Origin of the sequence: Stenotrophomonas sp. Iso1, from assembly GCF_027497995.1 — a bacterium.
GTDB lineage: Bacteria > Pseudomonadota > Gammaproteobacteria > Xanthomonadales > Xanthomonadaceae > Stenotrophomonas.
In genome coordinates this window covers 458,841-499,912 of the sequence record NZ_JAODBT010000003.1, presented here as the reverse complement: position 1 = coordinate 499,912, position 41,072 = coordinate 458,841, and the positions used below count along the sequence as shown (strand labels likewise).

The window sequence follows — 41,072 nt, the reverse complement described above, 5'->3', positions numbered from 1 at the left end:
GGGCAAGGTCGCGTTGGTGGCCTGCATGCGCAAGCTGCTGGGAATCGTCAATGCCAGGCGACGTGATGAACTGCGTGCCGAGGAGTTAGCCATGGCCTGAGCTGCAGCTTCACAAGACAGTTGCTGAGTTAAGCCGCGCCGCGAAGCGGCGTCGGCTTGAATGAGTTGTTAGGCCTTGGCAGCAGAAACCGCCAAACGGCAGGAGCCACCGCGTACAACACTAGGCCCAATGTATAAGGCCAACCGCCCACCTGGACGAGTCGCCAGAACGGGACTGATCCGCCAGACTGAAGCGCAAGCCAGTGATAGCTGCCCCAAGTGGCTAAATACAAAAGTGCCGATATGAGTACCCCAGCAACAAGCAGCCCCCAGACGGCCAAGTGTCCCGTCCGCTGAACTACAAGAACTCCGAGGGCAGCAGCACCTACTGGTGCACTAATTTCGAGAGCTGTCCGCAAAAAATCGTTCGTTGGAAGGGTAGCTAAATACGAAACTAGCAGACTGGTGACAACGAACAACATTATAAAAATCAGGTGCGGACGCACACGTGACATGAAATCCTCCACGGCCTAACTCTTGAGTTAAGCCGCGCCGCAAAGCGGCGTCGGCTTGGACGAATTGTTAGGCAGCAGCAAGTTGTCGAGCACCGAAGAGACCGACCTTGTAGCCCGCCTGCTGCAGGGCCCTCGTGGCCCGCCCATTTAGTACGAGCAGGGTGACGAAGTTGACCAAGGGCACGAACATGGCGAGGAAGAGTAGCGCGATTACCACGCCTGAGATCTTCAGCCCGCGGCACACCTTGTAGAGTCCGACAAAAGCGCCCACGAGACAGAGCAGCTCGATCAGGAAGAATGATCCCATGACCAGTGTTCCCGCGCCTTGAGACAGCCCGAGGCCAGGTGCCGCAACGAGCGATCCCACCGCGAGAACATGAGCGACGATCACACCGATCAAGATTCGCTGGCCATAGATGAGGTGCGAGAGGTTTTGTGATGTGTTGCCGCCGCCAGCCAGAGATGCTGAGGGCGCGTTGTATGGGTTCTGCATTTTTACCTTACCCCTGTGGTTGAACCGTTTCTGCTGCCTAACTACCTAATAGACGGACCCGTGGGTCCGGTTATACGACTTACCCACAAAGCACCGTATGGCGGGCTTTCCCCTTGATACAGCTTGATCTTAGGGTGACCGGGTCCGGCTAACAAGCCGGTGTTTAACCGAACCCAGCGGCAGGCTCGGCGGCCGCACCAATGGCCGCTATGGGTCGCATGACGCCCTGCGGCCAGAAGTGGACGTTCGCAACTCCGGGATTAAGCCGGCCCGCGCAGCGGGTCCGGCTTGGCCAAATCGCTAAGGTGCATCATTATTAATGCACTGAAGTGCTCCAGGGGGACTGAAATCCCCTCCATTTTTAATGACATCCTCCTGCGTGTAGGGGGAGGGGGAGCAAATGTGGAAGCACCCTCCGCCGATCATGGGTGCGCCGCCTCGTAGCTCGCACTGGATCAGGCATTTGTCTGAGTTTGTACTGCATCGTAGAGCTGCGAATTTGATGGTGCACCACGAGTCGCGTTGGTAGTCATCTTCTCGCAAAGGCGAGATGTCGCATGCAGGTGCGTAGGCAGGCTTGCTGAGGCTTGAGGTGCACGCCCCGCCGAGTAGTAGAGCAATGGCGGGGACGAAGAACTTCACGGCATTCATAGTGGTTCTGGTACTCCATCGTAGGCACTTAGCGGCCAGCAGCGGACGTTCGCAATACACCGCGTTAAGTCGCACGGCGAAGCAGTATCGGCTTGAATGAACTGCTAGGCCGTAGCCAGGTGCCGAAGCGCATGGCGCAGCTCCCATTGCTCACAGGCCCGACTAGAAATTGTTCCGTCAGGCAGTAAGTCTGAGATATTGAAACCCTCTTCAACGTCCTCATAGTACAGGGCGATGTTGCCAGCTTTGGCCACCACAAAGACGGTCTCGACAGTGCCTAAGCGATCAATCTTGGCGAGATAGGGGACGACCTTGCACTGTTCAAAAATTCGCTGTTGCTCAATTGAGCAATCAGAGAGCTGTCTGGCCACAAGTGCGTCTAGTTCTTCTGCTGAAATTGGTTGCCAAGTATCCATACAGCCCAACTCTGGAATTGAGCCAACTCGCGAAGCGAGTTCGGCTTGAATGAACTGTTAGGCCTTGCTTGGCCTAGCTAGATAGACGCAGAGGCTTGATGCTCCTGCGACAAGCTCAATGATCACAGATTGCTGGTTGTGAGAATCGGTGAACTCAAGCCGAGCTCCATCCGTATACCCCTGCTGATTGGTCATGAGCCAAGTCCACTGCAACGGCTTGCCGATGCAAGAGGCCCATAGATAATTTATGGTTTGGTGGGAGGGACCTGGGTATGAGCCAGAAGTGACCGCAATTGTGTCGTCGTCAGCTATGTCAGAAAACGCGATCGTAAGCGTGTCGAATTGCAGCTCTACAGCCATGATGGGCGGATAGTTAGGGTCAAGCAGGATCTCCCGAACGTGCCGGAGATTGCCGCCGTCGTAACAAGCATTTCTGAGTAGTTCGAGCATGCGGTCCGAGGCCTAACTACCTAATAGACGGACCCGCGGGTCCGGTTATACGACTTACCCACAAAGCACCGTATGGTGGGCTTTCCCCTTGATGCAAGACGATCTTAGGGGGGCTGGGTCCGGCTAACAAGGCGGCGTATAGCCCGACCCGGAAATAATGCGGAGGACCTCACCAGATCTCAGCCAGAAGGCAGATGGATGTCCGCTACGGGTCGGAAGCCACCTCTCAAAGGCGACAGCTCCCGGCCAAGCAGCGGGCCTTCGCAACGCAAATCAGTCCGCGTCGCGATGCGGCGTCAGCTTGAATGCGCGGTTGAGCAGCGCACGGCTGTGCTGTCGATGCTGCCAATCCAACTGCATGTTTGCGTATCGTGTCTCATTCCATGAGATCGTCTTTGCGTCCCATATGTCGGTACAACAACTCGCTGCGCACACCTATCTATGACTGTCCATGTACATCGCAACGCGCGAATCAAACCCGATCAGTTCACCGGTAAAAAAGTCGTCGATACACAATTCTTTAATTGCGATTTCTCTCGCACAGATCTTACGGATACCGAATTTGTAAGGTGTACGTTCTACGACCCGGATCTGCAGGTCGGGTGCAAATTCGATGCAGCCACGCTCAAAGATGCAAGCTTCAAGCAATGTGATCTGAGCATGTGCACCTTCACCTATGCCAAGGCGCTCGGCTTGGAGATCAGCGAATGCCGGGCTCAGGGCGCTGACTTCAGTGGTGCGAGCTTCATGAACCAGATCACATCACGGACGTGGTTTTGCAGTGCCTTCATCAAGAAGAGCAATTTGAGCTACGCGAACTTTTCGAAGGTCACGCTGGAGAAGTGCGAGCTTTGGGAGAACCGATGGATGGGCGCCAATGTTCTGGGGGCAAGCTTCAGTGGCTCGGATTTATCGGGTGGCGAGTTCCAATCGTTTGATTGGCGAGCCGCCAACTTCACGCATTGCGACCTGACCAATTCCGACTTGGGTGAGCTTGATCTACGTTCGGTCAATCTGGAGGGCGCAAAGATCGACCCGGTTCAAGCAGCGTTACTGCTTCAGCGAATGGGGGTTGTCGTCAGCGCGTAGCTCTGCAGGTTGGTACTGCTGGGTAGGAGGCTCCACCTTGGAGTCAAGCCCAGCAGTTGGGTGGCAGCACGGACGGGTGTGTTTTAGGCCGCACTCTCTCTTCACGACGTGGTGTGGAAGCGAATCGCTGAACATGTGGCAAGAACACGCTGCAGTCAGTGAATGTCCATCCGGGGCGGATTGCAGCTCTTGGATTCCAACCATTACCAAGCGCTCCCTCATAAACGGCCAGCATCGTTTTCGTAGGGGCGCAACCAGGGTTGAGCCGCCTGACCCAGCCACGAGCCAGTAGGCCGGCCTTTGCCAAATGTGAAGGTCGGCACATGCGTAGTGTTAGGATGAGGCAGCAGGCTCAGTCTGTTTCGCGCGCTCTGCGCAGCTGCCTTGATAGTTGCCCACTCCGCTCTCTTCCATGCGTTACCCGCTCGATACATGGGTGGTCGCTCGACGGGAGGGCGCTATGCCCGGCTATTTGACACGCAACGAGAAGGTCACCATTGGTGGCCAGCTTTACCTGCTGCGCATCCTCAGCGACAAACAACAGTTCAGCGATCCGGATGGCCATGGCGCACGCCTTGGGATATCTTCGGCGCAATGGAGCCTGTTCGGCCAACTGTGGCCATCAGGCCGTTTACTTGCCCAGGCCATGTGCCGCTTTGATATCGAAGGCAAACGCATACTCGAACTGGGATGCGGCATTGGATTGGCCAGCCTTGTGCTGCTGCAGCGAGGCGGCAATGTGGTTGCCTCCGACATACATCCGCTGGCCGAGTCATTTCTCGCCTACAACGCCGCGCTGAACGCCTTGCCCGCAGTCCACTACCGCCATATGCGCTGGGATCGAGAGCTGCCTTCGCTGGGTACGTTTGATCTGATCATTGCCAGCGACGTTCTTTATGAGCAGGACCACGCTGCTTTGATGGCAGATGTCATACGGCGGCATGCAAATCCCAAGACCGAGGTGGTGATCACCGATCCGGGGCGGGGCAACAGTGCACGTTTCAGCCGAATGCTGGGCCTGCAGGGCTTTGACTACAAATTGACCAAGTGCCGAATGAATGATGCAGATGTGGAGCCGTTTCGTGGACAGTTGTTGCACTACTCACGCGACGCGCCGGCGGTAGCGACATGAACCGGATGGAGCGCGAGAAGATTGCCAAGATCACATGTGCCACATGCGATGCACTTTGCTGCCAACTGACCGTGGTGTTGAGCGAAAGGGACGCGGTACCGGCGCACCTGACAACGCGATTGCCGAGCGGACTGCATGTGATGGCCAAAGACGAGGACGGCTGGTGTGTGGCTCTGGACGGACAGCAGATGAACTGCCGTATTTACGACAGCAGACCCAGTGTCTGCAGATCCTTTGTCATGGGCGGTCCCTATTGCAGGGCCGAGCGCGACGAACATGCACGGCAGAGCGGTCGCACCATCGCGCTGCAACTTACCTGAGGAAAAATAATGGCGATACCACCGCGTAAGACGGGCTTGGCCCCTGCAGGAAAGGCACCTTCAACCACCGGCCCCAACGTCCAGCAGCGCAACTTGAGCCGCGAGCGTATGGCGGAAGACCTGGCGGCTTTCAATAGCGCTGGTGGAAAAATCGAGGTGCTCGGCAACACGCCGTTCCGCATCAAGCTGACCCCTGAAAAGCCTGCTGCCACCAAGGGCAAGACACCCGCCTCAACGGTGAGCCGCGCTGACAAGCCCGAGTAACACCGACGCCCGTATTGGCATCCAGCGGATCGGCCGTTCTTCGTAGACACATGATGTCTGCATGTCTGCGGTGAGTCGTATCACGCTTGGCTATCTGGGGTGGGTAACAGCGGAAGCGCTGCCCTGAAACCAGGGTCTGTTTCCATATCGCATGCGCCGCTTCTTTACGAGGCGGCGCATGCGGATTACTTACAAAGCAAGCCTACTCCGCTGCGGCAGTGGACGCCTTTGTGCGAGCACCTACAGCTGGGCTTTGCTGGTGATGAACACTGGCAGCGGCACCTCCAGCGATGCATCGGTCACCGGGCGGCCTGCAAGGAAACCGGCGATGTTTTCGGCGACGGCCGCATTGCCAATCCACATTTCGTTGTCATGGCTGGCATTTCGCACCAGCAGCTGTTGGCCCTTGCTGAAGCCGGGCAACAGCGCCCGTGCGTTGGCCTGCGGGGTGCGTCCATCGAGCGTGCCACTGATGAAGAGCACCGGCACATCGCTGCGCAACGGCCCACGGTACGCTTCACCCAGGTCGGGCAGCCCCAGGCCCTCAGCGAGTTCCGGGAATGGGAAGTTCAACGCGTCGCCGAGCACGCTTTCGCGTGCCTGTGCGTTGACCAGGGCGCGCCGTTGCGGGCTCAGCCCAGATGCCACGTCCATCGCCAGCGGCATGGCGCGGAAGCTGCCGAGGTCTTCACGGATCATCAGCGCGACACTGCCCAACAGGCTGTAGTCGCCGGCCTCGGCTTCGCGCAGCGCCAATGGCAACATCCGCTGCAAGCCGCGACGCCCGAGCATGATCGCTATCGCGAGCTGTGCGTCGTACTCGCCGATGGTCACTTTTCTGCCGCCATGCATGGGGCTGCTGGCCTGGCCCGGCTGTCGGCGCAGAACTTCCAGAACGCGCCGTGCCGAGCCTTCTAGATCGTCGAAGCCGTCTTTCCGGGCGACGACCGCAAGATCAGCCAACAGGGCATCCGCTGCCAATGGCAACTTGATCGTGTCGTCCGGCCCCTCACTGCCCATCAGCACCACGCGCTCCAGACTCGGGCCGTGCCGGCGAACGGTGGCCAGTGCCAAGTGCGTGCCGTAGCTCATGCCCCACAGGCTGATGCGTGGCAGGCCCATCGCACGGCGCAGATCCTCGATGTCGTCTGCACTTTCGGCGGTGGTATAGGCGCCCAGATCGACGCCGGCCTTTCGCCATTCGGCGACACAGCTGGCGGCGGTTGCGCGCAGTGCAACCAGTGCAGCATCCCGCTGCAGCGGTTGGGCGTCATCAAAACCGTGCGAGTGTGAGCATTCCGGCGGCATCTGCGAAAAATCGGTGCCGCGCTGGTCGAGCAGCAGCACGTCGGTTTCGCGACGGACACGGTCAAACACCGGCCAGCGCGGCCCGAGTGCCGTACCAAAGCCGGAGCCGCCAGGGCCCCCAGCCAGGTACACCACCGGGGCGGCGCGACCATCACCTCCGGTCGCAGGCAGGCGCACCACGCGCAGACGGATGCGCGGGCCATTTGGCTCGCTGTGGCGACGTGGTACTTCCAGAAAAGCTTCTTCCGTGGCGATCGTGCCGTTGCCCTTGGTTTCCATGGCATAGGGCGAGAACACCAGCGGTGCCGGCGCATCACCCGCCAGTGCCGGCACTGCACAGGCCAATGCAAGACACAACACCGCCAGCTTGCCAGCCAGTGGGAACAGCCGTGTCACATGCGTTGCCGACTCGGTGGATGCATCGTTGCGCTGCCGTGGTGCCATCGAAGCCGCCGACAAGGCGCGTGGGCAAGCATCGCGCTTGCTGAAAACGAAAAGGGATTTGCGGGACATGGCGGACTCCGGTTGGGAGGGATGCGAACGTGGTTCTGGCCCCGGTGCCCGGGGAGGGCGCGGGGCAATTTCCCCACGGAAGCCAGCATCCCCTCCGTCGCGGTGGTTGCGTCGCGTCCGTCCGCCGAACGTCTCCAAACGACCGTCCAGTGTCTCCGCGCAGCCGATACGATAGGCACATGCCTATCCTGCGAACCTTGACCGTCCTGACCGTGTTGCTTGCCGCCGTCGCCGCGTGGCTGGCCGTCTCGCTGCCGGACATGACGAAGGTGCAGGTACTGACCGGCGAAATGGCGCCCGCAAAGGTGGCAGCGACCGGTGACTTGCCACACAGCCCGCCTGCCGACGTGAAATGGCGTCCGCTCGATCAGGTTGTTCTCGCCGATTGGGTCGGTCCTTATTGGCTTCGCTTTCGGTCAGCCACGTCTTCCTCGGAGGATGATGACGGCCGTGCGCTGCGGCTGTCGTTGCGCGGTGCCAGCCAGCTGTACTGGAACGGTCGGTCATTGGCAGGCAATGGCACCGTCGGTCGTACCGCCGAAGAGGAACAGCCCGGCCGCATCGATATCGTCCGTGTGCTGCCGGCACCGGCTGCCACGGGGAAAGACGAGTTGATCGTGCTCGCCTCCAGTCAGCAGCAACGGGTCCGCCTGCACAGTGCGGACGTTGTCGCGGTGGTGGCACCGGCGGCGCTGCTCTATGGCGATGTTCTGCGGCCCTGGCTGATCGCAGCCTTTGCAACAGGAGCGCTCGCGGCGGCATGCCTGTACTTCCTGGCGGTGCAGCGTGGTCGCTCGCGTATGCCCGGTGCCCACCTGCTTCTGGCGTTGTGCGCCGTTGGCTTGGCATTGCCGGTTGTCGAGGCGTGGCGCTCGCTGCTGGGCTATGCCTATCCATGGCATGGCCCGCGCCTGCTTCTGTTGTTGGGGCTGCACCTGGCAGCGGCGGTGCTGTTGCCGGCCTACCTCGCGCGCCGCTTTGGCGTTGTGGTGCCGGTTGGCCTCCGCATCGCCTTTGTGGTGGCGCTCGCGGCGATCGCCATCCTCATGCCCGGCTTTGACACGCGCTCGGCAGCGGCGCTGCTGTTGAGCCTGCTGGCTTCGGCAGGCTTGCTGTTGTGGGCCCGCGATGCGCAGGAAGAGCGGTGGCCGATTTTGGCGCTGGTGCTTGCCGGCGCGCTGGCGCTGGTGATGGCACGTGGGGCCTTTCTCGACGGCCCCTATTTTCTGCTGTTGGCGGTGCTGATGGGCTTTTTGCTGCTACGCCATGCGGCACAGCTGCGTGCGCTGGACCAGCACAACGCTCGGTTACGCGAAGAACGCGCCCAACTTTCGCTGCAGCTGCTGCAGAGAGGAATCCAGCCGCACTGGCTCATGAACACGCTCACCTGCCTGCAGGAATTGATCGAACAAGCGCCCCTGCGTGCCAGTCGTCTGGTTGAATCGCTGGCCGAGCAGTTTGACCGCCTGCGCGACAGCAGCAGCCGTCAGAGCGTTCCGCTGGCGGACGAACTGGCGCTGTGCCGCAGCCACCTCGACATCGTTGGGTTGGCGCTGGATCACCCCATGACGCTCGAAGTGGATGCCGATGACCTGCGCCTCTCATTGCCCCCTGGCATCCTGCATGCGCAGGTCGAGAACGCGTTGACCCACGCCGGCGCCGTTGCCTGCGCGCAGCGTCCGTTCCGTCTGTCTGTACGACGCCATGACGACCGTTGGATTCTGGAGCTACGCAGCGCTCGCGGTTCCGCGCCACATCGTGGACGAGGGACGGGCACACGCTACATCGAGGCAAGTCTGGCTGCGGCCTTTCCCGAGCGTTGGCGTTTCGTTCAAGGCAGTGATGGCGCCGACTGGTGCGGCCGAATCGAGCTCACATGCGCATATTGATTGTTGAAGATGAGCCATTGGTACGCCAGCGTCTGTTGCGTCTGTGCGCGGAGTTGGCCGGCGCACGTGCACGCTTCGATGCAGTTGCGGACCTGGAATCTGCGGGCGACCGGCTGGAACGCAGTGTCTATGACGGGCTGTTGTTGGATCTGAATCTCGGCGGAGAGGACGGCTTTGAACTGTTGCGTCGCGCGGTAGCCGGGCGCTATCACTGCGTCGTTGTCTCCGCCCATCGCGAGCGTGCGCTGCAGGCCTTCGAGCATGGCGTGCTGGATTTCGTTCCCAAGCCGTTTTCGCGGGAGCGTCTGGGCCAGGCACTGGAGCGCTTGCTCGATGTGGGCCGTTACTGTTCCGGTCGTGCCCGCTACTTGGGAATATGGCGCGCACAAGGCACCGCACTGGTCGAGCTGGCGGACGTGATGTGGATTCGCGCGGACGGTGACTACAGTGAGCTACGCCTGCGCGAGGGCCGCAGCGAACTACACGACAAATCCCTTGCCGGTCTGAGTGGTGTGCTTCCACCAGATTTCGTGCGCTGCCACCGTTCTTACCTGGTCAACCTGCGGCACATCCGCACCCTGCATGCCGGCTCGGGGAGCCGTTACTGGTTGATCATGAGCGACGGTGCGGAGCTTGCCGTGGGGCGTGCGCATATCGCGGCATTGCGGAGCGAACTCGGGCTTGAGTGAGGCTGCCCGAATCCGCTCTGTCAGCGTGTGCGAGCTGGTGGGGCGGATCGTCCGCAGGATGCTGCGATAAGGATCGCATCCACACCTTCACCATTCGCCGCGACGATGATTCGAGACCCAGCGGTACATTCCCATGATGTTCAATTTGTTCATCGCATCGAACCCAATCCATTTGCGGGTTGCATCGCTGAACGTCACGCTGCGATACAGCTGATCCCATGATTGGCCAGCACGCACCAGGTCCAACACTTGTTGGTGCAGGTCGACCATGTAAGCACGCAGAGCGACTTCATCGTCCCTGGTGGCCGGTGTGTAATGCCCCACGTCGATGAAGTCCACCTCCTGCTTGATCACCCAATCGAGCGTCTCGATCCAACCGGGATAGTAAAAGTCGAGGAAGTCGTTGTATGGCATGGATTTGCTTTCGCACACATCCGTGCACTGCAGTGCCTTGTATGCCGGGAACAGCACCATGATCATGCTGTCCGAGTGGCTGGGTGCAACGCGGTGCAGCAAGACGGTCTCGCCGCCCAGCGTGATGGTCATGTCCTTGTCGAAGACACGGTCGGGAACGGCGGTAGGGATTCTCTCGCCGACGATCGGCTCGACGGCACGCTGGTTGGCGACCACGATGGCGCCATCCTTCTGAAATACCTGGCCACCGCTGATGTGATCGGCATGGCCATGCGTGTAGATCACGTACTTCACTGGCACGTTGAAGCGCTTGCGGATTTCGTCCCGCAACCAGCCGGCGGTGCACGTCGCTGCCGGATCGATGACCAGCGCGCCTTCATGGGTGATCAGGACCAGGCCACTGTGCACCGCCAATCCGGGTCCACTCGTATGGCGATAGAGATTGCCTTTTACCTGCTCCAGCCCGCGTGGCATGTCAGGGCAGGCCGCGCCGGTGAAGTCCGGCAGCACTGCGCGGTTGGCGTACTGGGCTTGGTCGACCGCAATGCCATCGTCCGCAGCGTGTGCTGGCAGGGGCGGCATCAATACCGCTGCAAGCAGCAACGACAATGTGAATACGTGCTTTGCCATGACAAGTTCCCGCTGGGGTAACCATGAGACCGCTGTGCACGCCGGATCATGGACCTGATCGAGTGGGATGTCAGCAATGCAATGGCGGTCACCATCCAACGCTGCCGCACCGGCGCTGGTTTGTTTTCACTCGTGCTGCTGTGAGCAAGTCAGCCTGACTGTGGTTGTGGCTCAGGGCAGTTCCGCACGTTCTTTTGCCTTGGCGAGTGCGGCTTCAAAATTTACCCGGGACTCGGCCACCAGCGCCGGTAGCGCGGAAGGGTCTACAAACGCATCGGCATTGCCACGCCGGAGTTGCGCTCCGCGTTCAAGAACATCTGCCGCGCCGGGATGGCTGGTCAGAACGATATCTGCCTGCATCGTCGCCAGTTTCGCGAATGTTGTCTGGAAGTCTTCGGCGATGCCGGGGTAGGCACGGTTTGCGACCAGGGTGTTGCCTGCGACCGTGATGCTGCACAGAAAAAGCACTTTTCGTGGGGTGCCGCGATCATTCACGGTCATGCTCCAGCTGGTGCAGCCGCGTGTATGGCCCGGCGTGAGATGGGCCGTGAGCTCGGTTTCGCCCAAGCGAAGCACTTGGCCGTCGCTGACAACCGCATCGACGTTTATCGGGGCAAAGGGTTGAACTCCGTAGTTGTTGTCGCCCTCATTCTGGCCATGCTCAAGCGCCCATTGGTCGCCAGCACTGGCCAGGACGCGCGCACCGGTATCCCGCTGAATCTGTGCCATCGCGCCGACATGATCAGCATGTGCGTGGTCGCTGATAAGCCATCTGACATCGCGTAGTTTGACGCCCAGGCTTTCGATATTGCGCTCGATCAGGGCGGCATTCTGCGCAACCGTGGCATCCAGCAGAATCGCGCCCTGTTCGGAGGTGATGAGGTACGCCGAAAGCCCTCGCGTGCCGACGTAATGAATGTTGCCGGCGATGCGAAAGGGTGTGACAGGTTCAGACCACTCGGGTGGGTCGGCTGCCATTGCCGACGAGGCCCCTGCACCAGCCACAGCCGCCGCAACGACGCGCAGCGCCCAACAAAATTTGCGATTCGATTTCATGCGTTGAGCCTCGTCTTGAATGTGACGAGACAGTGGGCCGTTAAGCCGTAGCGCACAAATGAATAGATCTCGGCCGAAGCATCAATTTTTCTTATGGGGCCGAGGCCTTCCCATCATTCCGCTTGAATCAACTACTGGCCTCGATTCTTGGCCGCTTCCCATGCCAGTGGCAAGTAGTGGGCCAGGTTCTTTTCCTTGATGCTCTGTGCGGAGTGCAGCTTGATATGCCGCCTTCCCTTTCCACTTCCTTCAAGACATCCGTGAGGGTCGATGATGCTGGCGCCGCAGCTGAACTCCAGCGAGACATGCTGCTTGTATGCAAAAACACCGCAGAACTGCACCCCTGAGGAGAAGAGGATGCCGCCGTACTTCACATCTTCCGACACATTGGGAATAAGCGTTTTGATTAGCTTGCGAACGGAAGTGACAAGCGCGTACTGCTCATCTCCGAGCAGGCAAATGTCATCCAGAAGTGATTCAACGGTCTTTGTCATCACGATGTTGCATCTACCTTGGAAGGAGGCCGGCCCGAATGTGGGCTCGGCGTGGGTCGATCTATCCTGGCGCGGTTCAATCCGTAGCCTGTCCCGGGCCGAGGGCATTGCAGGTCAGTTCGGGGGAGTCACGGCTTTAGGCCGGTAACGCTTCCGGCGCAGCGGCCCGTGCCGTCGGGTTGAGCAGCGGCTCGCCAATCTTGGTCAGGGTGTTGCGATCAGTGTGACGGAAGGGCTCGGCCTTGTCGGGGATGATCAAGATCGTTTCCTGTTCGTACGACCAGGTGCCGTCGTCATTAAGAGTGACGTGGATGTCGTAGCTCTCTGTACGGAACGCATGTTCGAGGAATGGATTGGACAGGATGCCGTTGGTCTCCGAGCCGCGTACCGCGCGTAGGTGGAACGATTTTGCATCCGGTGCTGCTTTGCCTACCGCCATTGCGGTCTGGCCACGCGGAATGGAGAGCGTCTGGATGATGGTGCCGGTAGCCGGCTCCCACAGCCAATGGCCGACCTGGTCATGGAAGGTTTCCACGTCATCGGGTTTCACGATGCGGGTGTGGTAACGCAGCCCGTAGAACAATTGTGGTCCATTGGTCTGCGCATCGATAGGATGCAGCTCAGTGTGCTCGATATACGCCTGATGCTCAGCGCCATAGGTCTTGGGGTTGACGTCCATGCCGCGCTCGCCGCGCCAGATGCCGGCCATGGCGGCAAGTGGGCCGAGGTTGCCCAACGTGTTGGTATCGGGCGTCGGCTCGGTGTAGATGTCTTGCGGAAAATTCGTCATGTGGCGCAGCTTGCGGTGGCAGAGGGTTGCCTATGTTACGCATGCCTGAAAGCGATGCTTGATGTGGTGAACCCGAGGGCGTTGGGGGCAGGATTGGACCACGGTTGACGATGTTTGGTAGATCAGTGGAAGCGTTGGCTGTGCCAAAGCGTGGGTCAGCCAACGCTGTTTTCTTTCTGTACCAAGGTGGTAGCAAGGGTAGGGCAGCGGCCTTACTCTTCTTCTTCATTCTCGCGGCCGGGTGCCTTCTTTTCACGCTCATGCTTGTCTGGTTGCGGTGGCTCCCGTTGCGGCTGTTGGGGGCTCTGCGGGCCAGCATTCAGTTGGCCCGGATTCTGTTCGCGTTGGTTGTTCATGAGGGAGTCTCGTCTGCACGGCGGATGCCGCATCTGCAGCTTCCTTGTGGCAGCGTTGCCTGGCCGTCATGGGGCGTCATGATCGCTGCGACGTGCGTGAATGAGGGCCCTGCGCGGCTTGGGTTCCTGTGCCTGCACGCCGGTAATGGGCATGAATAGCCGCTAGTCAGCCGCACTGTGGTGCGTGTTCTGCACACACAAGTGCTGCACCGCGATCGGTCTAGTACGTGCCAAGGCGAGTGAAGTGGTCGATCTCATCCAGCCAGACAAGATGGAAGCCGCCGTCACCGGTATCGAGCCGCAGCTGACCATTGGTGCCTTCATTTCCTTGCGCATCAAGAAACTGCTGCACGTTGGGGCGCTCTGGCAGCATGCCGACCAGCACGCTGCCGTCGTGCATGTGAAGCTCGACGCGCATTTCCGCATCAAGTCCGCGCTGCAGTTCCTTCAGGCGGTTGATCGTGGCCTGGTCCACGTGGATGCGTGGTGCGGTTCTGGCCATCTCATCGCTCCTGTTATTGCGTGTTCGACGGAGACACGACGCTACGCGAGGGATTGCTAAATCCCGAGCAAGGTTGTGTGTTGCTTTCATCACACGCTATTGAGAAGTGGAGCGCCGCCCAGATGCGGCAGGCCGGATGGGATGGCGCTCATCAGGAAAAGCCAGTGGGTTTGACCGCCCGTGTGGGATTAATCCTAAATCTGAGTGGGGCAGCCGATATAACCACACGTGGCGGGTATCGTCCTCGGCTCGACGCGGTGAGACAGCCTTTCGCATCACCCGCCTGATCTCCCCCGCATGAGCCTGTCGATATGGACATCCCGCGCTCGGCAATGCTCGCCTCATTGGCGGATTTGTCGCATCACCATCGTTTGATTCAACTGCATGGGCCGCATGAGGGCCTGGTGGTGGAGCGTTTTGAAGGCGAAGAAAGCGTGTGCGGCGAGCCGCGCCTGCAGATTGATTGCCTGTCCACCGATGCCTTCCTGGATATCGAGCCGTGGCTGGAACAGCCGCTGACCTTGAAGCTGCGGCTGGCCGACGGGTCACTGCGGCAATGGAATGGCTTGTGTACCGGGGTCTCGCAGCTTGGAAGCGATGGTGGCCTAGCGCGCTATCGGCTGGCGCTGGAACCGTGGACCGCACTGCTGCGTTTTCGGCGCAATGCGCTGATCTTCCAGGACAAGGACATCAGCATCATCTGCGCGCAGGTGTTTGCGGAGTACCCGCAGGCGAGGTTTCGTTTCGATGTGCAGAATGCGTTGCCGAAACGTGCAATCACCACCCAGTTCCGCGAAACCGATTGGGCATTCGTCACTCGTCTATTGGCCGAGGCGGGCCTCGCGTGGCGCATCGAACAGGTTCAGGGCGATGACGCGGCACACACGCTGGTGGTATTCGAGCCGCAAACCGTCGTCCCCGAGTTGGGCACGCTGCGCTTCCATCGCATCGATGCAGCCGAAGCCTGCGACAGCATCACCACGTTCAGCGAGCGTCAGCAGTGGGTACCCAACGCGAGCACCGTAGGCAGTTGGCATAGCGAGCAGGTGCGTGCGGTTGTTGCACAGCGCAGCGCTGATGCAGGCGGGCTCCCCGCACTGGAGGTGTATGTACAGCCGCGTGCCGGTCACTTTGCCGAATCGCACTGGGCACCGCAGGCGGCGCAGGCACGGCTGGATGCACTTCGGGTGCCGCAGGAGCTATTCAGTGGCATGGGGAATGAGCGTTCACTGGCTGCCGGTGCCTGTTTCAGGTTGAGCCAGCATCCGCAGTACGCGGCGCAGAGCTTCCGGCTGTTGGTGGTTTTCCATGTCGCCGTCAACAACCTGGACCACGGTATCGCCGAGTTGCTGGGCCACACCACTCAGGAACGCGGCAGCTACCGCAATCGCTTTCTGGCCACCGGCACGCAGGTGCCGTTGCGCGCCCTGCCGCAGGATCGGCCGACCGTGCATGGCCCGCAGACTGCGCGCGTGGTGGGTGTTCCCGGTGCCACCGTGAGCCCCAATCGCGATCATCAAGTACGCATACAGTTCGGCTGGCAGCGTGGCCCACGTCCAAACTCCGGGGGCATGACCGATACCGGCAGCTCCCACAGCGGGCACGCACCGGGCGATCACACGAGCGGCAGCTGGGTGCCTGTAGTCGAGTGGTTGGCCGGTCCAAATTGGGGCACCAGCTTCCTGCCGCGTATTGGCAGTGAAGTGTTGGTGGAATTCCTGCACGGCGATATCGACCAGCCGCGTATCACCGGCCAGTTGTACAACGCAGAGGTGCCGCCGCCATTTGGTGGCGGTATTGATGAGCACGCACACCATCCGGGTGTGCTCAGCGGTCTGCACACGCAGGCACATGACGGCAGCGGCACCCAGCAATGGGTGATGGACGACACGCCGGGCCAGTTGCGCACCCGCCTGCACACTTCGCTGGCCGATAGCCGGATGGAGCTGGGCTACCTGATCGATCATCAGGACACCGCACGCGGCGCGCTACGCGGCGAAGGCTTCGAGCTGGCCACACAGGGCTGGGGTAACGTGCATGCGGGGCAAGGATTGCAGTTGTCGGCCAGCTTGCAGGAGCGCGGCACGTCCACGTTGCTGGACAACGCCGAGGTGGTGGCCCAGCTCAAAGGTGCCGAGCGCAGCCTGGAAAACATGCAGCAGGTGTTGCAGCAACAACAGGTGCCCGGATTGTCGGCGTGGCGAAGCACTGGGGTGCTGCGTGGACTGATTGATCCCCAGGCTGGCGCTCGCTTCGAGGGCGAAGTCAACGGGCAGTCACCCTTCAAACCACGCGACGGCCGCAATCCGGGTGATCAGCCGGTTGAGCGTTTTGCCGAGCCGCTGTTGCTGGCTGAAGCGCCACATCACATCGCATGGACCACACCGGCCAGCGCCGTTGCCTATGCCGGGCAGAACCTGCAGATGACCGTGCAACAGGATCTGCACATCAGTGCCGGGCAAACCATCGCCACAGTCTCCAGCGAACACGTTTCGTTGTTCACCCAGAACGGCCCGCTCCGCGTGATCGCCGCCAATGGCCCGGTCAGCCTGCAGGCCCACGGCGGCGAACTGGAACTGTTGGCCGACCAGGCCATCACCATTACCGCCACCGACAACCGCATCGACGTGTTGGCGCAAAACAAAGTGGTGCTGCAGGCCGGCAACAGTGCCATCACTCTGGAAAACGGCGACATCACCTTCAGCTGCCCGGGCGAGTTCACGGCAAGGGCGAGCGAGCACCCGTTTATGGGGGGCGCGAACGCAGTGGCGCCTTTGCCTGCATTGCCACGGCACCTACTGGAGCGCGATCCATTTGAGATCCGCGTCGCGCTCAAAAATGAAGCTGGAGAAGCAATTGCCATGCAGGCGATTGGCGTCATGAAAGCGGATGGCTCTTATGAAGATGCGATAACAGGCGCGGACGGCACCACTTCGATCGTTGCCAGTAGCAACAAGGAAGAGAATTTACAAATCGTTCTGGCTGACAACGAGGCGTGGGAAGTTGAAGACCCCGATGTTGCGGCAGTGCTTACCGACGAGACGTGCTGTGGATCAGCAGCGCCTCATGCTGAGGAAGCCGAAGGATGAATCAGGCAGTTTTAGAAAAGACAAGCAAACCTGCTCCGCCACCTGTTAAGCACCATCTATGCTTTCGGCTGGTTGATCTACAGAACAACCCGATCAGAGATCGCCGTTACACGCTTGAATGGACGGATGTGGGTGCACTGGCACCTTCCCGGCGCGAAGGCACAAGCGGAGCAGACGGGCGGACGATAAAGATCACCACGCAGGGTCAGGTTGCGGTGTCCCTGGCCATTGCGCCACCGGTAGGCGGGCAATGTCGCCCGGTTGGGCAGAGTGTGCAGAGCAAGCCGGACAACAAACTCCATGTGGTCACGGTTCGGCTCACGTTCAACGCCACGGTGACGACCGCACCTCAATCACGGAACCACTGCGAGACGTTGACCCTGCGCCAAGGCAAACAGCGGGTGAAGTATGTGATCAATAACGTGCTAACTGTCCGAAATGGCGGAGAGGACCATCCCACCTATCTGACCAATCTGCCGTATCTAATTGTTGATGTGGCGACGTTGGAAGTTCTGCATGGAGGTCAGAGTGCCGGTGAGCCCGCCAAATTCTTTGGCTCCCGGACCCAGGTATCGACGGTAGAGGTACCCGTGGATGGGGTGAGTGAGGTAGGCATCGTTCTCGGGGCAGCTGCCCATGGCGGTGCGGAGAACTGGCGGCGTAATGCCAGAAGTTTGGTGATGTATCGCGTGGTTCCTGAAGCTGAGGGGTTGACAGCCGTGATCATCAAGGAGGTAAGTGGGGTACCATCGGATAGCCCAATTGAGCATCTCATTTGTACTGACGGAGAAGGCCGGCAGCGCACTGCCGTTCTCAATGGAAAGGTATGGGCAGCAATCACGCGAAGCTACTCCATGGCGGACATTCGGACATGGATAGGTGGCAATCTGACCCTGCCGAAACAAGGCGGAAATCTAAGCTCGTGGTATCAGGTGGCTCGTCCGAGTCTTCGCCAAATCGATTGGGCCGAGCAGCATGGAAAGATCAGTGCGCAACAGGCGGCGCATTACCGGGAGGCACTCGCTTCCTCATCATCTGCTCAGACGACGGAGCTGCCACTGCGAATGCAGTTGGCATGGAGTGAGCTACTAGAGCCCTTCTATAGCGGGCAGATCGTGAATATTCCCGCTCCCACTCGGAAGCATTCTCAGGGTGGCGAAATCATCATCGCTCCACTGGACCTCACCCTGAAGCTGCAGGTTGGTTTCTGCGACAATGCGGGCGAGTTCACAGAGACTCCCCAGGCCGATGTGATCGCAAAAAATCACCCGTATATCTACATGATGCTGCTCTCTGCGTGTGCAGAAGCAGGAGTGAGCTTCGTGGAAATTAGTGGCATGTGGCGGCCCATGTTGGGCTCCTACTTGCACAAGCTTGGAGATGCGCTGGATATTGTTGCAGTAGATGCTGTCAATGATCAACTGGAGAAATTCAATTTCAAGAACAGTCGTGTTTCCTCCAATGCGTTGGCGAAACGCTTCAGTACGTTGCTATATGAGCACCGATATGCGAACTCCGCCCAGCACATCTATAAGTTTGATGAGTACCCTCATGGCTCAGATGGTCGCCATTGGAACCATCTACACATAACCTGCATGAGTCGGAAACCGCTGGATGAACGGGATATGGCGGGCTATATCGCCCCGCATGAAATTGGATCGTTGACACCTCCACCTGTTTTCCCAGAAATGGATCATCGAGGAGTGGAGAGGCCATGGTTGGTACGATAAGTGATGGTTTGATGAGACCTTATTCGACAAATTTTTTACAAAAGCTGCTGCTACTTCATGCACTTCCATTTGGTGTAGCTATAGCTCAACCAGTGGAGAGGGATTGGAGCGAGGATCCAAAATCCAAGCTGGTGCATTGCGCGCTTTTCAGTAAGGGAAGTCAGTATCATCAGTACGAAAATTCAAACTATGCTGAGCGCCCTGAGGCGGCTGATCTTGGTAATGGGGAGCACTTTAGTGAGGATAAGTGGCTGCGCATAAATCGCTACTATTGTGAGAGATTCTTCAGTGAAGATCCTCGTGATCGATTTATAACAATGAGAAGCGGAGTTCACTGGTACGACAAGCGCGAATTCTTTCATGAATCTGAGTTGGTTTCAGTCGATTACTGGAGGACTCGCTATATCTACGAAAAGTCCGATCCTTCCTATGTAGGTTCTGAGTTGATGATGCCTGAGGAGGAGATTGAGCTGGATCGCCTGGTTGGTTATAACGCCTACATGTTGGGAGACCGCATGGATAATCTTTATCAGTTCAGTGATGATGGCTACTACTTAGATCGAAAAATCCAGATTCGCTGGCGGATTAAGTACCTGCCGGAGCATAGCTCCGAAGGGAATGTCTATGCTGCGGACGCTCTGAAAATCTTCCTGATTGATGAGTCTGGACGTTATTTGCCGCAAGGCCTTCCGGCGGCAAATTCTCAGCAATACAGATTCAACTGCGAGCGAAGGAGCAATGGCGGCGTGAGTTGCGGCTACGGCCCGAAGAACCCGGCCCCCATTCCGATTGGGGTTGGTGAAGGCGGTATGCGTTTCAATGGAGTCGTTCGGAATATTTCCCCTGAATTCACTCCGTTGAAGATTGAAGCGGACAGAATAACGATCGCGCGGCGTCTCAGTCATGGCGAGAAATTTTGGCTGGATGATCGTCAAGAAGTTGATGTGAACAACTTCTTCTTTTACGCCGATTTCGACGATCCCATTCGTCCGGTGTACTTCGCGCCAGGCGTACTGCTGCGTGATCGTCCAAAGGGCTATACGCGTGCGCCGAGCGAGCAGGACTTCATCGACAAGGAGGTATGTCTGACCGATTGCCCTTCGGACACCGAGTGGCAGTTTTCAGGTATCCGTAAGCGGATTGAAGCGCACCCGTGATGCACCAAATTGTCGACACCCCGTAATTCAATGCCAGGCAAAATTGGAGATTTCAGGTTCGTGGTGCTGACGGAATTCGGCGGGTGGAGTTCCCAGAATTTCCTAGATAGAGCTAGGCTCTGTCAGGGATAGCCTCGGGAGACGGCCATGTCTACAGACCAGATCACCAGCAAAACCCGGCGAGCTTACAAGTTCATCGATGCGCATCGAGATGAGTTCAGCATCCAGATGAGGTGTCGTCTGCTGGGGGTTGCTCGAGCCGGCTACTACGCATGGCGTGAACATCCGGTTTCCGATCGAGCTCAGGAGGATGCGCGACTACTTCGGCTAATACGTGCTCGTTTATTGCCAGCCACGACATCTATGGTGCGCCCAGGATGTTTCTTGACCTGCAGGAGCGCGGGGAGACATGCAGCAAGCACCGAGTTGCTCGCTTAATGCAGGAGAACGGATTGCGCGCATTGCATGGCTATCGCATACGGCACATCCCGACGTCAAAGCCTCACGTCTTGATTCCCAACCTGCTGCAGCGTCAGTTCACCGTATTGCGAACGAACGAGGTATGGGTGACGGATATCACTTACATCCGCACCTGGGAGGGCTGGCTGTATCTGACCATCGTCTTGGATCTTATCTGGCGCAGAGTTGTTGGCTGGGCTGTCAGGCCGACGATTCATCGGGAACTTGTTCTGGATGCCGTGATGAAAGCCGTACGCAGCCGACGCCCTCGTAAACCCTTGATTCACTCACATCAAGGCTCGCAGTATGGAAGCGATGCATGGCGGCGCTTCTGTAAAGACAACCATCTTGAGCCAAGCATGAGCAGGCGCGCCAACTGCCGGGACAACGCGGTCGCCGAGTCCTTCTTCAGCAGCTTGAAGAAGGAGCGGATCAAGCAGCGTATCTACGCCAGTCGGGAAGTAGCGACCTCGGACATCTCCGAGTACATCGAGGGGTTCTACAATTTGACGCGCCGCCATAGCCATCTCGGCGGCGTCAGTTCTGATGGGTTCGAAGCAGCGCATCGCCATCCTCGGTCAGGTGTCCACTAGAAGCTGGGAACTCCAGCGCGACAAGATGGTGTCCTAGGTTGGCTTGGAGGGCCTTGGGTCCCAACGTACGCACAATTGGGGCTCGCAGGCCCGTTAAATAATGGGGTGCGAACCCCAGATGCCCGCGTGTTTGCAACCGATGCTACTCATCAACACCACATACATATCAGTCGAGGTGCCGACCAAGAATGAAGACCCTATCAGCCATTTTTCTTGGTGCCGCTCTCCTTCCCTCGATGGTGTTTGAACACTTGCCAGGAGACGCAAGCGGCCCTGTTAATTGTCCCGAGCCACCCAAGATCATTGCTACGAAAAGCGGCCGAATCTATGAATGTCATCCAGAGGAAGGGTCGAGTGCTTACCAGGACGTAACCCCGCCGGATGACAAAACGCATTGGATGCTGCCGTTTGGGAACTCAAATCCGCCGCCATATGGCACGGGCTCATTCCATCCCCCCAAAAGCTGGCCGTTCCGCGCCATCTTGGTAGTGGGGAATCCTGTAAGACAAGCAGGAAGCGGCGCGTACTTCTACACTTTTGATCGGACGGGCATGATATTGGAATCAAACGAATCCGATGCTGTTGGCGATCAGATGGTGGAGGTTCGCATCTCTGGTATTCCCATGTGGCCAACGGCGAAGGTTCTGTATCGAATGATTCCACCAGTCAAGAACGTTACAGCCAAGACAAGAGCTTCAGAATTAGGTCGGAAGGGTTTGGGTGGGCAATTTGGATTTGTCGTTGATAATGAAATTCTTTGTCCTGTACTGGATGAGTCCATGTTCAGTTATTGGTCTGACGGTGGAGCGAGGCCAGGATCTTTGGGAACGTACATCTATGGGCATTGTGGTGAGACAGCTGGACCAAGTGTCTCATCGCCGGATGAAGCCGCTCTGGACCTGACGGACCATGCCTACCCCGGCTTTACCGATGCTGGTCCATACATGGGTTGGAAGCTTCAGCGGCACGACGAACCGGAACGGCCGTTGACTTACAAAGGGCATTGCTACGCTTTTTGCGAAAAGTGATCTGTAGCAACATGAGAATTCCAATGTGCTAGTCGATCAATTCAACGTACTGCGTTTGTGCACGACCATCGCTGCGCTGATGCTGGTCAGCATCCTACAAATTTGATGACTACCCCAGAACGCCTTTGGCCATCATTTCGCTGCGGTAATGGCGATGCTCTCCTCGTCCCAGCATCTGGAGCGCCGGCATGGACGGCAGATATGCTGCGCCGTTGAGCATACGGCTGGCATGGGGTGAGCTTCTGGAGCCGTTCTACAGCGGGCAGATCGTGAACGTTTCTGCGCCCGATAGAAAGTACGCTCAAGGTGGCGAGATTATCATCGCCCCATTGGATCTGACACTGAAACTACAGGTTGGGTTCTGCGAGAGCGTGGGAGAGCTCACCGGGACTTCCCAAGCTGATGTGATGGCCAAAAATCATCTCTGCATCTGCTGAATCGGGAGCGAATTCTGTGGAAATCAGCGGCATGTGGCACCCCATGCTGGGATCCTGTCTACCCAAGCTTGGGAGGCGCGCTGGATATTGTGGTGGTGGATCCTTACAACGATGAGCTTGGAAAATTTTAGTTCAAGAATAATCCTGTTACGGGCAACGCACTGGCAAAGCGATTCAACACACTTCTGTATGAACATCGCTATGCAGGCGCTGCCCAGCACATCTCCATGTATGACGAGTATCCACACGGCGCAGATCCCGGTCATTGGAACTATTTGCACATTGCTTGTGCGAGCCAAAAGCCAATGGAAGCTCTTGATCATACGGGCTACAGGGAAGCAGGTGATCCGGAGACGGGGCTTCCACCGCCTGTATCGTCGGATCTTGATGGAATGCGCTGTCCGTGGCTTGTCCCGTGGCGCGGATTTTGATGATTTTGGTTCCCAAGAGGGAGGCTCTCGCTTTATGTAAGTCGAACGTCGCGAAACACCACCCAGATGCGTGCTTGGCAATGTGCAGAATGATTTAGCAATGCTCTTCCTCTGTACGACTCCCTTCATTGACTTAAATCGCCATTCACCTGATGCGATGAGGTCGGCCCGTAACTCTCATCATCCATATGCACCGATGCTGCCCGCGTGTAGCATTTCCGACCTTGAAAGGTTGCAGCAAGATAAGCGCCTGCTTGTCGGAGAGGATGCGCAGGGTGCATGGGATGTCGCGATCACAATGCTATGTGGTACCAGTGGAAATTCCGAACGATACCTGAGACGTCATGTGCCGCATAAAGTCTTATTCGTCGACCTGCTTGGAGAGGAATACGGTTTCGATGACGAGCTTATGCACAGGAATTCGATTGCGATGCTGCGAGGTACGGCATGGCAGACGAGAGTCGAATATGAGAATGAAAGGTTGATGTTTTCGTACAACACCAATGATATCTGCCTGGGAAGCTTCTCTCTTCGGTATGTATAGCGATCTTGGCTGCTCGTACGAGTTGGAGAGACATGTCTTTAAGGGAAATGATGTGGTTAGTTTGCTTGATCTGATTCCCCGGCACGGTGCGCGACATCATCGCCAACTGCAAACAGATCAACGAAGACAAGGACAACACGTGGGCCTGGGTAGGTCTGGCGCTGACGTTGATCGGCTTGCATCTGGCGGTATGGCCGGACTGGAATCCCAATGGGCAGTTCGTCATCTATGAGCTGAAGGCCGGCGAAAAGCTGAATGTCTGGCGAGGGCCTGCTTCAGCACAGCAGAAAGGCCCCAAGAAGCTGCCGGACTATTATTTGGAAGGGGGCTACGAGCAGATCAAGTTTGACGCTGAAATCGCCTATCGCGCAGATGGCAGTATTCCGAGAGATGCTGGTGGACAGCCCATTCGATCCCAGGCGGACCGACGGCAGTACTACGAGGTGGATCAGGTGACCGGCGCTACCAAGCCCAGCGCAATGACGCATGACGCGTGGGGGGCGTTACCTGCGATTGAGCAGGTCAAGTACACCAGCCTGCGTTCTAAAATCATCAATCCGCGCATCATCGGGCCGATGGATACCGGCTGGGGAAGTATCGACTTCAACAGCCAGATGAATGATGTGAAGCTCGGTTTGCCCAACCTTCCTGGACAGAGGATCAACAGGTAGTCATGTCAGTACAGCAGATTGAGCTTAATCCGTGGCACAAGCGCCAAGCGGCATTGATCCATCACTTCACGTCGATGGCGTATCTGAAAAGCATCCTTCCTCGTGCGGAGCATCTGATCGCGATGGCGGATGCAATGCTCGAAGAACGCTCGCACCTGGATGCCATGGGCATCGCGCACGCCAACTGGAATCAGACCAGTACGGCGATACATTTTGCCACGCATGCGTATCCGGCATTGGTTGAATTTCGTGATGGGATTGTGGAGGACATTGCGCTGCGTGCGTTCGAGAGGTACGGCCCAGCTGGAGAAAATCAATGCGCACGCATGCTGAGCGAGTATGCGCCGCGCTTGATATGGGCCACGGATGAACAGGAGGTTTCGTTCAAAGCGGAGGCTGAAAGGGCGTTTCGTTATGCCGCTGGCTTGAGCGGTTACGTCACGCGGCCTGGGATGGTTCATGATCTTGCTTTCTGGTTGGATTGGAATGCCGGCCATATCAATCGGCAAAGAGTTCCTCGCTTCCGGGTACGCACTGATCTGGTGGGGGTAAGCGGGAAGACTCCGCCACGCACAGGTGTATATGTTCCGAAGGATGAGCCATACGGCGCACTGCAGTTTGCGTGGACAGGTGGATACGGTGAGTTGGACGATGTCTACGACCTGAATCACTTCGGGATGATGGTGCTGCAGCGGGTTGGTCGGAAGGGGTTGTGGGGGGATACAGACGCGCTCTACCGGATGCTCGATGAAAACAGGGGCATGAACCGAGCTGGATGGGAGCAAATAACTGCAGCAGATTCCAAGCATTCAGCCCCTCATATTGCTCGCATGATGTTCGAATCCCACCCCTGCGAGTGGTACTTCGTGGAGATGATCGAAGGCGAGTATGAAGACATCGACGGAACCTACGCGGGCACCGGTGGGCCATCGGTTCAACAAACACGTGTCCCAGCAAGAAAGCCATGCCCACGTGCTGGCTGGTGGTACACGCCAGCGCAGATCGGTCGCCGCTACTTCAAACAAGACGACGTATTCCCCGTCATCGCCAACAGCGATTGGGGTGATACGTTCTGGCTCTGGGCATTGGATCAGTCGACGCCAAAGCTGGGCTGAGTTCGGAGGGCGGTTTCAGCGCGTTGTTTCAGCTGCGTCCGGTGCCGCCGCCCACGCCTCAATCTCTCCGGCTTTGAAAGGCCCTAGTTTTTGTTTGACGATGCGCCCTTGCGCATCCACCAACACGCTGTAAGGCAACAGCCCCTGGGTGTTGCCCAGTTTGACGCTGGCATCGACCGGGCCGGGTGTTTCAATCACGATGGGGTAGTACACCGGCACGTTGCCGAGGAAATCCAGCACCGCTTCCGGTGTGTCCAATGCCAGGCCAACCACCTGCGGGCCGTTGTCGGCGTGTCTGGCGGCAAAGCGCGCCAACTCTGGCATCTCCTCGATGCACGGTGCGCACCAACTGGCCCATACGTTGATCAGAAGTGGTTTGCCCTTGAAGCGATCCGGGAACTGCACGGGCATGCCGTCCAGATCGGGCAGCGTGAACGCGGGCATCAGATCGCCGGGGCCCACTGCGGCAATTTGTTCCGGCGGGCGCACCGGCTTGGAAGTCTCCGTCATCAGTGGCAACGGCGCTGGGGTGGGGCGGCTCAACCATGCACCGGCGGACAGGCCCGCAGCCGCGGCGATGCCCGCCACCCACCACAACGCGGAGCGCATCTCAGCGCGCCGCGCGCAGCAGCGCGTCTTCAACGATGGTCTGGGTAAGCACCGTCGGCAGCACGCGTGGCGGTGCGCCCGGGCCATACACCACATACAGCGGCACACCGACGGCTTGATGCTGGTCGAGGAAGGCGCTGATCTGCGGATCGACGTTGGTCCAGTCGCCGCGCATGTACACCGCATCCACGCGCTTGAGTGCGTCACGGAATGCATCGCGATTGAGCACGCCGCGCTCGTTGGCCTTGCAGGTCACGCACCAGTCGGCAGTCATGTTGACGAATACCACGCGGTTGCTGCCGCGCAGGCGGTCGAGCATTTCCGGGGAATAGGTCACCGTGCCTTCGCTTTTAGCGCTGGCAGAAGGTGCTTCCAGCTGGGTCACGCCCCACACCGGTACGAGTGCCAGCACCACGATCACCAAGCCCAGCACCATACCGGTCTTGCGGCTGTGCCAGCGGCTGCGCTCAAACCACCACAGGCCGAGCGCCAACAGCGTGACGCCGCCCAACAGCAGTGCCATCGCGTCGGCGCCGCGCTGCTTGCCCAACACCCACAGCAGCCAGATGGCGGTGATGTACATCGGGAACGCCATCACCTGCTTGAAGGTTTCCATCCACGCGCCGGGCTTGGGTAGACGTCGTGCCAGTGCCGGCACGAAGCCGATCAACAGGAACGGCAATGCCAGGCCCAGGCCAAGGAACAGGAACACCAGGAAGGCCAACAGCGGCGGCGCGGTGAACGCATAAGCCAATGCCGGGCCCATGAACGGTGCGATGCACGGGCTGGCTACCACGCAGGCCAACACGCCAGTGAAGAAGTCACCCATCGGTCCACTGCGGCGAGCCAGCGACTGGCCGACACCGCCGAGGTTGCTGCCCAACGTCAGCACGCCGCTCAGGCTCAGGCCGACCACGAACATCAGGTAGACAAGTGCAGCGATGAACCACGGATGCTGCAGCTGGAAACCCCAGCCTGCCGCTTGGCCGGCGGCACGTAGTGCCAGTACCAGACCGCCGATCACCGAGAAGGCAACCAGTACGCCTGCCGTGTACCACAGCGCATGGCGACGGGCATGCTGACGGCTCTCACCGCTCTGCGCCACGCCCAGCACCTTCAATGACAACACCGGCAATACGCAGGGCATCAGGTTCAGTACGAGACCACCGGCCAGTGCCAGTAGCAGGGCCCAGAACAACGAGCCGTTGGCCTTTTCGGCGGAAGTGGTCGGTGGCTGGCTGCGCTGGTTGTTTTCGGCCGATGCATCGGGTGCGGCCTGGGTGAGGTTGGGCGCGCCCGGATCCGGGCGTACCACCAATGGCTGCGGTGCAGGCAGGTTGCTCGGGTTGATTGCCGGCTGCATCGGCACCTCCCCCTTCTTGCCACTGGGCAGCGGTGGGATCACCAGCGGTGCGACGATGGCTTCTGCGCTGGGCGATACATTGCCGGCTGGCAGCGAGAGCTTTACCCGGCGCGTCATCGGCGGGTAGCAGATGCCGTCGGTCTGGCAGCCCTGGAACGTGGCGACCAGCGTGGCAGGGGTGGCTTCGGCGCGGTCACGGCGCAGCGGCACCGGGACTTCCACCTGGTCGAAATACACCACTACGCTGCCGAAGTGCTCATCGCGATACGGCTGACCTGCCGGCCACTGTGGGCGGCCGGTGCGGATGCCGGAGGCGCCCTCCAGTGCCAGCGAGGTGCGGTCGCGGTACAGGTAATAACCCGGTGCCGGCGAGAACCGCAGCAGCAGGCGGTTGCCATCGTCGACGATGGCCTCGAAACCAAACGCCTTGTCCGGTGGCAGCGGTAGGTTCTGCACTGCCACGGCACCGGCGCTGGCGCCCGGCAATTTGAGCCCACCACCGTTGGCCGCAGCCAGCGGGTTGAACATCGGCGCGGCAGGCGGTGCAGTGGCAGCGGCATTGGTGGCGCCGGGCAGCCTTACCTCGATGGTGCGCTTCTGCGGCGGGTAGCACACGCCAGCATCGGCACAGCCCTGGTAACGGACTTCCAGGCTGACCGTCTCCACGCCCGCCTCGGCGCTGCCAGGCAAGGTGGCCCGCAGCTGACGGTGGTAGGTCTCGACGTCGCCAAAGAATTCGTCGTGCTTCTGTTCGCCCTTGGGGAACTGGATGGCGCCGGCACTGAAGCCAGGGCCTGCCTTGACGCTGGTGCGGTGGCGGTAGAGGTAGTAGCCGGGCGCTATATCCCAGCGCAATTCAATGCGGTCGCGGCTTGGCGCGGTGGCCTGCAGGGCAAAGGCCTGGTCCACCGGGAGCAGATCTTTTTCACTGACGGCCCAGGCAGGCAGGGCGCTCAACGAAAGCAGGCAAAGGGCGGTGAAACGTCGCAACAGCATCATCGACTCAGGTTTCCTCCCGGGTCTGTGCCCGGATCCATTCCAGATACGCCGGCAAGCCGGCGCTGGGGGAGATCGCGAGGATCTCCGGCAATTCGTAGGGGTGTTCCTGCTGAATGGCGGTGGTGAGCGCATCCAGCCGATCAGCGCAGGTCTTGATCAGCAGTTGCACTTCCTGCGCCTGCTCGATCTGGTCTTGCCAGCGGTACACAGACCGCATCGCTGGCAACAAGTTCACACAAGCCGCCAGACGCCGCTCCACCAGTAGGTGGGCCAGCGTCTGGGCGCTGTCTGAATCAGGGCAGGTGCAGAAGACCAGTCTTACGTCCATCTGCGGGATTGTCGCAGATGCGAATGCGGCGCTTTCAGATGGAAGTATTGACATCGTTGTCATCAAATGTATATTGCCGCTCGTCACAGTTTTTGTGAACTGTTTGTTTGAGTGGGGGGAGTGCTGGACTCAGCGTCCAAGGCTCAGAACACACGGGAGCGAGGCCGTAGCGCCCGCAGGGAGGCCCTGATGGAACGACACAGTATTCTTGGTTTCACGCTTATTGAGCTGATGATCGTGGTGGCCATCATTGCCATCCTCGCGGCTATCGCATTGCCGGCTTATGCCGACTACGCACTCCGCAGCAAGATCCGCGTGGCCCAGAGTGATCTGCTCGCCTTGTCGAGCAATGTCGAGAATTTCCGCCAGCGCACGCTCGGCTATCCGGCCAGCGACAGCGCCGCCAAGAAGGGCTGGAGTGCGGGGACCAAGGCCGGCAATTTCACTTATACCTATTCAGCCAGCAGTGGCGGCTATCAGCTCAAGGCTGTCGCCAGCGCTTCGATGGGCAAGGCAAACGGCTGCACGCTCACCGTGGATGCCGGCAATACGCGCTCCGTCAGCGGCAACTGCGTTGGCGTGAGTGATTGGCCATGAACCGGCGCGTTGCCGGATTTTCGCTGGTCGAATTGATGGTGACGTTGGCGGTAATGGCGGTATTGGCCGCCGCCGGTACGCCATTTGCGCTGGAGTGGATTGACAGCAATCGCCAGATGCAGGCGCGCAACGTGATGTGGGAGGCCGTGACACAGGCGCGCTCGCTGGCACTGCGCAACCCCACCCAAGCTACTGCCGGTGCGGTATCGGCCCGATTGCAGCGTGATGGCCGCGCGCTGCAGGTGCTGCGTGCGGACGGCACCGAGGTGCTGTGGCGCGGTGAGTTGCCTCGCAACGTACAGATCAAGTTGACCGGAGCGGCGGATTTCGCCGACGCCGATGCCTTGAGCGCCGCTGCCGGTGATCTGGCCTGCGTGGCCTTCGGTAACCGGGGGCAACGTCTGCCTGCGGCCAGCAGCTGCCTCAGTGGTGCCAGTCATCAGCGCCTGGCTATTGGCCTGAACAACCAGGACCCGCTTTATGTCGATCTGCTTTGATTCGCCCCGCCGCCAGCGCGGCGACATGATGCTCGAAGCACTGGTCGGCGTGCTGATCACCAGCCTGATTGGAGCCGGTCTGGCGCATGTGGCGGCCAACATGATGAACAACCAGCGCGACGCCAAGGTAGAAAACCTGGTGGTCGAACGCCTGCGCGACAACCTGCACAGCAAGGGTGTCGGCCTGTGCAGCGGTAGCAAAGTAGAGATCGTGCTGCCGACCGGCAACAAGAACGCCAGCATCAGTTGCGAAGCGGCATCGGCCAATGTGTCCATGGCCGGTGTCACTCGCGCGGTCGTCGCACCGCAACGGGTGGATCTAACGGTGTCGGCCGCTGATTTGGGCGGGCGCCGGGGCAGCAGTGATGACCCTGACCTGCTCGTGTCCACGAGGCAATGATCATGCACAGCCGTCGCCGCGTTGTTCGCGCCCGCCGTCATCAAACCGGGCAGACCCTGATCAGCATGATGATTGGGCTGGTGATCTCGCTGATCACCATCTCGGCGATGCTGGTGCTCTACAAAACCATGATCGAAGTGTCCGCCAATGCCTCGCGTTCGGCATTGCGCGACGGTCAGGTATCGGCCGCATTGCTGGCCGCGCAGATGGATATGCAATCGGCCGGTTTCGGTGTGCCGGCGGCAGATGCATTAAGTAGCAAACTCGGCGTGCGTGATGGCGGCAAGGAAGTGGTGTGGCGCTACAAGGCGCAGCTGGCCGACACTGGTTTTGTTTGCTCGGGGCTGCGTCTGGCAGACAACGAAGGTCTGTATCGCTTCACACCAAAGGCCTGCAGCGACGTGGCTACCGTCAGCTGGACCGCCACCGAGCGAGAACTGCTGGCCGGCAGCGCTGCATTCTTCACGCCGGCGCAGAAGGACGGCAGCGCCTACGCCAGCGGCGAAGGTGAAGTGGGCGCGATGAGTCTGGCTGCGGGCTATGTATTCGCGCTCAAGGCCGAGCGCCAGTGCCTGCCCTTCATGCAGCAGGATTTCAGTACCTCGCCGATGGCATTACCGGGGCAGCAGGTGGACATGGAGCAGGCCGACGGTGCCAGTCATCTGTTCCAGGCCTGTTTGCCCAATCTTGCGGTTTCAACCTGATGGAACGGGAGCGCACACGCATGGATAGAAGTCGCTTTTCTTCGCCACAAAAACAGCGTGGCATCACCACCATCCTGATCGTGCTGATGGTGGGCTTGGCGGTATCGGTCACTGTCGCCGCAACGATCTACTCCTTGCGCGGCACTCAATCACAGCAGCTGACCACGCATTCCGCCACGGCGGCGCAGGCGGCGGCATGGCGCGGTGTGGAAGCACTGCGCTTGTACCTGCTGCAGGTTGAAAAAACCGTGTGGCCCGGCTGGGTAGGAAACGACGCCAAGCCGGTAGCGGGCTTGGGCACATTGGGAGTTCGCTCGGCGGTGGTGACTTCGGTGGAGGCCGCCGGCAGCGGCTTGTATCAGGTAACTGCGCGTGTCACTGGTGAGGCCGGTGTGGGATCGGCGCTGACCACCGCGACGGTCGAAGTGGTCTACGACGTTGCGCCCGGCAGTGGCACACCAGGAACGCCGGAGGTCTGTCATTCGCTGCCCAGCGCGCCGATGGTGTTCAACGGCAACCTGAACTACAGCGGTGGTTCGTTGGAAGTGGTCAACCCGGTTGACTACGAAAACGTGGTGGTGGCAGGCGACCTGACCATCGGTGGCGGTTCCTCCGCACGGATCTCCGGTTGCGTGAAGGGCAATGTGTCGCTCAGTGGCGGCGGCATCACCAACAACGGACATCTCCACTCCGAGGGCAACATCACCATCAACAGCATGGGCAACCCCAGCGGCACCACGCTGTGGGGCAAAAATGTCTCCGTCGGCAATGGCGTCAGTGGCGGCAACTACGTCGCGATCAAGGCCGGTGCCTACACTGCCGTGGTGTACAGCGGCGGCCGCGCCATCGGCACGGCGGAGGTGGGCGGCAAACTGGTCGCTGCAACCGTCACCGGCGGTATCCCGTGGACCAAGGGCAATGTGGTGCCGTTCAACACCGGCCGTCTGGTCATCACCTTGAGCGACCAGAGCCGGTTCCTGCTGGATCTGAGCTCGGTGGACATTGATCCCGGCAATGGTGTTGTGACCGGCACCGCTGCTTCCGCGCGTCTGCGTGACGACAAGGACAAGGGCCCGGACGACGCAGTGTTGCCAGACGAGTTGCTCTTCACCTCGGTGTCGGTTGCTGGCGGCAACGCCGGCCTGCATACGTTGAGCGTTGGCCAGCTGTGGGGCCAGAAGGTGTCGGTGCTGGGTTGGAACGGTAGTTACAGCACGTTGTGGGCTGGCGGTGACATCGACATGGTGTCCGGGACCATCGGCAACCTGCTTGGCGGCGGCAACATGACCGCCAGAGATGTCCGAGTGACCGGCAGCGGCCGTCTAGCAGGCAGCCTCAACATGCCAATGGCCAATGTGCTGAGCGCGCAGGCTGGCACCAGTCCGGGTCTGCCCGGCATTCCGTGGTGTGATGCGCGGGTCAAGTCGGTGGACGCGGAAAACTACAAAGGCATGGCCAACTATGTGTTCGAGTCAGTCAATGGCCTGCCGCAACTGACCATCCAGCATGTCAAGCGCGCCGATGGTTCGTCCATCGACGGCGTGTACCCGTTGAAAAGTCCTTCAGCCAGCCAGCTGGGCGTGCTGCAGGAGCTGATGACCTGCACCAACGGCAATGACAAGGGTTGTCTGGGCATCCGTCAGGGCAACGGCAATTGGCTCTTGGAGGGTGTGCGCAAGATGCCGGCGGGCGTGCTCTGGTTTGACGCGGCGGTGACCGTCAGGGGCACTACGATGGACCTGCTCAATACCATCGTGAACAAGGGCGGCGACGTGGCGTTGGACAGTTCCGGCCACCGCGATCTGGTCGCGCCGAATTTTGCCGGAGCGAACAAGGTCTGTGGTGGTGCGTTCTATCCCTCCAACCTGTGCGCCAGCCGTTCTGAGTTCGTGACCTGGGAAGGCACCGACGGCCAGGGCAAGACCACCACGTATTCCGGCCTGCCGATCGGCAACACCGCGGTCATCGCCGAGGAAGGCGCAGCAATGGCTGGCTGGACCATCCGTGGCAGCGTGTTGCTCGGCAAGCAGCTGGCGACCAGTGGCGCGATCGTCACCATCCACGGCAGCCTCACCGTGGGCAGCAATCAACGAGCAGACACCACCATTACGGCCGGTGGCATCTCGCTGGAAGTACCCAATGGCAGCGGCCTGAATCTGCTGCCGGTCTGTGGTGGCGGCAGCAGCGGTATCCCCTCGGCCCCGGCGAACGCGTCGGTGCTGTGGTCGCGTTATCTCTAGAGATCTATAAAAACAGCATTTCAGCCTGCGGTCCGGGCGGCTCTCTCTGCATGGCGTGTCCGGCTGTCCCACCGGGTACGCCATTTTTTTTCCCGTGTTGCCGAGCCCGAATCATACGAAAGGCATCCAATGCCAAGCCATGCTCGGAAGGGGGCTTCCCAGTAGAGCCCCAGCGGAGCATGGTTCCGCTCTAGCGAGGACGGCGGGAAGGCACTTTTCCCGCTCGCTTTGCCTGTCGTCCGGGGAGCCAGGTTCGTCCGGGGGCATGTAGTGCCGAGGCACGCTTGGCAGGAGCCTTCCCGAGAAAGTCCTCAGCGGAGCACGGCTCCGTTCTGCCGGGACCACCGGGGAAGCTTTTTTCGCTGGGCCCTTGAAAGCACCCGTGTGGGCCCCATTTCATTTTCAAGCCCGTTCGACGGGCGTTTTTAAGCGCGGTACCTTCAGCTTCTGCCTGGCTGGGGGAAACTGCCGGAACTACAGACCAATCAAATACTTAAGAGGTCCTTCATGAGCATCAAGCCGCTTCACGACCGCGTTGTAGTCAAGCCGATCGAAGCCGACGAAATCTCCGCCGGCGGCATCCTGATCCCGGATTCGGCCAAAGAAAAGTCGACCAAGGGCGAAGTCGTGGCCGTGGGCCCGGGCAAGCCGCTGGACAATGGTTCGGTGCGCGCGCCGTCGCTGAAGGTTGGTGACAAGGTCATCTACGGCCAGTACGCCGGCTCGTCCTACAAGGCCGAAGGCGTTGAGTACAAAGTGCTGCGCGAAGACGACGTCCTCGCCATCATCGGCTGATGGCCTCTGACAGCGGGGACCGGTACCGGGGAACAGGGAATGGTCGCAGCGGCTGAGCCGCCGCCATCTCTCCACCCACCGTCCGGAACCGCCCCGCTGTTGATTCACCCAACTCACATTCCCTAAATCCCCTTTCCCGAGGTTTCAAGCAATGGCTGCCAAGGATATTCGTTTCGGTGAAGACGCCCGTTCGCGCATGGTGCGCGGCGTCAACGTTCTCGCCAATGCCGTCAAGGCAACTCTGGGCCCGAAGGGCCGCAACGTCGTGCTCGAAAAGAGCTTCGGCGCGCCGACCATCACCAAGGACGGCGTGTCTGTCGCCAAGGAAATCGAACTGGCTGACAAGTTCGAGAACATGGGCGCGCAGATGGTGAAGGAAGTTGCCTCGCGTACCAATGACGACGCAGGCGACGGCACCACCACCGCCACCGTGCTGGCACAGGCACTGATCCGTGAAGGCGCCAAGGCTGTGGCCGCTGGCATGAACCCGATGGATCTGAAGCGCGGTATCGACAAGGCCGTTGTGGCCGCCGTTGCCGAGCTGAAGAAGATCTCCCAGCCCACCACCGACGACAAGGCGATTGCCCAGGTCGGCACCATCTCGGCCAACTCGGACGAGTCGATCGGCAACATCATTGCCGAAGCGATGAAGAAGGTTGGCAAGGAAGGCGTGATCACCGTTGAAGAAGGCTCGGGCCTGGAAAACGAGCTGGACGTCGTCGAAGGCATGCAGTTCGACCGTGGCTACCTGTCCCCGTACTTCATCAACAACCAGCAGTCGCAGACCGCTGATCTGGATGACCCGTTCATCCTGCTGCACGACAAGAAGATCTCCAACGTACGTGAGCTGCTGCCGGTGCTGGAAGGCGTCGCCAAGTCGGGCAAGCCGCTGCTGATCATCGCTGAAGACATCGAAGGCGAAGCGCTGGCAACCCTGGTGGTCAACACCATCCGTGGCATCGTCAAGGTTGTGGCCGTCAAGGCTCCGGGCTTCGGCGACCGTCGCAAGGCGATGCTGGAAGACATGGCCGTGCTGACCGGCGGCACCGTGATCTCCGAAGAAGTTGGCCTGTCGCTGGAAAAGGCCACCATCAAGGACCTGGGCCGCGCCAAGAAGGTGCAGGTCTCCAAGGAGAACACCACCGTCATCGACGGCGCCGGCGATACCGCTGCCATCGCTTCGCGTGTACAGCAGATCAAGACGCAGATCGAAGAAACCTCTTCGGACTACGATCGCGAGAAGCTGCAGGAACGCGTTGCCAAGCTGGCCGGCGGCGTTGCCGTGATCAAGGTCGGTGCTTCGACCGAAATCGAAATGAAGGAAAAGAAGGACCGCGTCGATGACGCCCTGCACGCTACCCGCGCTGCAGTGGAAGAAGGCGTTGTCCCGGGCGGCGGCGTCGCGCTGGTGCGTGCTGTTACTGCGCTGTCTGGCCTGAAGGGCATCAACGAAGACCAGAACCACGGCATCCAGATCGCTCTGCGCGCGATGGAAGCCCCGCTGCGCGAAATCGTTGCCAACGCCGGTGAAGAGCCGTCGGTCATCGTCAATCGCGTCAAGGAAGGCACCGGCAGCTACGGCTACAACGCTGCCACCGGTGAGTTCGGCGACATGCTGGAATTCGGCATCCTGGACCCGACCAAGGTGACCCGTTCTGCCTTGCAGAACGCCGCTTCGATCGCGGGCCTGATGATCACCACCGAAGCAATGGTGGCTGATGCACCGAAGAAGGATGAGCCGGCCATGGGCGGCGGCGGTATGGGTGGCATGGGTGGCATGGGCGGTATGGACTTCTAAGTCCGCCGCAGCTTCACCGCTGCTTTGCGTTACACAAAACCCCGTCGAAAGGCGGGGTTTTGTTTTGCAGCGATGTTGATGCGATACGCCTGCGCTCAGGCCACCGGCAAAGCCAGTTGTTCGCGCAACCAACTCAAAAACAGCGGTATACATGGCTGAAGCTGTTCTTCCGCCGGCAGGCTGAGCGCGTAGTAGGCGAAGGTCTGCGGCCAGGGAAGATTGATGGCAACCGCAAGGCGGCCGGCGGCGATTTCGCTGGCGGCGTGAATGTCGCGTACCAGTGCGATGCCCTGGCTGGCTTCGGCGGCACGGATCAACAGCAGGTCATCATCGAATGCGGGGCCGCGCTCCATGCGGGGGTCGGCAGCGATATCCATGGATTGGAACCACAGCCGCCAATCGTTGCGATCGGCATCCTGCAACAGCGGCAACTGCAGGCAATCCTCGGCGGTGTTGATGGTCGCTGCGGTTGCCAACAAAGCAGGGCTGGCAACCGGCAACAAGACGGGGGCGAACAGGTGGTCAGCCCGAACGCCGGGGTAGCGCCCCAGCCCATGTCGAATGGCGATGTCCACGCCGTCACGGCGCAGGTCCACTCTCTGCGTGGTGGCGTCCAAATGCACGTCGATCTGCGGATGTTGTGCGCTGAAACCTGGCAGGCGGGGTGCCAACCACGTCGCTGCAAAGCTCGGTGCGGCACTGATGCGCAGTGTCTGCCTGCCTTTCAGGCGTTCGAGCGTGCGCAGGCTGCTCTCGATCTGATCGAATGCCTGCTTCAACTCCGGGTAGATCCGCGTACCGGCGGCACTGAGCATCACGCCTTGTCGTGTGCGCTCGAACAAGACAACGCCCGTGCGCTCCTGCAACAGCTTCAGTTGCTGACTGATCGCGCCGGAAGTCACGCCCATCGCATCAGCAGCGGCCTTGAGCGTGCCATGGCGTGCGGTTTCTACGAATGCGCGCAGTGCCAACAGGGGAAGAACCGCGCCCATGATCAGATTTCCTGCAGTAGTCGTTTCGAAAGAAGGCGTCGCATGCACATGGCGGATGATGGCCCTTCGCCAGTGTTGCCAGAATAGCGGCGAGTGTATCCAACTCGTCCCCAACGGTGGCCTGCAGTGTTTGAGAAGGACGACGCTTCGTTGCGACTTGCTGTGCAAAAGGCGACGTCGGAAGTTGAGCGGCGCTAAACGAATCACACAGGAAGAATCGTTTCACGCGCTGTCGGCGACTGCCTAGACTGAGCTGGTTCCCGCAGCGGCGTGCCCACCGCCTGCTTCACTTCTCCCCCTGAACGCTCCTGCTTGTTGCTGGCGGGCAGGGGGACGTCATCCCGAAATCCGCAACTGGAGTCTTCATGCCATCGTCTTCGCTGCATCTGTACACCGACAGCTCGCCCAACGGTTACAAAGCCACCATCGCGCTGGAAGAACTGGCGCTGGATTACCAATTGCATCATGTGCGTATCGAGCAGGGCGAACACCGTGCCGCGGAGTTCCTGCGGTTGCATCCGCATGGACGGATTCCGGTGTTGGTGGATCAGGCGCGCGACGTGACTTTGTTCGAGTCCGCCGCCATTTTGTTGTATCTGGCAGAAACCCACGGTCGGTTGATTCCGCAGGACCATGCTGGGCGCTGGGAAACGATGGCATGGCTGATTTTCCACGCTGCCAGCGTCGGCCCGGTGTTGGGGCAGCGGGTGCATTTCGAACATTTCGACCAAGAGCGTTACCTGCCAGCGATAGCGCGCTATCAACAACTGAGCGACGCCGCATTGGCGACGCTGGATCAACGCCTGGTCGGACGTGACTGGCTCGCCGCGGATCAATACACCATCGCCGATATTGCCAACTTCGGCTGGCTGCATATCGCCGACGTGATTGGCATGTCATTCGACCATCACCGCCATCTGTGTGCGTGGTACCAGCGCGTGGCGCAGCGGCCTGCGGTACAGCGGGGTATCGCAATTCCTGAAATTGCGACGGGGCCTTGAGGGATGTTGATGAATGATCCGCAAGCCTCGATTGCAGGCGCCTCTGCGCCGGCCTTCGCTCAGCATCCTGGTTATCAACGCATGTTCCGGCCAGACAAGCTCAGCTTGGGCATCTTCCTGCCGCTGCGGTTCTACAGCGGTGACATGCGCGTGCTGGAAGGCCAGTCGGCCTTGGTGGAATACATCGATCAGCAAGGCTTCGCTGCGGTGTGGGTACGTGACGTGCCACTGTTCGATCCGATGTTTGGTGATGCGGGGCAGGTGTTTGATCCGTTTACTTATCTGGCATTTCTTGCGGCACGCACGCGGCAGGTGGCATTGGCGACCGGCAGTGTGGTGTTCCCGCTGCGACACCCCATTGAACTGGCCAAAATGGCGGCGTCCATCGACCAGTTGTCCGGTGGGCGGCTGGTGATGGGCATTGCTTCGGGCGACCGTCCGGTCGAGTTCCCAGCCTACGGATTGGAGCATGCATCGCGCGGAGAGCGCTTCGCCGAGACCGTGCATGGGTTCCGACAGTGGTTGCAACCGGGGAACAGCCTGATGTCGCACCCGTTAGCCGAACAGGGCATCCAGCTACTTCCGTCGCCGGTGAACACACGCATCCCATTGATGGTGACCGGTGGTGCGCGTCAATCGCTGGCGTGGGTGGCGCAGCATGCCGATGGTTGGCTGACTTACCCGGACAGTACGCATGATCGTGCGGGGCCGTTGCGGTTGGCCGACAAGATTGGTGCGTGGCGTCGCTTGATCCCAGACGGCGGCTTTCGCCCACACATGACCAATGAATGGTTGGAGCTGGTGGACGATGCGGATCATCCGCGTGTGGCGTTGCAAGGCGGCTACCAGTTGCGTACCGGGCGCAAGGGATTGATTGAACTGCTGGAGGCCTGGCAGCGCGCAGGGGTCAACCACGCTGCACTCGGTATCCAGTTTTCACAGCGGCCAGCTGCAGAGGTTTTGCAGGAACTGGCCGAAGACGTATTGCCCTTGTTTCCTTCGCACCCGGCGCCATTGGCAGCACACCGACGCTGGTGATTGGTTGCGCGTCACGCTCAGCGCAGTGCACCCGGGGACACCGCCGGGGGGGCCTGGACGTCTCTGGGGCCAGCTGCGCGGCGGGGGGGAGGCCATTGCGCAGGGGCCACACTGATGAGACGGCAGGGAACGGTGCCCCGGATGCACTGCGCTCAACGTGCGCGGGAAGTCATGTACCACTCCAGCGTGGGGGGCGTTTCTCCAGAAATGCGCGCGGGCCTTCCTTGAAGTCGTTGCTGTTGGCGACGGTGCGCATTGCATGCGAACTGATCTGCCGCAATGCCCGGTCATCGTGATCGAAGGCGGCGCGGGCCACAGTCAGGCTTTCACGTACCGCGATGGGGGCATTGGCGCAGATACGCTGCGCCAGCGCGAGCGCACGCGCCTGCAGTTCAGCCATGGGTACAACATGGTTGACCAGACCGATCTGCTGCGCGCGTTGTGCCGACAAGTGCTCACCAGTGAGGATCAACTCGATGGCCAGTGCGCGCGGAATGGCGCGCGTGAGGCGGTACAGACCACCGGCGGCGGCGACCAGCCCGCGTTGCACTTCGGGCAAACCGAAAGCAGCGTGCTCGGCGGCCACAATCAGATCGCAGGCCAGTGCGATTTCGGTGCCACCGGCCAAGGCATAGCCATTGACTGCCGCAATCCAGGGTTTCTGCCGTGGCTGGTTCACGAAGCCGGCGAAGCCACCGCTGGGGGTGCTCAAGCTGGCCGCTTCGCCTTCGGCAATCATCCGCAGGTCTGCGCCGGCACAGAACGCCTGCTCGCCGGCGCCAGTGAGCACGGTGCACCAGATATCGACGTCGGTTTCGGTGATGGCGACGGCCTGCTCCAGCCCGAGCGCGACATCGTCGTCGACCGCATTGCGTGCCTTGGGGCGACTCAGCGTTACCCAGGCCACGTGCGCGGCAACGTATTGCAGAGTCACGCCTGCGCTGAGTTGACGGAGGTCGTTGCTCATATCACCAGACTCCACTCTGAGTAGCCCTGCTGCGTGGGTCGCAATACACCGGTACGACCGACCGGGGAAATATCGCGATCAGTGAGTGCCAGCAAGGTCCATTTATCGTCGGGCGAAACACGCGCCAGCGTGCGCGTGTTGTGCGGGGTACGCACTATCGCCACGCCATGTTGTAAATCACCGTTGTGCTGGTAGAGCAGGGTGAAGGCTTCCAGCTGGGCGTTGCCCAGTGGTTCGATCTCGATGCCGGGCACGGCGCTGCGGTGGCTGTCGGCGATCTGCTGCACGTTGCTGTAAGCCAGCTTGGGATGGCCTGGGTACGGGCGTCGTGCCAACACCAGCCCCTGATGTTTGGTGACGAATTCCCCCTGGCCATAGAGCAGGCCACGGGAGACAGACAGGGAAGTCCGCAGGCGTCGCACCATCGCGCAGATCGCATGCGTCATGTAGTTGCTCAGCGGTGCGCCGAAGAAGGTCAGGCCGCCGGTGACGGTGGGCTCGAATTTTTCCGGTAGGCCGAGGGTGCGGCGCGCCATCTTTGGCACGCAGGGGAAGCAGCTGTAGAGCTCCATGGCCTCGAATGCGCCACCGGCCAATTGGGCGCAGGTCGTCAGCACCGCATTCTGTGCATGGCTTTCCCAATAGTGGTCGCGCGCCAGGAAGTCGCGCGGTTCCTGTGCCTGCGCTCCGCCCCACGGATACACCAACTGCTGCTCCGGAATGCCGATGCTGCGTGCGTGTTCCAGGTTAGTCAGCAGCACCGCGGCACCTTGGTTGATCTGGGGGTTGGCCACCATCAATTTGGTATACGGCCAGGCGACCATCCGATTGTCGGGGGATTCAGTGACGATGTCGGTCGCGCTGCGCGGCTCAGGTAGCCAAGCGTTGGCGTTGCTGGCGGCATGCTGTGAGTAACGGCTCCACAGTTCCCCGGATTCGCGTTGTGCCACTGCAGGAGATTGCCGCCAGTGCGCGGCGCTGGCGGTTTCGTAGAACGGATAGACCGACAACGGCTGACTGCAGCCCAGACGTACCGCCAGTGGATGCACGATATCGGCGCCGCGCAGTCGTACCGGTACGTCGCTGCTGGGTGCCGTCCACGGCAGTTCCACGCCTTGCCGTAGCGCATGGGTAACGGTGTGCTGCGCCTCGGCACCGCAGATCAGGGCGACCTGGCTTTGCCCATTGGCGATGCGTTGTGCGGCACCCTGCAGGAACGCCAGTGGACTCTGCCCGCCAACCTCGCCATACGTGGTGTGGCGGGGCCGAATGTCCAGGCACTGGGCAAGGTGGCCAGGGGCATCAAGATAAGGCCAGCTGCTGATGTTGACCACATCCAACGAATCCACCTGCGACAACAGCGCCGCACGCGCGTCATTTTCGGCGGCGTGTGCGGCGCGCAGCATCAGGTCCATCGGTTCCAGCCCATGGCTGGGCTCCGAGGGACGGTCGATCCATTCGCCGACACCAACGATCACCG

The 41,072-nt window shown here is 60.0% G+C and carries 37 protein-coding genes (1 of these 37 only partly in view); 23 read left to right on the top strand and 14 right to left on the bottom strand.

Annotated elements, in window-relative coordinates; all coding sequences use genetic code 11:
• Window positions 1–621: 621 nt before the first annotated feature.
• Together PAN08_RS15085 and PAN08_RS15080 are read right to left on the bottom strand one after the other, a co-directional pair.
• Complete coding sequence (locus PAN08_RS15085) at window positions 622–1,047, bottom strand: hypothetical protein (protein WP_269792318.1); 426 nt, start codon at window positions 1,045–1,047, stop codon at window positions 622–624.
• A gap of 755 nt (window positions 1,048–1,802) precedes the next feature.
• Window positions 1,803–2,114 carry a hypothetical protein gene (locus PAN08_RS15080; protein WP_269792317.1) on the bottom strand — a complete coding sequence of 104 codons (312 nt, stop codon included), beginning with the start codon at window positions 2,112–2,114 and terminating at the stop codon, window positions 1,803–1,805.
• An 891-nt stretch (window positions 2,115–3,005) separates the two neighbouring features.
• Between PAN08_RS15080 and PAN08_RS15075 the strand changes: the two genes are divergently transcribed.
• The 4 genes from PAN08_RS15075 to PAN08_RS15060 all read left to right on the top strand — a co-directional run bounded on the left by PAN08_RS15075 (window position 3,006) and on the right by PAN08_RS15060 (window position 5,369).
• Window positions 3,006–3,653: a Qnr family pentapeptide repeat protein gene (locus PAN08_RS15075; RefSeq protein WP_269792316.1), complete on the top strand. Its 648-nt coding sequence runs from the start codon at window positions 3,006–3,008 to the stop codon at window positions 3,651–3,653.
• Window positions 3,654–4,113: 460 nt separating this feature from the next.
• Entirely contained in the window at window positions 4,114–4,785 is a 672-nt protein-coding gene (locus PAN08_RS15070) for a methyltransferase domain-containing protein (protein WP_269792315.1), read from the top strand.
• Window positions 4,782–5,105: a YkgJ family cysteine cluster protein gene (locus PAN08_RS15065; RefSeq protein WP_269792314.1), complete on the top strand. Its 324-nt coding sequence runs from the start codon at window positions 4,782–4,784 to the stop codon at window positions 5,103–5,105. Before PAN08_RS15070 ends, PAN08_RS15065 begins: the two co-directional genes overlap by 4 nt.
• A 108-nt stretch (window positions 5,106–5,213) precedes the next feature.
• On the top strand, window positions 5,214–5,369 hold the full coding sequence (locus tag PAN08_RS15060; protein WP_269792313.1) for a hypothetical protein: 156 nt from the start codon (window positions 5,214–5,216) through the stop codon (window positions 5,367–5,369).
• A gap of 240 nt (window positions 5,370–5,609) precedes the next feature.
• Here the strand turns inward: PAN08_RS15060 and PAN08_RS15055 are convergent, their stop codons facing one another.
• Window positions 5,610–7,190, bottom strand: coding sequence for an alpha/beta hydrolase (locus PAN08_RS15055; RefSeq protein WP_269792312.1), 1,581 nt, complete (start codon window positions 7,188–7,190; stop codon window positions 5,610–5,612).
• Between the two features lie 179 nt (window positions 7,191–7,369).
• Here PAN08_RS15055 and PAN08_RS15050 point away from each other — a divergent pair, with 179 nt between their 5' ends.
• Window positions 7,370–9,079 (top strand): sensor histidine kinase, encoded by a 1,710-nt coding sequence (locus tag PAN08_RS15050; protein ID WP_269792311.1) that lies wholly within the window; start codon window positions 7,370–7,372, stop codon window positions 9,077–9,079.
• On the top strand, window positions 9,067–9,768 hold the full coding sequence (locus tag PAN08_RS15045; protein WP_269792310.1) for a LytTR family DNA-binding domain-containing protein: 702 nt from the start codon (window positions 9,067–9,069) through the stop codon (window positions 9,766–9,768). Before PAN08_RS15050 ends, PAN08_RS15045 begins: the two co-directional genes overlap by 13 nt.
• Window positions 9,769–9,855: 87 nt before the next feature.
• On the opposite strand, the gene PAN08_RS15040 is transcribed toward PAN08_RS15045, so the two are convergent.
• The 5 genes from PAN08_RS15040 to PAN08_RS15020 all read right to left on the bottom strand — a co-directional run bounded on the left by PAN08_RS15040 (window position 9,856) and on the right by PAN08_RS15020 (window position 14,010).
• Entirely contained in the window at window positions 9,856–10,812 is a 957-nt protein-coding gene (locus PAN08_RS15040; RefSeq protein WP_269792309.1) for an MBL fold metallo-hydrolase, read from the bottom strand.
• Between the two features lie 171 nt (window positions 10,813–10,983).
• The gene (gene bla / locus PAN08_RS15035) at window positions 10,984–11,868 is read right to left on the bottom strand and encodes a subclass B3 metallo-beta-lactamase (protein ID WP_269792308.1); all 885 of its coding nucleotides are present in this window, start codon (window positions 11,866–11,868) and stop codon (window positions 10,984–10,986) included.
• A 131-nt stretch (window positions 11,869–11,999) separates the two neighbouring features.
• Window positions 12,000–12,362, bottom strand: coding sequence for a DUF1801 domain-containing protein (locus PAN08_RS15030; protein ID WP_269792307.1), 363 nt, complete (start codon window positions 12,360–12,362; stop codon window positions 12,000–12,002).
• A gap of 136 nt (window positions 12,363–12,498) precedes the next feature.
• Window positions 12,499–13,152 carry a heme-binding beta-barrel domain-containing protein gene (locus tag PAN08_RS15025; RefSeq protein ID WP_269792306.1) on the bottom strand — a complete coding sequence of 218 codons (654 nt, stop codon included), beginning with the start codon at window positions 13,150–13,152 and terminating at the stop codon, window positions 12,499–12,501.
• Window positions 13,153–13,728: 576 nt separating this feature from the next.
• Window positions 13,729–14,010, bottom strand: a complete 282-nt coding sequence (locus PAN08_RS15020) for a DUF3247 family protein (protein WP_269792305.1) — start codon at window positions 14,008–14,010, stop codon at window positions 13,729–13,731.
• A 311-nt stretch (window positions 14,011–14,321) separates the two neighbouring features.
• Between PAN08_RS15020 and PAN08_RS15015 the strand changes: the two genes are divergently transcribed.
• From PAN08_RS15015 to PAN08_RS14980, 8 genes are all read left to right on the top strand, one after another.
• Complete coding sequence (locus tag PAN08_RS15015; protein ID WP_269792304.1) at window positions 14,322–17,099, top strand: type VI secretion system Vgr family protein; 2,778 nt, start codon at window positions 14,322–14,324, stop codon at window positions 17,097–17,099.
• On the top strand, window positions 17,096–18,829 hold the full coding sequence (locus PAN08_RS15010) for a hypothetical protein (protein ID WP_269792303.1): 1,734 nt from the start codon (window positions 17,096–17,098) through the stop codon (window positions 18,827–18,829). Before PAN08_RS15015 ends, PAN08_RS15010 begins: the two co-directional genes overlap by 4 nt.
• A complete protein-coding gene (locus PAN08_RS15005) occupies window positions 18,814–19,986 on the top strand; it encodes a hypothetical protein (RefSeq protein ID WP_269792302.1) in 1,173 nt (390 codons plus the stop codon). Before PAN08_RS15010 ends, PAN08_RS15005 begins: the two co-directional genes overlap by 16 nt.
• Window positions 19,987–20,330: 344 nt before the next feature.
• Complete coding sequence (locus PAN08_RS15000; RefSeq protein ID WP_269792343.1) at window positions 20,331–21,038, top strand: IS3 family transposase; 708 nt, start codon at window positions 20,331–20,333, stop codon at window positions 21,036–21,038.
• A 188-nt stretch (window positions 21,039–21,226) separates the two neighbouring features.
• Window positions 21,227–22,066 (top strand): hypothetical protein, encoded by an 840-nt coding sequence (locus tag PAN08_RS14995; protein WP_269792301.1) that lies wholly within the window; start codon window positions 21,227–21,229, stop codon window positions 22,064–22,066.
• 188 nt (window positions 22,067–22,254) lie between these two features.
• Window positions 22,255–22,503 (top strand): hypothetical protein, encoded by a 249-nt coding sequence (locus tag PAN08_RS14990; protein ID WP_269792300.1) that lies wholly within the window; start codon window positions 22,255–22,257, stop codon window positions 22,501–22,503.
• A 1,061-nt stretch (window positions 22,504–23,564) separates the two neighbouring features.
• Complete coding sequence (locus PAN08_RS14985; RefSeq protein WP_269792299.1) at window positions 23,565–24,149, top strand: hypothetical protein; 585 nt, start codon at window positions 23,565–23,567, stop codon at window positions 24,147–24,149.
• Window positions 24,150–24,151: 2 nt separating this feature from the next.
• Window positions 24,152–25,264, top strand: coding sequence for a hypothetical protein (locus PAN08_RS14980; RefSeq protein ID WP_269792298.1), 1,113 nt, complete (start codon window positions 24,152–24,154; stop codon window positions 25,262–25,264).
• A 15-nt stretch (window positions 25,265–25,279) separates the two neighbouring features.
• Here the strand turns inward: PAN08_RS14980 and PAN08_RS14975 are convergent, their stop codons facing one another.
• From PAN08_RS14975 to cutA, 3 genes are read right to left on the bottom strand one after another with little or no spacing between them, the layout of a single operon-like run.
• A complete protein-coding gene (locus tag PAN08_RS14975; RefSeq protein WP_269792297.1) occupies window positions 25,280–25,873 on the bottom strand; it encodes a TlpA disulfide reductase family protein in 594 nt (197 codons plus the stop codon).
• A gap of 1 nt (window position 25,874) precedes the next feature.
• Window positions 25,875–28,235: a protein-disulfide reductase DsbD gene (locus tag PAN08_RS14970; RefSeq protein WP_269792296.1), complete on the bottom strand. Its 2,361-nt coding sequence runs from the start codon at window positions 28,233–28,235 to the stop codon at window positions 25,875–25,877.
• A gap of 4 nt (window positions 28,236–28,239) precedes the next feature.
• The gene (gene cutA / locus PAN08_RS14965; RefSeq protein ID WP_269792295.1) at window positions 28,240–28,563 is read right to left on the bottom strand and encodes a divalent-cation tolerance protein CutA; all 324 of its coding nucleotides are present in this window, start codon (window positions 28,561–28,563) and stop codon (window positions 28,240–28,242) included.
• A gap of 189 nt (window positions 28,564–28,752) precedes the next feature.
• Between cutA and PAN08_RS14960 the strand changes: the two genes are divergently transcribed.
• The 7 genes from PAN08_RS14960 (at window position 28,753) to groL (ending at window position 35,594) form a co-directional block, all read left to right on the top strand.
• Window positions 28,753–29,160: a type IV pilin protein gene (locus PAN08_RS14960; RefSeq protein WP_269792294.1), complete on the top strand. Its 408-nt coding sequence runs from the start codon at window positions 28,753–28,755 to the stop codon at window positions 29,158–29,160.
• Window positions 29,157–29,657: a prepilin-type N-terminal cleavage/methylation domain-containing protein gene (locus tag PAN08_RS14955; protein ID WP_269792293.1), complete on the top strand. Its 501-nt coding sequence runs from the start codon at window positions 29,157–29,159 to the stop codon at window positions 29,655–29,657. The genes PAN08_RS14960 and PAN08_RS14955 overlap by 4 nt, the downstream gene beginning before the upstream one ends.
• Window positions 29,641–30,057 carry a hypothetical protein gene (locus tag PAN08_RS14950; protein WP_269792292.1) on the top strand — a complete coding sequence of 139 codons (417 nt, stop codon included), beginning with the start codon at window positions 29,641–29,643 and terminating at the stop codon, window positions 30,055–30,057. Before PAN08_RS14955 ends, PAN08_RS14950 begins: the two co-directional genes overlap by 17 nt.
• Before the next feature lie 2 nt (window positions 30,058–30,059).
• Window positions 30,060–30,761, top strand: a complete 702-nt coding sequence (locus tag PAN08_RS14945; RefSeq protein WP_269792291.1) for a hypothetical protein — start codon at window positions 30,060–30,062, stop codon at window positions 30,759–30,761.
• 20 nt (window positions 30,762–30,781) lie between these two features.
• Window positions 30,782–33,001 (top strand): hypothetical protein, encoded by a 2,220-nt coding sequence (locus PAN08_RS14940; protein WP_269792290.1) that lies wholly within the window; start codon window positions 30,782–30,784, stop codon window positions 32,999–33,001.
• Between the two features lie 507 nt (window positions 33,002–33,508).
• Window positions 33,509–33,796 carry a co-chaperone GroES gene (locus tag PAN08_RS14935; protein WP_057631623.1) on the top strand — a complete coding sequence of 96 codons (288 nt, stop codon included), beginning with the start codon at window positions 33,509–33,511 and terminating at the stop codon, window positions 33,794–33,796.
• Window positions 33,797–33,947: 151 nt separating this feature from the next.
• Entirely contained in the window at window positions 33,948–35,594 is a 1,647-nt protein-coding gene (gene groL / locus PAN08_RS14930; RefSeq protein WP_269792289.1) for a chaperonin GroEL, read from the top strand.
• A gap of 95 nt (window positions 35,595–35,689) precedes the next feature.
• Here the strand turns inward: groL and PAN08_RS14925 are convergent, their stop codons facing one another.
• Complete coding sequence (locus PAN08_RS14925) at window positions 35,690–36,586, bottom strand: LysR substrate-binding domain-containing protein (RefSeq protein WP_269792288.1); 897 nt, start codon at window positions 36,584–36,586, stop codon at window positions 35,690–35,692.
• A gap of 365 nt (window positions 36,587–36,951) precedes the next feature.
• Here PAN08_RS14925 and PAN08_RS14920 point away from each other — a divergent pair, with 365 nt between their 5' ends.
• Both PAN08_RS14920 and PAN08_RS14915 read left to right on the top strand, forming a co-directional pair.
• The gene (locus tag PAN08_RS14920; protein ID WP_269792287.1) at window positions 36,952–37,587 is read left to right on the top strand and encodes a glutathione S-transferase family protein; all 636 of its coding nucleotides are present in this window, start codon (window positions 36,952–36,954) and stop codon (window positions 37,585–37,587) included.
• Window positions 37,588–37,596: 9 nt separating this feature from the next.
• On the top strand, window positions 37,597–38,625 hold the full coding sequence (locus PAN08_RS14915; protein WP_269792286.1) for an LLM class oxidoreductase: 1,029 nt from the start codon (window positions 37,597–37,599) through the stop codon (window positions 38,623–38,625).
• Between the two features lie 169 nt (window positions 38,626–38,794).
• Here PAN08_RS14915 and PAN08_RS14910 read toward each other — a convergent pair whose 3' ends face one another.
• On the bottom strand, window positions 38,795–39,592 hold the full coding sequence (locus tag PAN08_RS14910) for an enoyl-CoA hydratase-related protein (RefSeq protein ID WP_269792285.1): 798 nt from the start codon (window positions 39,590–39,592) through the stop codon (window positions 38,795–38,797).
• Window positions 39,589–41,072, bottom strand: partial view of an acetyl-CoA acetyltransferase gene (locus tag PAN08_RS14905; protein ID WP_269792284.1) — the 3' portion only. It continues 22 nt past the right edge of the window; the window shows 1,484 of its 1,506 coding nt (coding positions 23–1,506); its start codon lies off the right edge, out of view; the stop codon is at window positions 39,589–39,591. The genes PAN08_RS14910 and PAN08_RS14905 overlap by 4 nt, the downstream gene beginning before the upstream one ends.

What these genes read in the sequence shown, in the direction of transcription:
- PAN08_RS15085 (WP_269792318.1), bottom strand. Translation starts at nt 1,047, where the DNA reads ATGCAGAACCCATACAACGCGCCCTCAGCATCTCTGGCTGGCGGCGGC.
- PAN08_RS15080 (WP_269792317.1), bottom strand. Translation starts at nt 2,114, where the DNA reads ATGGATACTTGGCAACCAATTTCAGCAGAAGAACTAGACGCACTTGTG.
- PAN08_RS15075 (WP_269792316.1), top strand. Translation starts at nt 3,006, where the DNA reads ATGACTGTCCATGTACATCGCAACGCGCGAATCAAACCCGATCAGTTC.
- PAN08_RS15070 (WP_269792315.1), top strand. Translation starts at nt 4,114, where the DNA reads ATGCCCGGCTATTTGACACGCAACGAGAAGGTCACCATTGGTGGCCAG.
- PAN08_RS15065 (WP_269792314.1), top strand. Translation starts at nt 4,782, where the DNA reads ATGAACCGGATGGAGCGCGAGAAGATTGCCAAGATCACATGTGCCACA.
- PAN08_RS15060 (WP_269792313.1), top strand. Translation starts at nt 5,214, where the DNA reads ATGGCGGAAGACCTGGCGGCTTTCAATAGCGCTGGTGGAAAAATCGAG.
- PAN08_RS15055 (WP_269792312.1), bottom strand. Translation starts at nt 7,190, where the DNA reads ATGTCCCGCAAATCCCTTTTCGTTTTCAGCAAGCGCGATGCTTGCCCA.
- PAN08_RS15050 (WP_269792311.1), top strand. Translation starts at nt 7,370, where the DNA reads ATGCCTATCCTGCGAACCTTGACCGTCCTGACCGTGTTGCTTGCCGCC.
- PAN08_RS15045 (WP_269792310.1), top strand. Translation starts at nt 9,067, where the DNA reads ATGCGCATATTGATTGTTGAAGATGAGCCATTGGTACGCCAGCGTCTG.
- PAN08_RS15040 (WP_269792309.1), bottom strand. Translation starts at nt 10,812, where the DNA reads ATGGCAAAGCACGTATTCACATTGTCGTTGCTGCTTGCAGCGGTATTG.
- bla (WP_269792308.1), bottom strand. Translation starts at nt 11,868, where the DNA reads ATGAAATCGAATCGCAAATTTTGTTGGGCGCTGCGCGTCGTTGCGGCG.
- PAN08_RS15030 (WP_269792307.1), bottom strand. Translation starts at nt 12,362, where the DNA reads ATGACAAAGACCGTTGAATCACTTCTGGATGACATTTGCCTGCTCGGA.
- PAN08_RS15025 (WP_269792306.1), bottom strand. Translation starts at nt 13,152, where the DNA reads ATGACGAATTTTCCGCAAGACATCTACACCGAGCCGACGCCCGATACC.
- PAN08_RS15020 (WP_269792305.1), bottom strand. Translation starts at nt 14,010, where the DNA reads ATGGCCAGAACCGCACCACGCATCCACGTGGACCAGGCCACGATCAAC.
- PAN08_RS15015 (WP_269792304.1), top strand. Translation starts at nt 14,322, where the DNA reads ATGGACATCCCGCGCTCGGCAATGCTCGCCTCATTGGCGGATTTGTCG.
- PAN08_RS15010 (WP_269792303.1), top strand. Translation starts at nt 17,096, where the DNA reads ATGAATCAGGCAGTTTTAGAAAAGACAAGCAAACCTGCTCCGCCACCT.
- PAN08_RS15005 (WP_269792302.1), top strand. Translation starts at nt 18,814, where the DNA reads ATGGTTGGTACGATAAGTGATGGTTTGATGAGACCTTATTCGACAAAT.
- PAN08_RS14995 (WP_269792301.1), top strand. Translation starts at nt 21,227, where the DNA reads ATGAAGACCCTATCAGCCATTTTTCTTGGTGCCGCTCTCCTTCCCTCG.
- PAN08_RS14990 (WP_269792300.1), top strand. Translation starts at nt 22,255, where the DNA reads ATGGACGGCAGATATGCTGCGCCGTTGAGCATACGGCTGGCATGGGGT.
- PAN08_RS14980 (WP_269792298.1), top strand. Translation starts at nt 24,152, where the DNA reads ATGTCAGTACAGCAGATTGAGCTTAATCCGTGGCACAAGCGCCAAGCG.
- PAN08_RS14975 (WP_269792297.1), bottom strand. Translation starts at nt 25,873, where the DNA reads ATGCGCTCCGCGTTGTGGTGGGTGGCGGGCATCGCCGCGGCTGCGGGC.
- PAN08_RS14970 (WP_269792296.1), bottom strand. Translation starts at nt 28,235, where the DNA reads ATGATGCTGTTGCGACGTTTCACCGCCCTTTGCCTGCTTTCGTTGAGC.
- cutA (WP_269792295.1), bottom strand. Translation starts at nt 28,563, where the DNA reads ATGGACGTAAGACTGGTCTTCTGCACCTGCCCTGATTCAGACAGCGCC.
- PAN08_RS14960 (WP_269792294.1), top strand. Translation starts at nt 28,753, where the DNA reads ATGGAACGACACAGTATTCTTGGTTTCACGCTTATTGAGCTGATGATC.
- PAN08_RS14955 (WP_269792293.1), top strand. Translation starts at nt 29,157, where the DNA reads ATGAACCGGCGCGTTGCCGGATTTTCGCTGGTCGAATTGATGGTGACG.
- PAN08_RS14950 (WP_269792292.1), top strand. Translation starts at nt 29,641, where the DNA reads ATGTCGATCTGCTTTGATTCGCCCCGCCGCCAGCGCGGCGACATGATG.
- PAN08_RS14945 (WP_269792291.1), top strand. Translation starts at nt 30,060, where the DNA reads ATGCACAGCCGTCGCCGCGTTGTTCGCGCCCGCCGTCATCAAACCGGG.
- PAN08_RS14940 (WP_269792290.1), top strand. Translation starts at nt 30,782, where the DNA reads ATGGATAGAAGTCGCTTTTCTTCGCCACAAAAACAGCGTGGCATCACC.
- PAN08_RS14935 (WP_057631623.1), top strand. Translation starts at nt 33,509, where the DNA reads ATGAGCATCAAGCCGCTTCACGACCGCGTTGTAGTCAAGCCGATCGAA.
- groL (WP_269792289.1), top strand. Translation starts at nt 33,948, where the DNA reads ATGGCTGCCAAGGATATTCGTTTCGGTGAAGACGCCCGTTCGCGCATG.
- PAN08_RS14925 (WP_269792288.1), bottom strand. Translation starts at nt 36,586, where the DNA reads ATGGGCGCGGTTCTTCCCCTGTTGGCACTGCGCGCATTCGTAGAAACC.
- PAN08_RS14920 (WP_269792287.1), top strand. Translation starts at nt 36,952, where the DNA reads ATGCCATCGTCTTCGCTGCATCTGTACACCGACAGCTCGCCCAACGGT.
- PAN08_RS14915 (WP_269792286.1), top strand. Translation starts at nt 37,597, where the DNA reads ATGAATGATCCGCAAGCCTCGATTGCAGGCGCCTCTGCGCCGGCCTTC.
- PAN08_RS14910 (WP_269792285.1), bottom strand. Translation starts at nt 39,592, where the DNA reads ATGAGCAACGACCTCCGTCAACTCAGCGCAGGCGTGACTCTGCAATAC.